Genomic DNA, 57,671 nt, shown 5'->3' with positions numbered 1-57,671 from the left:
AGGCCGTCGTTCCTCAATTGCGTCTCCCATGGAATCGTTCTGGGCGACGACGGACGCAAGATGTCAAAGTCTCTGCGCAACTACCCAGACCCTGCCCGCGTGTTTGACGAGTACGGTTCGGACGCCATGAGATGGTTCCTCATGAGTTCCCCGGTTGTCAGGGGCGGCAACCTCATCGTCACCGAGGACGCCATTCGTGACACAGTGCGCCAGATCCTTCTGCCACTGTGGAACACGTACTACTTCTTCACGTTGTATGCGGGTGCTGCCAACCACGGCGAGGGATTCCGCGCTACCTACCTTGATATGTCCGATCCTTCGGTGGTTGCCGGGCTGGATATTCAGGACCGCTACCTGCTGTCACACACTCGGAAGCTGGCCACCACTGTGCGGGCCCAGCTTGACGCATATGACATCCCCGGGGCTTGCCAGAGCGTGCGCGAGTACATCGACATCCTGACTAACTGGTACGTTCGCACTTCCCGTGATCGCTTCTGGAATGAGGACGCGGGTGCATTCAACACTCTTTACACCGCTCTGGTAGTTCTCAGTGAGGTCAATGCGCCGCTGCTGCCCCTTCTTAGTGAGGAAATGTGGCGCGGCCTGACGGGTGGACGGTCTGTTCACCTAGTGGATTGGCCCGAAGTGCCAGCGACCGTGACTGATGACGCCCTCATGGCACAAATGGATGAGGTGCGCGCAATCGTCTCGGCCACTCATTCGCTACGCAAGGCACACAAGCTACGCGTTCGTCAGCCACTCCAGAGCTTGACTGTGGTCACCACTCAAGAACTTGGCCAATACGCGGATCTCATTGCCAGCGAAGTGAACGTCAAGGCTGTGCTGTTCCGCGATGCAGAATCCTCCGGTATGGAGATCAAGCGGGAGCTGGCAGTGCTGCCGCGCGAGCTGGACCCGTCTATGCGAAAGCTGACGTCAAAGCTGTTCAAGGCCGCCAGGGAGGACGCTTGGCACGAATCCGAAGGCGGGATCGTTCTTGAACTGGGCGATGAGGAAGTTGCGCTCAGTGATGGCCAATACACGCTGACCACACAAGTTGTTTCTGAGGAAGGTTCAGTTGCCACCGTTCTTGACTCAGGTGCATTCGTTTCACTTGACACCACTTTGACGCCTGAACTCGAGGCTGAAGGGTATGCCCGTGACGTGGTTCGCGCTGTGCAAGATGAACGCAAGGCAGCAGGACTCCATGTGGCAGACCGCATCAGCCTGACCCTGACAGTCCCAGATGAACACGTTGCTGCGGTGGAAGCTCATCTGGAGTTCATCAGCCGTGAGACACTCGCCCTCGAGGCGACAGTTGCAGGCGGGTCATCCGATATTCAGGTTGCCGTGGCAAAGTTTGGCCGCGCCTGAGCACGTGTGTGCCACACAATGAAATAACGAGCACCGATGGGCGTTTACCCCATCGGTGCTGTAGGGCTTAAGGCCGGGGCCGGGCGAAGATACTCTTCGCCCGGCATTGGCATCTGCGAGAAGCTAAGGGGAAACAGATGACATCAGGTACACCTGACGATTTCGACGTGGCCGATGGAACTGAGTCGGATGACGAACGAGAGGCGCGTGAAAGCCAAGAGGATGAGGCCTTCGACGCGGCCCTGAAAGCTGTGATCTCATCGGGGCTCATCGCGGGTCCAGACGCTTCAGTCATTGAAGACGTCCTACACGAGGATGCGGATGCCGCTTCAGACGTCGATGAAACCCAGAAGCTCGCCGCAAAGACGGAACTCGATGCGCAGGTCGATGCGATCTACCAGTCCATCGTCTCCCGCGCACCCGAACACAAGGTGCAGCCTTCTCTTCAACGAGTGGCGGATTGCCTCGACCTCATGGGGAACCCGCAGCGAGCCTACCGGGCCATCCACATCACGGGAACTAACGGCAAGACCTCCACATCTCGCATGGTGGAAGCCCTGCTGCGCGAACGCGGCCTTCGAACGGGTCGTTTCACTTCGCCGCACCTGACCACAGTGCGCGAACGGATCAGCATTGACGGACAAGCAATCACCCGCCAGGACTTCGTAGACACGTGGGAGGACGTCGCACCATTCATTGATCTCGTTGATGCGCAGTCCCAAGCGTCGGGTGGCCCGCGTATGAGCTTTTTCGAGGTTTTCACGGTGATGGCCTACCAAGCCTTTGCCAACGCGCCGATCGACGTCGCCGTCGTTGAAGTTGGAATGGGCGGACGCTGGGACGCAACAAACGTCATTGACGCCGACGTCGCCGTCCTCGCACCCGTTGCGCTCGACCACGAACGCTGGCTCGGTTCCACCGTTGAGGAGATCGCCGAAGAAAAACTGGGGATTATCAAACTGGGAGCCACCGTTATCAGTGCCGCGCAGCAACCGAGTGTTACCGACATGGTGCTCGAACGGTGCCGCGAGATGAAGGCAGACCTCATCATGATGGGATACGGCCTAGAAGTTGTGGCACGGGAGACCGCAGTGAGCGGGCAACTTGTGACGATTCAGACCCCGGCGGCACGTTACGAGGACGTGCCAATCTCTCTCAAGGGCAGCTTCCAAGCGGACAATGCAGCCTTGGCACTCGCAGCTGTGGAGGCACTATTTGGCGGTGTCGCTCTTTCCGGCGACGTCGTGGAACACGCCCTCATGGCAGTTTCCTCACCTGGACGTCTGGAAGTGGTCAGGTCCTCTCCCACAATCGTGGTGGACGCCGCGCACAATCCACACGGCGCACAAGCCACCGTGGAAGCTCTTCAGGAGTACTTCCCTGGCCGTCTCATCGCCGTCGTCGCCATGATGGCAGACAAGGACGTCGAGGGGTTCCTCGGAGTACTCGAACCCGTCTTTGACCAAATCGTGGTAACCGGTATGCCAACAGATCGTGCAATGCCAGCAGACGAGCTGGCCGAAATCGCTGGCGACGTCTTCGGAGATGACCGGGTCCATCTGGAATCCGACCTAGCCAACGCCATTGACGCCGCGGCTGCGCTCGCGGAGTCGGATACGGATGAGCCGATGACCTACCCAGCCGTGGTGGTCCTCGGATCGATCCAATTGGTGGCGCGAGCGCGCACCCTCATGGGACGGCCCGCTCCTGACGGAGCGTGAGCTTAGCAGGTCCACCAGCGCAACATGGATAACTGAATCAAATTGCAGGGCAGCTCCGAACTGTGGTCATATTCCACCGTTCGGAGCTGCCTTTTTGCAATGGATATGAAACGAAACATGGGAGAATGGCACACATGACCTCTGAACGTATTCTCATTCTCATCAAGCCCGATGGCGTGCGCCGCAACCTCACTGGCGAGGTTCTGAGGCGAATCGAAGCCAAGGGTTACACCCTAGAGAACATCCGAATGGCTGAAGCCACCCCGCAGATTCTCGCAGAGCATTATTCGGAACTTGTTGATAAGTCGTTCTATCCGTCTATCGTTGATTACATGACATCCGGTCCACTCGTTGCGGCCATCTTTACCGGTCAGCGTGTCATCGAAGGAGTTCGCTCCCTCGCTGGGGCAACAGACCCTACAACCGCTGCTCCCGGCACAATTCGTGGGGATCTTGCTCGTGATTGGGGCAGTGATTCCGTCGAAAACATCATTCATGCATCTGATTGTCCTGAAAATGCCGAAAAGGAAATCGCTCTGTGGTTTGCGAAGGTGCAAGCCCAGCGCTAAGAAATAGGAGAACATCATGAAGGGACTCATTAACGACCCGGAGAAGGTAGTGGACGAAGCTTTGGAAGGCTTCGCTCGCGCCAATTCCACAATTGTTGCACTTCACACCGATCCAAACTGGGTTGGCCGCGCTGTAAAGCGTGAATCTGGCGTGGCTGTCGTCTCCGGCGGCGGGTCGGGACACGAACCTCTTCATGCCGGGTTTGTGGGCGATGGCATGCTGGATGCCGCCGTTCCGGGAGCAATGTTCACGTCTCCCACACCAGATGCCATTCTTGCGGCAATCGAAGGCGCAGATACTGGCGACGGCGTGGTTCTGATCGTAAAGAACTACACCGGCGACGTACTTAACTTCGAGATGGCAGCTGAACTCGCAGAAGCTTCCGGCCACCAGAGCAGGATCGTGCTCGTTGCTGACGACGTCGCGGTGGAGAACTCCACCTGGACGGCCGGCAGGCGCGGCGTGGCTGGCACAGTGCTTGTTGAGAAGGTCGCCGGGGCAGTCTCTGCCGCAGGCGGCTCGCTCGATGAAGTGGCGAAGGCTGCGGAGGAGATGTCGGCGAAGGTCCGGTCGATGGGTCTCGCATTGCGCGGCTGCACGGTTCCCCACATCGGTGAGCCCGGGTTCGAGTTGGCTGATGACGAAGTAGAGATGGGCGTTGGCATTCACGGTGAGCCTGGCCGCGCACGAGTTGCGATGGCTAGCGCTGACACGCTGACAGACGAACTTGTTGACGCAATTATCAAGGACGGCGAGTTCACCGCTGGAAACCGGGTGATCGTGTTGGTCAACGGCATGGGTGCCACGCCTGCTTACCAGCTGGACATCGTGTATCGCCGCGTAGCGCAGCGATTGGATGACCTAGGGATCACAATTGAGCGCTCGCTTGTTGGCAACTACGTCACCAGCTTGGACATGGAAGGCGTCTCTGTGACGCTCGCCTCCGTGGGAGAAGATATGCTCAAACTGTGGGATGCGCCAGTTCACACCGCAGCGATTCGGAAGGGATTCTGAGACATGGCACTTGGAACAGATTGGGTTCTGCAATGGACTGCGCTGGCGGCACAGGCCGCCCATGAGCACAGAGTAGAACTCATTGAGTTGGATCGCGCCATTGGCGATGGTGACCACGGCGAGAACTTGGACCGCGGATTCACTGAGGTGGAAAAGCAGCTCGAGTCTGCCACGGCGAGCGATCCGGCCCAGGTGTTCCGGACCATTGCTACCACCTTGATTTCCAAGGTTGGTGGAGCATCAGGGCCTCTTCTGGGAACTGCGTACCTGCGCATGTCCAGTTCGGCAAAAGAACAATTGGAACCCGGTGACCTCGCCGCTATGATTGAGGCGGCAAGCCAAGGCATTCAGATGCGTGGTAAGGCAACTGAAGGTGAGAAGACGATGGTTGACGCGTGGGCTCCCGCAGCCCGCGCTGCTGCTGCCGCTGCCGCCTCCGGGGCCGATTGCATAGGTGTGTTGGAAGCTGCGTCCAAGGCCGCAACCGATGGGGCTGAGAATACTCGGCCTATGGTAGCGACCAAGGGCAGGGCTTCCTACTTGGGTGAACGTTCAGCCGGGCACCTAGATCCAGGAGCGGTATCTTCTTCCTATATCCTCGAAGCGGCAGTAAGGGCGGCACGTTGAGTACAAACGTTGGATTTGTTCTAGTTTCACATTCACCTCTGGTAGCCACGGCTGTTGCGGATCTGGCTGCCGAAATGGCACCGGATGTCCAGATTGAAGCCGTTGGCGGCGCACCCGTCGGCGGCTTTGGTACGGATGTCAACGCCGTGTTTGCAGCATGTGAACGCGTGGAAAGCACATGCGAGCGGGTCGTGCTCATGGCGGATCTCGGCTCGGCACGCATGGCTGCCGAGATGGCGATCGAGCTCACGGAGTTAGCCGAAGATGGGACCCCTCGCCGAGTGATCGGACCTGGTCCATTTCTCGAGGGTAGCGTTGCGGGCGCGGCGAAAGCCCAAACCGGAGCAAAGCTGGCCGCCGTCGTCCGTACGGTGGCGAGTGCCTTGGAGATGTGGCGTGAGCACATCAAACCTGAGAACACCGTTGTGCTTTCCCCAGCCACAGGTCAGAGCGAAGGCTTCCAAACTCAGGTGACTGTTGTTGACGATGAAGGTCTGCACGCTCGGCCAGCGGCGCTCTTAGCACAGCTAGCCAGCGAACAACCATGCACCATCCTTATCAACGGAGTCGCTGCTGATTCGATGATGGATATCCTGCTTCTGGGAGTGAAGAAGGGTGAAAGCGTGATCATCTCAAGTCCTGATCCGCACGGGGAGGAGCCAGTGAGGATTGTGGCTGCCGCCCTCGCTGCAGGGCTGTCTATGTGAGGAGTGCAGACGCGGTGAGTGTCTGATCCTACAAGAGGCATGAAGAGGTGCTACCGATGGTTCACATTCGGTAGCACCTCTCTTTGCCAGCAAACAGCTTGTCTGACGCCTTCCAGCCGCACGCGGCCCACCCGTGCCCCAGGCCGTGAGCTGCGTGTTGGCGTGGCTGATTTAGTTCGCGCGGCCCCGTGCCCTATTGTGAAGGCGTGCACCTCAAATCGTTGACCCTCCGAGGATTCAAGTCCTTCGCTAAGTCAACAACCATGCGCTTTGAGCCTGGAATCAACTGTGTTGTTGGTCCAAACGGCTCCGGGAAATCAAATGTTGTGGACGCGCTCGCATGGGTGATGGGCGAACAAGGTGTAAAGAACCTGCGTGGCGGGTCGATGGCCGATGTCATTTTCGCTGGCACTACAAAGCGGGCTGCGCTCGGGCGCGCTGAGGTTTCCCTGACGATCGACAATAGTGACGGCGCTCTTCCCATTGAATACAGCGAAGTGACGATCTCCCGTACGTTGTTTCGTTCTGGCGGTTCGGAGTACGCGATTAACGGCACGGATTGCCGGTTGCTGGACATTCAGGAACTCCTGTCGGATACCGGAATGGGCCGCGAGATGCACGTTATCATCGGGCAGGGCCGGCTGGATCAGGTACTCACTGCCACGCCAGAGGATCGCCGGAGCTTCATTGAGGAGGCGGCCGGAGTACTCAAGCACCGGCGGCGCAAGGAGCGCGCGGTTCGCAAGCTGGAATCGATGGCCGTGGATTTCACTCGAGTGGACGACTTGGCCGCTGAGTTACGCCGTCAACTGGGGCCACTGGCTAAGCAGGCTGAAGCCGCTCGCCGGGCGCAGATCATTCAGGCGGATGAACGCGACGCGCGCGCCCGCCTTTTGGCAGACGATCTGGCTCAAGTACAAGCTCAACTGTTGGCGAAGACGCACGATGAGAAGCGTATCGATGCTGCCAGACAAGCCAACGCTGAAGCCGTGGCAGCGGTGCGGCAGAATCTCGAGGAACTCGAAGCCGCAGTGGCTGCAGCAGATCCCGAACGTGCCCTTCTGACTGAGCAGTGGGAGCGGTTAACATCCCTCGAGGAGCGATACCGCTCGCTCAGGCAGCTTGCCACCGAACGCGAACGTTCCCTCACAGCGGCATCGCACGTCCAGTTCCATGGCGAGCGCCCCGAAGAGATCCGAGAGCGTGCCAAGCGTGCCCGCGAAGAAGAGGAGGCGTTGCACAAGGATGTTCATGAGGCTGAGGATTCACTTACTTCCGCCATTACTCAGCGCGAGGAGTTGGAAGGCCGTGAACGTCAGATCGAGCGCGACCTTGCCGATCTCACTCGGGCGGATGCTGATCGCCGGGAGAACGCAGCGAGGCTGAGTGGCCAAATCAATGCGGCCACGTTGCAGGTTGAGTCTCTCGAGCAGGAGCACGTGCGTGTGGCGGGCGGCAAGGCCGCCGCACGTCAGCGCGTGGCGGAGGCTACCGAACACATTGCACGGCTCGAGGAAGAAATAGTGGCCGGTTCTGGTACCGATGACGTACTGGTTCAGGAGCACGAAGAGCATTCCCGCTCCCTTGCAGCAGCTACGAGCAAGAAAGATGATGCACGCCGCGCCGAACAGTCTGCTAGGGAAGCGGTGGCATCGTGGACGGCAACTGCCGATGCTCTGGAGCTCTCGCTGCAACCTGAGGATGCCACTGCTTGGATCCTGGGCCACCAGAGTGGCATATCCGGCCTGCTGCGTGACTCGATCGTCACGGTCGGTGGGTGGGAGAGTGCCCTCGAGTCGGCGCTCGCAGGAGCGGCACAGGGTGTTGTGAGCACGGACGTTTCGAGCGCTGTGGATGCTCTACGTGCCGCTCGAGAAGCCACGGCCGGCCATATTGAGATAACAATTGCAGGCGGCAGTACCCGAGATGACTCCTCAGACTCACGAGCTCGCGCCGCATTGGCCGCCACAGGCCTCGACGCGGATGCTGCGGTTTGCGCTCTTGACGTGGTCTCGGTTGAGCCCTCCGCCGGCGCCGCGGTGGCTGACCTCTTAGCTGGAGTGATACTCGCAAAGGATTTGGTGACGGCTCGGCGGCTGATTGAAGCTGGGGCCGATTTGGTTGCAACAGTGGATGGTGACGTCCTCACGGCCCGGAGGGCGTGGGGTGGCGAGGTTTCGATAGCGTCAACTCTGGCGCGGCAGAACTCATATCGTGAGGCACGTGACCGCGCTGTGGCTGCACAACGTGACCTCGAGAAGGCAGTCGACACACGCCGTGAGGCAGAGCAAGCGGAGCGGGAGGTACAGGGAGTCTACGAGTCCACGGCCTCTCAGATGTCTGCTCGTAACTCTCAACTCGCCGCAGCCTCGGCCGAACTTGGCATGTTGCGGCAAACTCTTGAGGCGGCAAACGCCGAGCTTGAGCGCAATTCGAAGAGGCAGGACGCGCTCGCTCGCGAACTCGTGGAGCGCCGCGCGCACGCTGATGCGTTGGTGGAGCGGAAGAATGCTACATCGGATGACGTGGACAACGCGCAGACACTGACCGCCTTGGCGGACCAGCGGGTAGACGCGCACGAGCGCACACGTTTGGCACGTGGGCGCGAGACGGAGGCAAGGCTACGGCTGCGCACTCGGGAGGAGCGGCTGAGAGCAGCCACGGGCACTTCGCAAGCCCTTGAACGCAGCGCGGATCAGGTAGCTGAGCGAATCGAACGCGAAGAGCGGGCTGCAGCACGCAACGCCGGGGCGGCACACCAAGCACAGGTCATCGGTGGCCTAGCAGGTAGGGCACACAGCGTGATTCAGCAGCTGCGCCAAGAGATCAGCCACAAGCGCTTGGAAGCTGAATCCTCCCGGTCACTTCACGATTCTCAGATACACGAAGTCCGGGCAAAGTTGGATTCCCTCATGATTGAGGGGCGCAAGCTCGACGACGACGGGCACAATCAAGCGTTGCTTCGAGCAGACCTGCGCGGACGGTTCGAACACATAGCGGCCCGCGCGATCGACGTCGTCGGTATGGACGCCCAGACCCTCATAAATGAGTATGGGCCACATGTCATGGTTCCAATGATCGACGGTGAGGTTCCCTACGTTCGTGAAGCTCAGGAGAAGCGTCTTGCGAAGGCGGAACGCGATTTGGCTCGTTTGGGAAGAATCAACCCTTTGGCGCTCGAGGAACACGCCGCGCTCGAAGAGCGGCAGAAGTACCTATCCGGGCAGTTAGCAGACTTGAAGAAGTCGCGGGACGACCTCCTCCAGCTCATTCGTGACCTAGATTTCCAACTTGAGACCGTGCTGCAGTCTGCCCTTGCGGACGTTTCGGGTGCGTTCAAGACTGTATTCGAACGGCTGTTTCCGGGAGGAGAAGGGCAGCTCGTGCTCACGGATCCCACCTCGCCGCTCACCACCGGAATTGAGATCGAGGCGCGACCTGCGGGAAAACGAGTCAAGCGGCTATCCCTCCTGTCCGGCGGTGAACGTTCGCTCACCGCGATTGCCTTTCTCGTGGCTATCTTCATGGCGCGCCCCTCCCCGTTCTACGTGATGGACGAGGTCGAGGCGGCGCTCGACGACGTCAACTTGTCGCGCTTGTTGAACATCTTCCGGGATCTTCAGGAATCATCGCAGTTGCTTGTGGTGACGCATCAGAAGCGAACGATGGAGATCGCTGACACCCTGTACGGGATCACGATGCAAGAAGATGGAGTCACCACTGTGGTCTCTCAGAGAATGAGCGATATCGCACCTGAGTGACACGCGCAAGAACGGTTACCTATTCGGTGGTGGTTTTGATCCATCTGTGACCAGAAGTTAGGAAATTGTTATTTGCCCTTGATATGAGTAGCGTCGAGTGTTATTGACATCACCTGCAATGGGTGAGTGCTGCCCGGTTTCACTCAGAGAATCTCGGCGATAATAGAAGGCGTGATCGCTGCAATTCTCATTACCCTCGTTTTTGTTGCTGCAATTGTGGGAGTCTACGTAATGGTGTGGGCCTCAAACCGTGAAGACGTTACTGAATGGGTGGCTGAGTCCGTGGACGCGTGGCGAGCCGATGAGCTCACCACGAAAGAGTTTGACGTTCATGTTTCCGATACACATGTTTCGGCGTTATTCACAGAGTTTCCCGAAGCTGAGGAAGCGTACGTCACGCCAGAGTCCGTGGAAGAGAACTGGAACCGGATAGTCACGATGGAGCGTGAGGCCTCAGATCGCGTCAAGCTGGCTTCTGCGCCAGTAGTCGAACTGGTAGCCGAAACGGCCTCACGAATTCGGCGCCCTGAGGGAGAAAAGCAGTCTCCCAAGACAGCTGCGTAATACACTTCATGTGAGCGCTGGCACCGCTCCTGCCCACCTCATTCACACATACAGTTGCGGCACGGGTGGAATTCTCACCCTAAACTGCGCGAAACTGGAGCAGTGGATACCTCACTCATCATTGTCATCAGCGTCGTCGCTTTGCTTCTCGCGGTTGGCGCGATCGCAGGACTCATTGCGGCCTCGCGTCGTCGATCACAGATGGAGTTGCCCTCTTCACGTACCGAAACAATTGGTACTACCGAGGCACCAACTTCGCAAGCCGCTACATCAAGCGCCCACGAGGTGGCAGAAGCCGGGATCACATCTGAGCCCGAGATATCCGCCCAACCCGTTGAGCTCCCCGAATCCGTTCCATCACGCATGCAGCGTTTGCGTGCCCGTCTGGCGCGGTCGGGCGGGCTCGGTCAGTCCATCCTCGCAATTCTCTCTCGCGGCGATCTTTCCGCCGCGGATTGGGAAGAGCTCGAGGATACGCTGCTGATCGCGGACGTCGGTTTGGAGTCCACTGGCGTGATCATGGAACGCCTGAAGACCCGCACCAAAGTGGAGGGTACTCAAGACCCGGCCCGAGTGCGCGCAATCCTGCGCGATGAACTGCTGGCACTTGTCGATCCAGGAATGGATCGCACCCTCAATCTGGTTCGCAAGGAAGGCACTGACGGCCAGGTTGAGCCCGCCAGCGTGCTTGTTGTGGGCGTCAATGGCACAGGCAAGACCACAACGGTTGGGAAGCTAGCCCGCGTGCTCGTGGCTGAAGGATCTACGGTTCTGCTTGGAGCGGCGGACACGTTCCGCGCTGCAGCTGCGGATCAGCTGACCACATGGGGCGAACGGGTTGGGGTTGACGTTGTCCGATCAGATCGTGAGGGAGCGGATCCGGCTTCGGTTGCCTTCGAGGCAATTCAAGAGGGCCGGGAACACGGAACCGATGTGGTTCTGGTGGATACTGCCGGCAGGCTTCAGAACAAGGCTGGCCTCATGGACGAACTCGGCAAGATCAAGCGTGTTATGGAGCGCCAAGCGCCCGTGAATGAAGTGCTGCTGGTTTTGGATGCCACTACCGGGCAAAACGGGATGCGCCAGGCGCAGGTGTTTGCTGAGGTTACGGGCATTACCGGAATTGTGCTGACCAAGCTTGACGGCACCGCAAAGGGCGGGATCGTGGTTGCTGTTCAGAAGGAGCTCGGAGTCCCGGTCAAGTTTGTGGGACTCGGTGAGGGCGCGGATGATCTTGCTCCATTCGATCCAGAAGGTTTCGTTGACGCACTTCTCGGATAAAGCCTGAGCAAAAACATCGCTTGTTTTCCGGCCCTTAGGGCAAATTTGGGGCGCAGTTCCTTGGAACTGCGCCCTTTCTTGTGACCCACATCTCGACGAAACATACTTGTAACGCGAAACCTGAAAACTGTTACACGAGCGAAACTGCCACGGTAACCGGGTGAAATGCTGTGCAGGGACACTAGATGGCATGAGCCGGCCGAATGTGCCGGACGTTAGGAGGCCATCATGGATGCCCTTGATACGGGCGCGACCGCGTGGATGCTGACCTCAGCATCACTCGTTCTGCTCATGACCCCGGCGCTTGCTTTCTTCTACGGAGGGCTTAGCCGGTCCAAGTCAGTCCTCAACATGATGATGATGTCGATAGGTGTTCTGGCTGTCGTCGGAGTTATCTACCCGCTTTGGGGCTACTCAATGAGCTACGGCCCCTCGGACATCGGCGGAATCTTCGCTAACCCCTTCGACGGTTTCAATCTCTCAGGTCTGATCTACACCGCAGACGGTTCTTTTGCTCTGGACGGCATGGGCGTTCCGGTCATGGTCGGCGTCGCATTCCAGGCAACGTTCGCCATCATCACAGTCGCACTCATCTCAGGTGCTATTGCAGACCGTACGAAGTTCTCCACGTGGCTCGTGTTCACTGCTCTGTGGGCGACTCTCTCTTACTTCCCCATGGCACATATGGTCTGGGGTGGCGGCCTTCTCTCCGGTTCAGAGTCCGGCCTTGCTGCCAAGATCTTCGGAGTTACTGACGGCGCGGCAACAGTCGCCCCCATCGACTTCGCTGGCGGAACTGTGGTTCACATCAATGCTGGTATTGCGGCACTGGTTCTGGCACTCATCATCGGCAAGCGCAAGGGCTTCCCGACCTCGCCGTTCCGTCCCCACAACGTCCCATTCGTCATGCTTGGCGCCGCGCTCCTGTGGTTCGGCTGGTTCGGCTTCAACGCCGGCTCGGCTTTCACTGCCGACGGCCTCGCTGGCCTCGCTTGGGTCAACACCACCACCGCCACTGCAGCTGCAATCCTTGGTTGGTGCATCACTGAAAAGATTCGCTTCGGCCACATGACCGCCGTTGGTGCCGCTTCCGGAATCGTGGCAGGCCTCGTCGCAATCACGCCAGCAGCTGGCGCGCTGAGCCCGGCCGGTTCGATCCTCCTAGGTGCGATTGCTGGCTCGGTTTGCTCGATCGCCATCTCGCTCAAGTACAAGCTTGGATACGACGATTCGCTCGACGTCGTGGGAGTCCACCTCGTCGGCGGCCTCATCGGCACCGTTGGTGCAGGCTTCCTCTCCACTTCCAGTGGCCTCTTCTACGGCTACGGAGTGAAGCAGCTTGTGGTCCAGATTGTGATCGCCGTCGTGGCGCTCGTCTACTCTGGAGTCATCACGGCTATCATCGGATTTGCGTTGAAGGCCACAATGGGCTGGCGCGTCAGCGAAGATGATGAGGTCGTTGGAATCGATTCCGCCGAACACGGTGAATCCGCTTACGATCAACCCGTCGGCGCCTACTCCAAGGAGATCTGATAATGAAGCTTGTAACTGCCATCATTCAGCCCCATCGTCTTGACGAGGTCAAGAAGGCCGTCATGGCCGAGGGCGTCAAGGGAATGACCGTCTCCCAGGTCAACGGATATGGACGTCAACGCGGCCACACAGAGGTCTACCGAGGTGCAGAGTACACGGTTGACTTCCTTCCCAAGGTCAAGATTGAGATCGTTTCGGCCGACGACGAAGCCAAGGGTTTGGCTGAGATCATCGCCACCGCAGCCCGCTCGGGCCGTATCGGCGACGGCAAGATTTGGATCAGCACTGTCGACGACGTCATCCGGGTCCGTACCGGAGAGATTGGCGACGACGCACTCTGACAAGCCTCGCTCAGGTAAACCACACACAGCCTGAGCGAATATCTGAAGAGGACACATCACATGAGCGCGCAGTATGAGGAATCAATCCTTGCGCTGCGGGCCGCACGCAGGGAGGTGGTGCCGCAAGGCGCCGCCTCCCGCGCTGCATGGGCCGCTATGACGCAGAAGACAGTTGTTGAATTGTGGGACGGCGTCACCGCCGCTCAGGGGTTGTCTCCTCAGCCCGAGGGAATCGCTTTGGCAGCAGTCGGTTCCCTCGGACGAAAGGATGGTGGACCGGAATCTGATCTGGACATCCTTATCATTCACGATGGCGGCAAGCACCCAGAGTTACCCCATGGCATGAGCGGTTTAGCTGATGCGCTGTGGTATCCGATTTGGGACTCCCATGTGGAGCTTGATCATTCGGTTCGTTCGCTGGGTGAGTGCCGCGGAGTAGCGAAGGCCGACCTCAAAGCAGGCTTGGGTTTGCTTGACGTGCGCTACCTAGCGGGCGATCCCACGATCGTGGAGAAGGCCACTTCCTCGATACTCCAAGATTGGCGTTCAGCCGCACGGCTTCGTTTCGATTCGGTGGCTGAAGATCAAGTTGATCGCAGGCGCCAGTTTGGGCGCTTGTCCTACCTCATCGAAGGAGACTTGAAAGAGGCCGCGGGGGGTATGCGCGATGCCCTACTCATTAAGGCATTGGTGGCCTCGTGGCTCGCGGAACGCCCCGCGCTCACATACGAACCTGCATACGAGTTCTTGCTGGACGTAAGGGATGCTCTCACGAGCGTCACTCGGCGGCACAACAACGTGTTGCGGCTCGAGTTCCAAGACGACGTAGCGTCGTTGCTTGGCTTCACAGGTGAGACAGATCAGGATCCGGCCGATGAACTCCTAGCGGCTGTCTCTGATGCAGCTCGCACTATTCGAGCGGCTTATGCAGATACGCTACGGCGTGCCCGGCGTAACGCTTCGACGTCGTCGAATCGATGGCTCCAACCGCGCATGATTCGCGGACGGGTTGTGCCTCCTCATCTGACGGAGGTGGCTCCTGGCGTAGGTGAGCGTTCGGGAGAACTCGTACTCACTGCGGCTTCGAATCCGGCGGACCCGCGCGTGTTGCTGGCAACAGCCAAAGCCGCGGCCAGCAAAGACCTGCCAATCCGGCCCGCAACCCTCCTGCATATGTGGGAGTCGGGAGCCGGCCGCGCCTTGGGAGAGGGCGGAGCGTGGCCCGAATGGGCCAGAGCGGACTTCGAAACGATACTATCGGCGGGCCATCCGCAGGTCTCGGTGTGGGAGAGCTTGGACATCGCTGGAATAATGACCGAGCTGATTCCCGCATGGAGCTTGGTGCGCAACTTGCCCCAACGTTCGGCCATTCATCGCCATACAGTGGATCGCCATCAGATCGAGGCCACAGCCAACTTGCCCGATTTGCGTTCGGCCTCGGGGGCAACCCTGGCCTCCCTTAGCCCTGCTCGCAGATCAACGCTGCTTCTGGCCACCTTCTTCCACGACATGGGCAAGCGACCTGGAGTTCCGGACCACTCTGAACGCGGCGCACACATGATGGAAGGAATTCTTGCGCCCATGGGCTACAGCGAATCCATCATCACCGATGTGGCGCGGTTGGTGCATTACCACCTGCTTTTGGGAGCTCTAGCAACTTCCGCGGATCCTGAGGATCCGGACACAATCAACCTCATTTCAGATGCCGTTGCAGGGCAGAAGGAGCTTCTGGACTGCCTGCATCTGCTCACTCAGGCTGATGCGTCCTCATGCAAGCCGGAAGCGTGGGACATCTGGAAGGCCACCCTGGTGGATCAGCTCGTTGGCCGTACCTACTACTCGCTGACGTAGACTAGTCACAGTACCGTTCACTCTGTAGAGGTAGGCCTGTGTTCGATTCACTTTCCGACCGCATAACCGGATCATTTAAGAACTTGCGTTCCAAGGGAAGGCTCTCGGCTTCAGATGTCGAAGAGACAGTCTCTGAGATTCGCCGCGCATTGCTCGACGCCGACGTCGCACTGCCCGTTGTTCGATCATTCACGGCAGCAGTCCGGGAGAAGGCCACGGGCGCCCTCTCATCCCAGGCACTTAACCCATCGCAACAAATCGTCAAGATCGTCAACGATGAGCTGGTGGAGATCCTCGGCGGCGAATCGCGCGAGATCACCTGGTCACAGCAAGGGCCCACGGTCATTATGCTTGCGGGCCTGCAAGGTGCGGGCAAGACCACCCTCGCAGGCAAGCTTGGGTTGTGGATGCGCACGAACGACCACAAGGTGCTGCTGGTTGCATCTGACTTGCAGCGCCCCAATGCCGTGACGCAGCTGGAGGTTGTGGGTAAGCAAGCCGGCGTTGACGTGTGGGCACCTCAACCGGGCAATGGCGTGGGCGATCCCGTCCAGGTGGCCCGGACGGGCGTCGAACACGCGCGTGAGAACGGCTACGACGTCGTCGTCGTCGACACGGCCGGCCGCCTTGGCGTAGACCAAGAAATGATGCAACAAGCCATCGATATCAGGGCAGCCATTGATCCACACGAAGTGCTCTTCGTCGTGGACGCGATGATCGGCCAAGATGCCGTGGCCACGGCAAACGCGTTCAAAGACGGCGTGGGATTCACTGGCGTGGTGCTCTCGAAGCTCGACGGCGATACGCGCGGTGGCGCAGCCCTTTCGGTACGTGGAGTGACAGGCGTTCCGATCCTGTTCGCCTCGATTGGCGAAAAGCTCACGGAGTTCGAACGCTTCCACGCCGATCGCATGGCTTCCCGAATCCTCGATATGGGAGATATTCTCACTCTCATTGAGCAGGCTGAACGCACGTGGGATGAGCAGCAGCAGGCCGAACTCGCCGGAAAAATGCAGTCGGGTGACTTCACACTCGCCGACTTCATTGACCAGCTCAACCAGATCAAACGTATGGGCTCCATGAAGAAGATCATGGGCATGCTGCCGGGAATGGGCCAATACCGCGACGCGCTTGAGGCGTTTGATGAGAGCTCCGTGGACCGTATCGAGGCCATCGTTCATTCGATGACTCCGGGCGAACGCACTGATCCCAAGATTCTCAACGGTTCGCGGCGCCTGCGTATCGCCAAAGGTTCAGGCACCACGGTTCAGGAAGTCAACGGCTTAGTGGACCGCTTTGAACAGGCAAAGAAGATGATGAGCCAGATGTCGCGCACTGGTATGCCGGGTATGCCGGGCATGCCTGGAATGCCGGGCGCTGCTGGGGGATCTCGCAAGGTCAAGCGTGCACAGAAGAAGACCTCTGGCAACAAAAAGGGGCGTTCGGGAAACCCGGCAAAGCGGGCGCGGCAGGCAGCGGAAGCGCAAGCTGAGGCGAACCTAAAGGCACAGCAGGATTCCAAGCCCAAGGGCAACGCATTTGGTGCCTTTGGTGGATCCCAAGCCCCGGCCACGCCTCCCTCTATGGAGGACATCGATATGAAGGATTTGCAGCGCTTCCTGCGCTGACGCGCACATCATGACCAACTATCACTTGGCCGGTACGCTTCGTGGCACGAACCTGCCAGAGCTGTGGATCACGAACGGATTGTTCTGCGAAACTCGCCCGGAAGGGCCCGTCACCGAAGTCACCGGCTTCGTGTATCCCGGCTTGGTGGACGCCCATACCCACCCAGGGCTATCGCACACTGCCGAAATGGTCGACGATTCCGAGGTGTTGCGGCGCCTAGCGATCTTGCGTGCCCAAGGTGTAACCGTGGTCCGTGAGATGGGCGCGCAGCGAGATGTGGGCCACCTTGCGGCTCTGGGCCGCACCAAGGTGATCAGGTCAGGCAGGCACCTTGCGCGAACTAAGCGATACCTGCGATACCTGCCGATTGACGTGGAGCCAATGGATCTTCCGGCTGCCGCTGCAGAGCAGGCGGCCCGGTCCGATGGCTGGGTCAAGATCGTGGGCGACTGGATTGATCGCTCCGACGGCGCTGGGTCTGATCTCCAGCCACTGTGGCCGCGCGAAGCCCTCGTGGACGCCTTTGCCGCTGTTCACGAGCTGGGCTGCAAGGTTGCTGTGCACACGTTTGCTACAGATGCTATTGACCATCTGCTTGAGGCCGGAGTCGATTCCATCGAACACGGCACCGGCATGACGCGTGACCATCTCATTGAGGCCCGCGAACGAGGCATTCTCATTGACCCGACCATGCGCCAGATTTCAACCTTTGAGAAGATCGCACTTCAGGCTGTTAGGTATCCGGTCTACCAAGAACACATGATGGCGATGCATACGCGCCGTGCCGAACAGCTTCGTCTCATGATCGAGGTGGGAAGCCACATCATCATGGGCTCTGATACCGCAGAGGACCTTGCTGAGCGCGGTCTGCCAAGCGAGCTCAACCACTGTGTGGCTGCGGGGATGAGCCCGCAAGCCGCGATGGCGAGCGCTTCCTACGAAGGGCGCAGGCTGCTTGGCCTTCCGGCGTGGCAGATCGGAGCACCCGGCGACGTCGTCGTCTACAACACGGATCCCGAACTGAACATCGACGTAACGTGGAAGCCGGACCTCGTACTCATTGATGGAAAGTCAGCCGAGTAGGTTTCAGGAAGTCGGAGGTTCGGAGAGGCCAGCGCCACTAGCTTCTTCGGGATCTTCAGTGTGGTCAACGGGCAGTGGTACAAAGCCATCTGGGATGTCGTCATACGAACGCGGATCCTCAATAGGCTCAACGTGAATGAGCACCCGCAGGCCCGGAACGGCGGCACGCAGCTGATCGATCACGTCCTCTGCCCGTTCGTGACCTTCTTTCACGCTCCACGATCCTGGTACCAACATGTCCACATTTGCGAAAGAATCGCGGCCTGAGCTGCGCGTCTGCAGGCCATGGAAGGAAATGCCATCACCTTGTGCCGCCAGAACGCTCACGATCGCGTTGTTCTGTTCCTCCGGCAGAGTCACATCCATAAGGCCTGAGAGCGAAGACCTGATCAGCCGCACACCAGTGACAGTGATATTGATACCGACCAGCAAGGCCACGATTGGATCGAGGAGATTCCAACCGGTCAGCGCAACGAGGCCCACTCCCACTAGCACTCCCACGCTGGTGACCACATCCGTGAGCAGGTGCATGCCATCGGCTTTGAGTGTGGGGGAGCGATACGTCTTGCCCGCGCGGAGAAGCACAGTTCCCACGGCTGCGTTGATGAGGGAGGCAAACACGGAGACAGCCAGACCAATTCCGAGATTCTCGAGAGAAGCAGGGTTGAGGATCCGCTCGATCGCAGTGAAGATGATGACGGCCGCGGCCGCGAAGATCATGGCGCCTTCCACAGCGGCGGAGAAGTACTCCACCTTGGAACGGCCATAGGTGTACCGCGAGTCAGCTGGCTTCGCTGCTTGTACAAGTGCGAAAAGCGCAACGACGGCGGCGATGAGGTTCACGCTCGATTCGGCGGCATCCGAAAGCAACCCAACCGATCCTGTGAGGAGGAACGCTCCGGTTTTCAGGACAATGGTTGTAACGGCCGCGGCTACGGAGAGCCAGGCAAACTTCGTCAGATTGACGATCTGCCGGCTATCGGACTCGTGGTTGCTCACATTGCTCACCTAAAGATTCTGGGCCAAAGGTCCGCTCCTTCCCAAGGCGGCGAACCCAAATGCGGCTAAGTACACTCAGTTCGGAGGACCGAAGCAAGATCATCCGGAGCCTGCAATTCTCAGGGATTTGCCGGCCGAAAAGGGGAAGGGCGGCCTACAGTTATGTGCCGGAAGCCACGAGCCGCGTTCCCGAAGGCGATTGCCGCGCTACCTCCTCTTCTGGCACAATGAAGCGTTGTACTCGGTCTGGCTGAGCTCCCTCTCTTCGCTCACCCCAGTCCTTGTCTCGGAACTCGCACGCCACGTCCCCCGTGCCGTGAGTGCTTCCAACCAATTCAGAACCAGGAGTGACCGCACAAGTGGCAGTCAAGATTCGTCTCAAGCGCATGGGCAAGATCCGTGCACCTTTCTACCGCGTCGTCGTCGTCGATTCGCGCAAGCGTCGCGATGGTCGCGTCATCGAGGAAATCGGTCAGTATCACCCGACCGAAAACCCTTCAGTGATCAAGATCGATTCCGAACGCGCACAGTACTGGCTCTCCGTCGGTGCACAGCCGTCTGACTCCGTCAAGGCACAGCTCAAGGTGACTGGCGATTGGCAGAAGTTCAAGGGCCTCCCGGGCGCCGAAGGCCGCCTGAAGGTCAAGGACGTAGTGGATGTCGAAGCTAGCCGTAAGGCAGCGGTTGAATCCGTCCAGAACGATGCTGAGAAGCGCCGCGCCGCGGCTGCTGAAGCCAAGGCCGCTGCAGCTGCAGCTGTCGCAGAAGCGCCGGCTGAAGCAGGAGAGGACGCCTGATGCTTGCCGAAGCCCTGGAGCATCTCGTTCGTGGAATTGTGGATTCGCCCGACGACGTCGAGGTTCAATCCCGCAATACCCGCCGTGGTGAGCTCCTCGAGGTCCGCGTCAACCCTGACGATCTCGGGCGCGTCATTGGACGCAATGGGCGCACGGCCAAAGCGCTGCGATCGGTGATCACCGCTCTATCGGGCAAAGGCTCGGTACGCGTGGATGTCATCGAAACAGACCAGCGCTGACGTCTTACTCGAGAACCGGCCCCAATCCGTCGATTGTGGGCCGGTTCTTCGCATACATAGTGTTTTGAGGCGCAAGCGTTTCGCGCCCGACGAATGGAGAAGCAGTGCAGCTTACAGTTGCGGTCATCGGTGCAGCGCACGGACTCAAAGGTGAGGTGCGCCTTGATGTGCGCACAGACAATCCGGAAAGGCGCTTCGCAGTGGGAGGAATGCTGGAGACCGATCCTGCAGAAGCTGGCCCGTTGACGATAGAGCGAACGCGGGAGTACAAAGGCGCAACATACGTGGTTTTCGAGGAGTGCCATGATCGGACCACAGCCGAACAACTTCGTGGCGTGCTTCTTACTGTTGAGACCGATGAAGATGAGGTAGTCGAGGAAGACGCGTGGTACGAACACGAGTTGGTTGGCCTCGAAGTGCTTGATCCCGACGGCTACACACTAGGTGAGGTCATCGCACTTGAGACCCTCCCAGCACAGGACATTCTTGTGGTGCGAGAACCCGATGGCATCGTCACACGCGTGCCTTTCGTACACGAGATCGTGACGGATGTGGACCTAGAAGACGGCTGTGTGGTGGTCGAGGCTCCGGCCGGATTGTTCTCAGAAGAAGACATCGTGGTCTCTCAGGATCAAGAGAGCTCGGTGCAGGGTGAGGAACGTGGTGCGCAGGGCGAGGAACGTGGTGCGCGCGGTGGAAGTCACGTAGCTCCGGAAGAGCGTTCGTTGGAGGGGAATCTTTCCTGATGCGTTTTGACATCGTTTCTGTGTTCCCAGAGTTCTTCTCGGTGCTGGATCTATCCCTCGTTGGCAAGGCACAGGAGCGCGGAATACTCGATGTCCAGTCTCACGATCTACGCGACTGGACAGACGATCCGCACCGAACTGTCGATGACACACCTGCCGGTGGTGGCGCTGGAATGGTGATGCGCCCGGATATCTGGGGCACCGCAATCGATTCGCTCATGGAGAGCTCTCAGGGGAGACGTGGTTCGCGAACCATCCTTGCCATTCCCACGCCTTCTGGTGTCCCGCTTACGCAGCGCACATGTGAACGCTTGGCTCAGGAGGCCAGCCAGATCATCATCGCATGTGGTAGGTATGAAGGCATTGATGCGAGAGTCTCAGAGCACTACAGCAGTGTGGGCATCGAAGTTCTTGAATATTCCCTTGGTGATTACGTGCTCAATGGCGGCGAGGTGGCCGCGGTCGCACTGGTTGAAGCCGTAGGCAGGCTCCTGCCGGGGATGGTGGGGAACCCGGAGTCTTTGGTCGAAGAATCGCACGGAGCTGCCGGATTGCTTGAGTACCCGGTATACACGCGCCCCCAAACGTGGCGGGAACAAGCAATTCCGCCGGTCTTGACTTCCGGAGATCACGGCGTTACCGCACGGTGGCGGCGCGATCGGGCCATTGAAAAGACTGCGGCCCGCAGACCAGACATGATGAGGCAGTTGGACTCTGCCAGCCTAGACAAGCTAGACAAGAGGAAGTTGGCATCGCTGGGATGGCTCGTGCCTGCGCAAGCCGATCATCCTGTGCCCATGAATGCTCGTGTGGCGCGGGCTGAGGATATTGCTGCGGTGGCTGAACTGGCGGCCGCAACCTTCCCTGACGCCGCGCCGGATTACCTTAGCGATGTTTCCATCCAAGCTTTCATTGCTGAGAACCTCACGCCAGATACCTTCACAACTTACATTCACAGCCCCGATTGGCTCACTATGGTCCTCGTGGATTCTTGTGGCCGGATAGTGGGATACACGTTGAGTCTCGTTCCTGAATCCGATGGGGTCGCAGGGCGTGATGAAGGCGCGCCAGTTGACGCCGTCGTCGGAAACAAGGCACGCAAGGGGCCACTAGTGGAGCTTTCGAAGTTCTACATCGCCAAAGCTTGGCGAGGAAGCGGTGCCTCAACGATGCTCTTCAACGCAACACGTGTAGCGCTTCTTGAACGAACTGGCGAATGGGAGGAACCCTACCTCTGGTTGGGGACCAACGCCCGGAACAAACGCGCACAGAAGGCATATAAGGGCCTTGGTTTTGAGCGTGTGGGAAAGCGGACATTCACTGTTGGTGAGCAGGACAACTCGGACGTTGTTTTCGCGCGGCTGCTACGTATGGCATAATTATTAAGCTTCCTCGCTATCACAATGCGCAGGACCTGCCGCAGGGGGTCGTGCATCGGCGAGTTCCTTGACTGACGGCGATTATTCGCCCTGATAACGCTTGTGGCCTGCGCGCACGAGTGGAAAGAGAAGAAGAAATGCAGACTCTCGACTTTGTCGATGCAGCCCAGCTCCGTGACGATATCCCGGAATTCCGCCCTGGCGATACCGTTCGCGTCAACGTGCGAGTAGTTGAAGGCAACCGTACTCGTACCCAGGCTTTCCAGGGCGTGGTTATGGCCCGCTCGGGTTCTGGCATCCGCGAAACCTTCCTTGTTCGTAAGATCTCGTTCGGCGTGGGTGTGGAGCGTACCTTCCCGGTGCACTCTCCCGCGATTGAATCCATCGAGGTTGTCACTCGTGGCGTTGTGCGCCGCGCCAAGCTCTACTACCTGCGCGATCTGCGCGGCAAGGCCGCCAAGATCAAGGAGCGCCGCGACGAGCCCAAGGCCTGATAAAGCCTTAACCAACAGCTGAGAGGGAGCCCGTTCCACTGGAATGGGCTCCCTTTTTGTCAAGAACTGGTGTGTTGTGGCGGTGTTGCGGGCGACTACCGCAGTGCCGTGGAGTGCGTCATGTGGCCAGTGGCATCATTACATCTCTGTGGGTTCCCGCGGTGGTCTTAATGCAATGGCGTACCATTTCAGCAGTAGGTATCAACGGAGGGGACACATGGCAGAGGAGACTTCGCCGGGACTCGGAGAAGCAGAAGACGCAGATGAGCCGATGCCACCCTCGTATCCCCCTGCGGAATCTAACTTAGGTCGCCATAGCATTCGAAACGATGCACAGCTTTCCGGTCAGGAGGGCCTCGTGAGCGATCCTGAAACGGCAGCTGACGATGCTGCTGAGGAAGCCGCTCAGGTGCGCACATCCTGGCTCAGGTCCGTTTTGGAGTTCGCGGTCATTGTGGTTGCAGCCTTGGCAATCTCAGTGCTCATCAAGACCTTTTTCATGCAGGCATTCTTCGTGCCGTCAGGTTCGATGGAGTCGACGCTAATTCCGGGGGACCGGATCGCCGTCAACCGCATGGCGACGTCAGCAGATGAGATTGCCAGAGGGGACATCATCGTGTTTGTTGATCCGGGCAACTGGCTCGATGATCAGGAAGATACGCGCTCGACCTTCAAACGCACAGTTGAGAACGGCCTACAGGCGGTTGGTCTCCTACCAGCTAACACAGGGCATCACCTTGTCAAGAGAGTCATTGGCATAGGTGGCGACACGGTGGCGTGTTGCACCACGAACGGCAACTTGACCGTCAATGGCGCGGAGCTCGATGAGTCCTACCTCGATGAGGGTATGGCACCTTCGGAGGAGACTTTCAGTGTTACCGTACCCGAGGGTGAGCTGTGGGTTATGGGTGACAATCGTTCAAACTCAAAGGACTCGCGATATCACCAACTGTACGAAGGAAACGGATTCGTTCCTGTTGAGAATGTGGTGGGCCGCGCTTGGGCGATCTTCTATCCATTCTCGCGACTGGAGCGACTCCCAGATGTTTCGAGCGTATTCGCGAATGCGCAATGACCACGAAGATTTCGTTGGTGCCATCGCGTGATGTGGAGCTTGAGCTGCTACGTGACCTCACACAAACCTGCGGTGAGGGCGCGATCCTCGCTGCGGTAGACGAAGTGGGGCGCGGAGCTTTGGCAGGTCCAGTCAGTGTGGGGGTTGCGCTGATCGATAGGGGAACGTCAGACCGTTTCCCAGATGGCTTGCGTGATTCCAAGCAGCTTTCGCCGCATAAGCGTGAGATCCTCGATCCGTTGTGCCGCGCGTGGCCGCTGGCGCTCGCAGTTGGTCATGCACCACCTAGTGTTGTCGATTCTGAGGGCATTATTGGCGCGTTACGGAGGGCGGCCGCCAATGCGCTTGTCCAACTGAGTGCTGCCGGGCTTGTACCTGATGGTGTGTTGTTGGACGGATCGCACAATTGGTGGAGCTCAACCACTCTTTTTGACGCCGAGTCTGTGTTGCCCGATCTTCCTGTACGGATGCAGGTGAAGGGTGATGCCCAATGCGCTGCTGTTGCTGCGGCATCGGTGGCGGCGAAGGTGGAACGCGACGCCCTCATGGTGGAACTTGCCGCAACTTATCCGGGATACGATTGGGCGCATAACAAGGGATACTCCTCAGCCAAGCACATTGAGGGTTTGAAGCTGTTGGGTCCCTCGCCGCTGCATCGCATCTCATGGAATCTTCCAGGAGCAAAAGGAGCCTCAGATCATGAGTGACATCGAAGGTTACGAAGCAGATCAGGAACTCGCGTTGTACAAGGAGTACCGCGACGTTATAAAGATCTTCCGCTACGTTGTTGAGACCGAGCGTCGCTTCTATCTTGCCAACGATGTGGACGTCAAGGTGCGCGCTTCATCGGGTGGCGATGTGTTTTTTGAGGTCAACCTCGTGGACGCTTGGGTGTGGGATATCTACCGCACGAGTCGATTCGTTCGTTCCGTCCGCATTGTCACGTTCAAGGACGTGAACGTAGAAGAGTTGAACAAACAAGACATCACGCGCGAGCTGGATCTTCCAGAGTGAGTCCGCGCGGCCTGGCAGAGTTGCACAGCTTGCGTTCGCGGTAGGCTTTTCCACATCCATTTTCGCGCGCCGACGACGGCGTCGTGGGGTCGCGTTGTATTGACGCATGACTTCGAAACTCGACCATATTCCCGCCTTTCCGGTCAACGGATCAACGCATGAAATCGGTGCATGGGGCGAATCCTTAGCGTGCAAGCATCTAGAGGCACGCGGTTTTCTCATCCTGGACCGCAATTGGCGCACGCGGTATGGCGAGCTTGATGTTGTGGCATGGAGTGAACCTGACGCCACGCTCATTGCGGTAGAGGTGAAGACTCGCCGCGAGGGCGGTCAGGTTCCCGCAGTTCTTGCCATCTCGCGTCAGAAGGTTTCGCGCCTACGCTCCATGCTCGGCCAATGGCTGGCCGTGCATGAGGTTCGTTCGTCGGCTCTTCGAGTTGATCTTGTGGCCGTCACTGTTAATGATGCCGCGGGATGGTATCTGGAACACATTGAGGCGATCGCATGAAGTTCGGCAGTGCCCGCGCCGCCTCAGTCATCGGAGTTGAGGGCCGTCCCGTACTGATAGAGGCCGCACTTCTCTCCGGCCTACCGGCATTCACCGTGGTAGGACTTCCCGATGCGGCAGTGACTGAATCGCGTGAACGCATCAGATCGGCATTCGCTGCGGCCGGTGTCACCTTTCCGCAGAGCCGCATGACGGTCAACCTTTCGCCAGCTGACACGCATAAATCGGGAACAGGCTTCGATCTGGGCATCGCGGTGGCGATTCTCCAGGCCATGGGTGGTCGCTTCTCCAAAGATCACACCATGTTTGTGGGGGAGTTAGGCCTCGATGGTTCGGTGAGGCCCGTGCGCGGTGTGCTGCCAGCTGCTCTGTGTGCCGCACGGGAAGGCGTTACGTGCCTATTCGTGCCATACGGGCAAGCTGCGGAGGCGGAGCTTGCCCAGGTGGATGTGAAAGAGGTGTGGCATCTTGCCCAGCTCGCTCGTTCAGCCGGTGTGGATGCACGTGCGGTGCCACCTCCGCCGGCTGGGGCACCAACTCGAAGCAGCGAGCAGAAGGTAGCTCCCGACCTCAGCGAGGTTCGCGGCCAGGAGGATGCCAAGCTAGCGCTCGAAGTAGCTGCTGCAGGTGGCCATCACCTTCTCATGACTGGTCCTCCGGGAGTAGGAAAATCTATGTTGGCTTCGCGTCTGCCAGGTCTCCTGCCCAAACTCACTGCAGCGGAAGCGGTCGAAGTGGCAACCATTGAATCGTGCCTCGCGGAGTTCTCTGGAACGCTACCCACACGCGCTCCGTATGCTGCACCCCATCACTCGGCGAGTGCCTCAGCGTTAATTGGGGGAGGGTCCGTCCCACGCCCAGGCGCAGTGTCGCGCGCGCACTGCGGCGTTCTCTTCCTCGATGAACTGCCAGAGTTTCCTCAGGGTGTTCTCCAAGCGCTTCGGCAACCCATGGAGTCGGGGGAGGTTGAGATCCATAGAGCACGAGCGATGGTTCGGTTTCCGGCGCGATTTCAGCTGGTGGGCGCTGCCAATCCATGTAGGTGTGGCCGGTACTTTGATGGACCCGGCGCGTGCACGTGCTCTTCGCGAGACCGCAGGGAGTATTTCCGGCGGATCGGTGGGCCAATCCTCGATCGTTTCGACCTCAACATCGTGGTGCGGCGATTGACCCGCAGCGAGCTGGCTGCCGATGAAGGGGAAGCAACTGCTCTGGTGGCACAACGCGTCTCGGAAGCTCGCGATCGCCAAGCAGTCCGGTTCAATGACCAGCCGTGGTACCGCAATGCGGATGCCAAAGGCTCGTGGTTAAGGCGCAATACACAGGTTCCGGCATCGGTAGCACGGTCGCTTGACCGTGCAATGAATGAGGGACTCGTGTCACTTCGCGCGGTTGACAAGATCTTCAGGATCGCGTGGACATTCGCCGATCTTTCGGGCCATCGCAATCCCAGTGCACAGGACTTTCAGCAAGCGTTTGTATACCGAGTTCAAGGAGGATTCAATGGGGCATTCTGAGACGATTACGAGCAGTAACCTCAACGGCGTCCCAACCGCTTCTCCTTCGCTTCTGGCGACGGGTGATGATGTATCTCTGGCGACGGGTGATGATGTATCTCTGGCCATCGACGACGAGCGCCGCGCAGCCATGATCTGGACACGCCTGGCCGAAGGTGAGGATCACGCTGCAGTCCAACTCGTTGAGAAGCTTGGCTATGCGGGTGCTTTGGATTGGCTCTGCACGGCTATGGACTCCGGAAACACTGCACCCGCGATGAGGGCGCACGTTGAGCGGTGGGCGAATCGCGTCGATGAAGCTTCCTTTGATCGGGATAGGGAACGGATCGAACGTATCGGTGGGTTCATGTATCCGGGAGACTCGCGTTGGCCGGAACAACTCAATGATCTAGGAATGCAGCGACCACTTGGGTTGTGGTTCCAAGGCGATCGCGCGGCGCTCGAGCGAGTGCAGCTCGCGATGGTAGGTTCCCGGGCGGCCACCTCGTATGGGACTCGGATGGCTAGCGAAATCGCGTGGGGAGTGACCGAACGCGAATTCGGAATCGTCTCAGGCGGGGCATTTGGAATCGATGCCACCGCTCACGCAGCATGTGTGCGGGCACAAGGGCGAACCGTTGTGGTATTCGCTGGTGGGGTAGACAAACCGTATCCAACTGCTAACGCCGGGCTATTCGGAGAGGTCCTCGCGACTGGTGGGTTGTTTCTTTCGGAGAACCCGCCAGGCTCAGCTCCACTTCGTCATCGGTTTCTTGGCCGTAACCGCATTATTGCCGCACTTGCAAAGGCCTGCCTTGTGGTTGAGGCTCCCTATCGATCGGGTGCATTGTCCACCGCACGGCATGCCCTGAGTATTGGCAGAGACGTGGGCGCCGTACCCGGCCCAGTGACGTCGCCATGTTCGGCAGGATGCCATCGTCTCCTGCGCGAAGGGGCACAGTGCGTCACCACCACCGCTGAGGCAATTGAAATGCTGGGCTACGAGTATGGAACAAGCGAGCAGCTTGGTCTGCCTATCCCCGCAGCACATGACGACCCAATGAGCGGAGACCCAGTTACGGTGCGCGTTCGCGATGCGCTTCCCAAAATGCGCCCTGCGCCGCCGCCACGAATCGCGCAGCTGGCTGGAGTGGGGCTATCTGCCACGCTGAGTGCCCTGGGCGCCTTGGAGATGGCTGGAGTTGCAGAGCAAGTTGGAGGATTGTGGCGATTGAGCCGCTAACGTTGCAGGCCGGAATATGCTTGGGGTCATGCAAGCACGCATTGAGGAGTTATTGGACGGCTACCAACGCGAACTCGGCCCCCGCCGCGGATTGTCAGATCTGACGGTGGAGGCATACATTCACGAGGCACGTTCACTCCTTGAGTACCTCGCGGCCTCTGTTGGGCTAGAACCACATGATCCACTCAATCTGGAAAACCTAGAGCTAGCAGATGTCAGGTCATGGCTCGCTCGTTTCCAGCGAGCAGGCCAATCGCGCTCCACTCTTGCACGCCACGGTGCCTCGATCAGAACATTTTGTTCGTGGCTATATCGGTCTGGATACTCCGGCCAAGACGCCGCCGCACGGCTAAAGTCTCCCCGGCCAGACAACGAGCTTCCGCACGTTCTCAGCCAAGACCAGGCGCGCCACCTACTCAACTATGCCCACGAACGCGCAAAGGCAAACGATCCCGTCAAGGTTCGTGACTGGGCTGCCGCGGAGTTGCTCTACGCCTCCGGGCTACGGATCAGCGAGCTGTGCTCACTGGACGTGGCCTCGCTCGGTGCAGACTCAACCGTGAGGGTGATAGGAAAAGGAAACAAGGAGCGCATCGTGCCCTATGGCGTTCCCGCCACCAGAGCGCTCATGAGGTATCTGGACCTGCGCCCGGGGCTGATTAAATCGCCCACGAAGGCACTATTCCTTGGTGTCCGTGGGGGGCGAATGAACCCGCGCCAGATGCGAGAAGTGGTGCACCGTTTGGCTGCGGAGGCTGGGGTACCAGACATCTCTCCACACGACCTGCGGCATTCGGCCGCCACACATCTCTTGGAAGGCGGTTCAGACCTGAGAACCGTCCAGGAGATACTGGGCCACAGCTCGCTCCAGACAACTCAGCGCTACACACATGTGAGCGCTGAACGCCTACGCAGTGCATTCAGCCAGTCGCATCCCCGGGCCTGATCAGCCCTACTCCCACAACCGGATCTCCACGGGTTCAATGAGGCCGAGCGGGTCGATGTACACGTCACCTGGGAACTTGGCTCCCCAGTGCAGTACGGGAAGTGGCCCAAGATGGCCGAGCACGAGTGTTCCTATCACATCCCCCGTATCCACGAGATCGCCTGTGCTCACAGATGGATCCACGGGCTCATAGGTGGTGCGCAGGCCATTGGCATGCGCAAGAGAAATCACGCTGCGATCGTTGATCCGACCAGCGTAGATCACCACACCGCTACCCGCAGCTAGGACATCTTGGCCTTCTGACATTGCCAAATCCACACCTCGATGCCCGGGTTTCCACGGTTGTTCAGGATTATCAAAGCCGCGAATAACGGGCACTTCGCTGCCGCTCGGCCAATCAAACGAACTGGATTCCCCAGCTATCGCCATCGTGGCCGTGTCCCTCTCTGGGCCCATGACGTGGACAACGCTGGAAGAATGATCACCTCCCGAGTGGTCAACAGTCACAGCGGCATCAAGAGACGAGATGGCTAAGCAGAGAGCGAGCATGGCTAGATTGAGCTTCATGGCATCAGCATGAAGGCGATCGGCCAGTGCCTGGGCAGACGCACGAATGTGTGTGGATGGGCAACCCCCAAGCCTGCGATGGGGAAAGCGGAGAACACGTTGTTCCGTCGTGGCGGGCCGGCGAACCCTCACGGACGTATTGGGAATAGGAAGCTGGAAAACCAACCAGCTACCAGTTCTTCGGAGGTGATCCGTGATAATCCGAGCAGAATCGCGCAAATGTTGCCAACACCACCGCATCCATCCAGAACTGCGGTAGAGCGTGAAGGACAACTGCGGGTAGGCTGGTCGGGCAGTCGGCGTAAGCTGGCTGACTTCGCGCGCCCAGAACCATTCCAATGGCTCGGATGCATCGGTCCCAGGTAATGGGAAGCATCCGTGTGGGCGCTAGGGCGCTGAGCAACCCTGCCCAGCGTGTCAACCGAATGCGCACAACAATGTGCGCGCTAGAAAGGACGACCATGGCCGTCGTTACCATGCGCCAGCTGCTTGAAGCTGGCGTCCACTTCGGGCACCAGACCCGCCGTTGGAACCCGAAGATGAAGCGTTTCATTCTGACTGAGCGCAACTCTATCTACATCATCGATCTCCAGAAGACCGTTAATGACATCAACCGTACGTACGACTTCGTCAAGGAGACAGTCGCACACGGTGGCAACATTCTTTTTGTCGGCACCAAGAAGCAGGCTCAGGTCGCTATCCGGGAGCAGGCAGAGCGCGTTGGTATGCCTTACGTGACTGAGCGTTGGCTCGGCGGCATGCTCACCAACTTCCAGACCGTTGCTGGCCGTATTCAGCGCTTGCGCGAGCTCGAGCAGATTGATTTCGACGACGTCGCCGGTTCCGGTCGCACGAAGAAGGAACTTCTCATGATGCGTCGCGAGAAGGAAAAGCTTGACCGCACACTTGGTGGCATCCGCGATATGGGCCGCACTCCTTCTGCAGTGTGGATCGTTGACACCAACAAGGAGCACTTGGCCGTTGCCGAGGCGCACAAGCTCAACATCCCCGTCGTGGCCATCCTCGATACCAACTGCGATCCTGACGAAGTCGATTTCCCGATTCCGGGTAACGACGACGCCATTGGTTCGGTTGGCCTCCTGACCCGCGTTGTTGCCGATGCAGTTGCTGAAGGCCTCCTCGCTCGTGGCGCATCCCTAGGCGAAGCTGTTGAGCAGCCTATGCCGGAATGGGAGCGCGAGATGCTTGAGAACGCTGAAGAAGCGGCTGCCCCGGCAGAAGCTAAAGAAGCAGTTGCCGCAGTTCCAGCTGAAGAGGCTGCACCTGCAGTCGAAGATGCGGCCGCACCTGCTGCTGAAGAAGTTGCTACCGAGACCGCCCCGGCCGAGCAGGCCTGAGAGATCCAAGGAAGAATACGTACATGGCAAACTTCACTGTTGCTGATGTCAAGGCTCTGCGCGAAAAGACTGGCGCAGGCATGATGGACGTCAAGAAGGCTCTCGACGAAGCGGATGGCAACCTCGCCCAAGCTGAAGAGATCCTTCGCGTTAAGGGCCTCAAGTCGATCGCTAAGCGCGAGGGACGCACCGCTTCAAACGGTCTCGTCATTTCCAGCGTTCAGGATGTGGCTGACGGCCAGCGTGGCATTCTTATCGAGATCAACGCTGAAACCGACTTCGTTGCGAAGAACGAAAAGTTCATCGGCATGGCAGATGAGATCCTCGAAGCAGCCGTCGCAAGTGGCGCTGATTCAGTTGATTCTCTGCTTGCTGCTGAACTCGGCGAAGGCACCGTCAAGGACCGTGTTGATGGCTTGGTTGCCATCATCGGCGAGAAGATGGAAGTCTCTCACGTCGAGGTTCTGACCGGCGAGCATGTGGAAGCATACATGCACCGCACTAACCCTGACCTCCCGCCGCAGGTTGGCGTTCTCGTGGCCACCTCGGCTGCAGGCGCTTCTGTTGCACACGATGTGGCTGTGCACATCGCTGCAATGAGCCCGAGCTACCTGGACATCGCTTCGGTCCCACAGGACGTGGTGGATAACGAGGTTCGTATCGCAACCGAAACGACCATTGCGGAAGGCAAGCCTGAGAAGGCTGTTCCCAAGATCGTCGAGGGCCGCATGCATGGCTTCTACAAGTCAGTGGTTCTGCTTGAGCAGGGCTTCGCACGTGACCCTAAGGTTTCCGTTGGCAAGGTTGTCAAGGATGCTGGTGGCGAGGTTACCGGTTTCATTCGCCTTCGCGTAGGCGCTGAAGCAGCCTGAGCTTAGACACATAAAGTTGGGGCCCAGCCAATTGGCTGGGCCCCAACTTTGTCTCAAGCTCTAGTTTCTAAAGCCGTGCACCGGTGATGGAATGATCCCACCGCGGGCCATGAAGGCCGCCGATGAATAGGGACTGACGGCCATAACGGGAGCTTTGCCTAACAATCCGCCAAATTCCACCATGTCGCCCTCCTTAGTTCCAGCTGCTGGAATCACGCGAACGGCTGTTGTCTTGTGGTTCATGATTCCGATTGCGGCTTCGTCAGCGATCATGCCGGCGATGGAGGACGCCGGGGTGTCACCCGGTACTGCCACCATGTCCAGACCAACGGAGCAGATTGCAGTCATGGCTTCGAGCTTTGAAAGCGTGATTGCGCCCAATGCGGCGGCTTCAATCATTCCTTCATCCTCAGAGACCGGGATGAAAGAGCCGGAGAGTCCTCCAACGCGCGAACAGGCCATTAGGCCGCCCTTCTTCACAGCGTCATTAAGGAGCGCCAGCGCGGCAGTCGTGCCGTGTGCACCCACGCGTTCCAACCCCATTGCTTCAAGGGCACGGGCCACTGAGTCCCCAACCTCTGCGGTCGGAGCCAAAGAGAGATCGACGATGCCGAACTGTACCCCAAGACGTTCGGCAGCTAACCGCCCAACTAGTTCGCCCATGCGAGTGACTTTGAAGGCGGCTTTCTTCACGGCCTCTGCGACGATATCGAAGGGTTCTCCATCTACTTCGTCAATTGCGCGCTTGATTACGCCGGGCCCAGAGACTCCAACGGAAACAACACAATCGGGCATCTCGACTCCGTGGAAGGCGCCAGCCATGAAGGGGTTGTCTCCCACGGAGTTTGCAAACACCACAAGCTTTGCAGCGCCGAGGCCACCGGGGGTGGCGTGCGCGGCGTCGACAACTACTTGCCCCATCTTGGCAACGGCATCCATATTGATACCTGCTCGCGAGGAACCGATGTTCACTGAGGAGCACACGATGTCGGTAGTGGCCAATGATTCTGGGATGGACTCCATAAGGTGAGTCTCAGCAGCGGTGGACCCCTTCTCAACGAGCGCTGAGAAGCCGCCAATAAAGTCCACACCAACGGCTTTGCCCGCGCTGTCGAGCATGCGTGCCCACGGCACGAGATCAGTTTCACCTGAGGCTGCCGCCACCAAGGAAATGGGTGTGATCGAGATACGCTTGTTGATGATCGGAATGCCCAGTTCGGCTTCGATGCCTTCACAGACTATGACCAGATTGGCCGCACTGGAAGTGATGCGATCGTAGCAGCGCTTGCGCGCCTTTTCGCCGTCGGAATCTGCGCAATCTAGCAGGGAGATTCCCATCGTGACTGTGCGGATATCTAGGCGATCTTCCGCGATCATGTTGATGGTCTCAAGAATGTTTTCAGCTGTGTCCATTGCCATGATGTGCCTCAGAGCTTGTGCATGGCGTTGAAGATCGCCTCAGATTGGATTCGGATCTCTAGACCCTGTGCTTCTCCTACAAGACGCATGGCATCCTGCAGCTGGGCCAGTGGAGTCTCTGTTTCTTCGAAGTCCACCTGGAGAATCATTGTGAAGTAGTCGCCCATCAACGTCTGAGAGACATTTGTGATGTTGGCTTTCTTCTCCGCAAGGCCGGTGGCAACAGCCGCAATGATGCCGGTGTGATCAAGCCCGGTAACAGTCATAATCGCTCGCATGGCCCAATTCTCGCACGGCAGTGCTTTCGAACTGGAACTGGGCCGCCGATTGGAAGAGTCGTTCCGGCGGGGGACCATGACCAGTAGCTCTTGTGAGATGACTGCCGCTGCGAAACAGACGCTGGTGGGCACCGGGGCTCTGGCCGCGCACGCGGACGCGGATATGCAAAGAGTTATGGGTGGCGCTGATACGCTTGTAGATCGAGGGCCTCAACTGCGCAGACCCGCGAAGCATGTTCTGGAAGGAATCCGATGGCAAGCCCGGTTCTTGGCGATCTTAACCACGACCAAACTCGACGAGTTCTTCTCAAACTCTCCGGAGAGATGTTTGGAGGCGGGGCTGTAGGCCTAGATGCCGATGTCTTGACCCGAGTTGCTGCTGAAATCGCGGAGGCAGTTCGCGAAGGTGTGCAAGTGGCCATCGTGGTTGGAGGTGGCAATTTCTTCCGCGGAGCTGAACTGCAACAGCGCGGGATGGACCGGGCGCGCGCCGACTACATGGGCATGCTTGGAACCGTGATGAATGCCATCGCTTTGCAGGACTTCATTGAAAAGACAGGCACTCCCGCACGCGTCCAGACAGCCATCCAGATGACTCAGGTTGCTGAACCCTATGTTCCGCTTCGCGCGATTCGACATCTTGAAAAGGGCAGGGTGGTCATATTCGGAGCCGGTGCCGGTATGCCCTTCTTCTCTACAGATACAGTTGCCGCGCAGCGCGCACTCGAACTGCATTGCGATGAGATCTTGGTTGGCAAGAACGGGGTGGACGGCGTCTACACCGCTGATCCGAAGTTGTATCCGAATGCGGTGAAGCTTGATCAGCTGACCTACCAAGAGGCGTTGGTAGATGGCATTAGAGTGGTTGACGCCGCAGCATTCTCACTCTGCCAAGAGAACGCACTGGCCATGAGGGTCTTTGGAATGGCCGAAGCCACAAACGTAACGCGTGCGCTCAAAGGGGAGAAGATCGGTACCCTTGTCTCGGCACACAAACTCGAACTGGAGAACTGACATGAGTGAAATGATTGATGAGGCCCTCCTCGACGCTGAGGAAAAGATGGAGAAAGCTGTTGAACGGGCTCGCGAGGATTTTGGCAACATTCGCTCTGGCCGTGCGAATGCTGGCATGTTCAGTGGCATCCTCGTTGACTACTACGGCGCACCTACTCCGCTTCAACAGCTCGCGTCTATTGCGATCCCTGAAGCTCGCACGGTACTGATCTCTCCGTTTGATCGCAGTGCGCAGGCAGCTATCGACAAGGCGATCCGCGAATCCGATTTGGGTATTAATCCGACCGACGACGGCAACGTGCTGCGGTGCGTTTTGCCTCTGATGACCGAGGAACGGCGCCGCGACTACGTCAAAATGGCAAAGACCAAGGGCGAAGAGGCACGAGTCTCGGTGCGTGGTGTCCGGCGTAAGGCTAAGGATGCCCTCGACAAGATTAAGAAAGACGGCGATGCCGGTGAAGACGAGGTCAAGCGTGGCGAAGATGAACTTGAATCGCTCACGAAGCGCTTCGTAGAGCAGATCGACAAGTTACTCGAGGCCAAGGAGAAGGACCTTCTCGAGGTCTGAGAGCATGCCCGCGTCATTCTCTTCACTGTGGGCGCGGATTAGTCCGCGCCCACCCAGACCGCCAGAGCAGTCCAACTCAAAGGCGGGCCGTAACCTGAAAGCTGCGGTGCCAACGGCACTTGTCCTGCTTGCAATCGTTGCTTTGGCTGTGCTCGTCAAGATCGAGTTCTTCGTCGTGGTGATCGCACTGGCTTTGTGCATTGGAATGTGGGAGGTTGCGGGCGCATTTATGACTCGCGACATCCATATCTCCATCTTTCCGTTGTGGATCGCCACGATTGCGATGGTTAGTGCCACATGGTTCGGGGGACTAGCGGTTGGGCTGACGGTCTTTCTCTTATCCTGTGGCGCCATATTCATCCTTCGTGTGCGGGACGGGGAGAAGCGCTCGGGGTGGGACGCTGTGGCTTCCATCTTTGCTCTGGGATGGATATCGATGCTCGGATGCTTCGCTGTAGAGCTCGCCTCCTTGCCTGATGCTCCGTGGCTGGTAGCGCTTCTCATTCTCATGCCGGTGGCTAATGACACGGGTGGTTGGGCATTTGGAGTCTTGTGGGGCAAGCATCCGATGAGTCCTAGGATCTCACCAAAGAAGTCGTGGGAGGGCTTTGCGGGTTCGCTCGTCGTGGCGTTCGTCGTGGCCTTTGTTCTGGTCGTGGTGGCACTTGGCAAACCGTGGTATCTCGCGGTTTTGGTGGGAGCTGTGGCGGTGGCGTGCGCAACGCTCGGTGACCTCTCGGAGTCCATGCTCAAGCGCGAACTCGGGGTTAAGGACATGGGCACGATCTTCCCAGGTCACGGTGGAATGCTGGACCGCATCGACTCGATACTGATGTGGGCGCCGTTCTGCTGGCTCATCATGTATCCAACGATCGTTTCCTGAACGCGAGTACTGCCACATCCCCAAAACTACCTAGACGTGGGAGAATGTTGTAACTATGGCTTCTCAGTCTTCTCATTCCCTTTCCCACTCCACCACTACGTCTGATGCGGCATCAGCCCCCCAACCGGAGGTCAGCCGATCCGTCACCAAAGTGAACCGGCAGGTGATGCCCGCGGTGGAGTCCGGCCCCCGTCCGGTCTTTACGATGACTCCGGCACGCAAGGGCAAGCCACCCACGCACCTCGCTGATCTGAGCGTGGCTGCCAGAAAGAAAGCCGTGGTAGAAGCGGGTTTCCCTGCATTTCGGGCAGATCAGCTTTCCCGTCATTACTTTGAGCGCCACGAGGCTGACGTCCTGAGCATGACGGACCTCCCGTCTTCTTCACGGGAGGAGATCACACAGACCTTCTTCCCAAAGCTGCTCACTAGGGTCCGAGACCTGAATGCAGACAACGGCCAGACCATCAAATCGCTGTGGAGCCTGTTTGACGGCGCCATGGTGGAGACCGTGCTTATGCGGTATCCGGGTCGGGCCACACTGTGTATTTCCTCCCAGGCCGGCTGCGGAATGGCTTGCCCGTTCTGTGCAACGGGTCAAGGTGGGCTCACGCGCAATCTCTCAACAGCAGAGATCGTTGAGCAGGTTCGCTTGGGTATGGTTGCGGCAGAATCTGGTGAGCTGGGTGGAGGCCCCACCCGGGTCTCCAACATTGTGTTCATGGGCATGGGTGAGCCGCTAGCCAACTGGCGCCAGGTGCAGGCTGCTCTCCACCGGCTGATTGAACCGGCACCATCTGGGCTTGGGCTTTCCGCTCGCAATGTGACGGTCTCTACTGTTGGGATGGTTCCACTCATCGCCAAATTGGCGGACGAGGGCTTCCCCGTCACTCTTGCGGTGTCGCTTCACGCCCCTGACGATGAGCTTCGCGACCCCCTGATCCCATTGAACTCCCGGTTCAAGGTAGATGAGCTGTTGGATGCCGCGCGGTTGTATTTCGTCAAAACCGGCAGGCGAGTTTCGATTGAGTATGCACTCATTCAGGACATGAACGATCACAAGTGGCGTGCGCAATTGCTGGCCGACAAGCTCAATAGCCGCGGCCACGGCTGGGTCCATGTCAACCCAATTCCGCTCAATCCCACCCCCGGATCGATCTGGACGGCGAGCCTGCCAGAAGTCCAGCAGACGTTCGTGGATACTCTTCTTGATGCGGGTATTCCGACCACAGTTCGTGACACCCGCGGATCTGACATCGACGGCGCGTGTGGCCAATTGGCAGCGGAAGTTGTTCATACCTCGGCGCGTGCCCAAAAGGCCGCGGCAGCAGCAGAAGCAGTGATGGCTTCGCGCCACAACGAAGAGGAGGCTCAACGCGGTGAGTGAGGATACTTTCGAGCGAGTCGGTAGGGTCAAGTGGGGATACAACCCCGCTCAAGTTGACGAGTTCTTGGCGCTGGCCAAGGAAGCGTACGGCAACCCTTCCCTCAGCGGTTTCGACGAAGGAACAGTGCGGAACGCGGCATTCGACCGTAGCCGCCACGGATATGTTCCTGATGAAGTTGACGCCGCGCTCGATCGCTTGGAAGCTGCCTTCATTAAGGCCAAGCGCGCACGTATCGTTGCCTCATCCGGTGAAAACGCCTGGCTCAACGAAACATATTCGGATGCGAAGAGCCTGTACCCGCGCCTACTGCGTCCACGTGGAGAGCGCTTCAAGGATGCCGAACAGTGGGGATACAAGAAGGAAGATGTTGACGCCGTTATTGATCGGTTAGCTGACTACTTCGATGGCAAGACCGAACTCTCATCCCAGGAACTGAGGGCATGCGTCTTCGAGCAGTCGAAGAAGTCCAAGGCCTACGATCCTGCGGTGGTGGACGTCTACTTAGAACGCGCCATGTCTGTTCTGGTGGCGGTTGAATGACAGCCACACGGCGGCCGCGCGGGGTCGTCATATTGGGTTCCACTGGTTCCATTGGAACCCAGGCACTTGATGTCATCTCCCGCAATGAAGAGGATTTCGTTGTGCTTGGCTTGGGTGCCGGCGGCGCTCAGGTTGCCCTCCTCGCAGAGCAAGCAGCACGGTTCCATGTTCCGGCTGTGGGCGTCGCCTCCGAGCGCGCACGGGGAGAGCTTGATCAGGCACTGAAGTCGGTTGGTCATCGCGGCGCCAGTATCTTTGCTGGCCCAAACGCCATGGCAGATCTCGCCTCCCAGTGGAATGAATATGGGCGCGAGGCCCTTGTTTCTGTTGGTTTGAACCAACCCATTGCCGACGACGTCGTCGTCCTCAACGGAATCACTGGTTCCGTTGGTCTGGTTCCAACCCTCGCTGCGCTTCGTAGTGGGGCGTTGCTGGCACTGGCAAATAAGGAGTCGCTCGTGGTGGGCGGGGGGCTTATTGCCGATGCAATGACACGCCCAGGCCAGATTGTCCCGGTAGATTCGGAGCATTCAGCCATTGCTCAGGCGCTGCGTTCTGGGGTTCACCACCGTGGTTTGACCTCCTCACTTCAGGATGGAGCGAGTGAGGTTCGGCGCATCATCCTGACGGCGTCCGGCGGCCCTTTCCGGGGCAAACACCGTCGCGAGCTCGGTTCGGTTACTCCACAGCAGGCTCTCAATCACCCAACCTGGGCGATGGGCCCCGTTGTCACAATCAACTCATCAACCCTGATGAACAAGGGCCTCGAGCTTATTGAGGCGGCCTACTTGTTTGATGTGCCTCCGGTAGACATCATCCCGGTGGTGCATCCCCAATCTGTTGTTCATTCGATGGTTGAGTTTCGCGATGGTGCCACGGTTGCCCAAGCTTCGCCGCCGGATATGCGGTTGCCGATCGCTCTGGGGTTGTCTTGGCCTGAGCGCCTTTCGGATGTCAGTGTTCCCAACAGTTGGGCAAGCCCAGTGAACTGGACATTTGAGCCTCTGGATCTGGAGACGTTCCCGGCAGTATCTTTGGCACGGCATTCGGTGGCCACATCGGCGCTGCACCCCGCGGTTATGAATGCGGCGAATGAGGAATGCGTTGCCGCCTTTCTCAATGGGCAGATTGGCTACCTTGATATTGTCGATACGGTAGAAGAGGTTCTGGGAGAATTCACAGCTCCCCAGTCCACCCTTGATCTTGAAACAGTGCTGGGCACTGAGGATTGGGCGCGTCATCGCGCGCATGATGTGATGACAAGGCGCGCACGCTAGCGCGCGGAACGGGTGACTGATGGCCCTGCTAGGGATTCTTTTTCTCATCGTCGGGCTGCTGGTCTCGGTTGGACTACACGAACTCGGCCACCTCATTCCGGCAAAGAGATTTGGCGCGAAAGTCTCGCATTACTTCATCGGATTCGGCCCCACATTGTGGTCAACCTACAAGAACGGCACCGAGTACGGCATCAAGGCCATTCCTTTGGGCGGATTCGTGCGAATCTCGGGAATGCTTTCTCCTGGGCGGGCCAGCCGTCGCACCGTTGGCAGTGATGGAAAGCCAACGATGGCGGAGGAAGCCCGCCAGCAGAGCGCTGCGGAGCTGGAAGAAGGCGAGGAGTCCCAGGCATTCTGGAGGCTTTCTGTACCCAAGCGCATCGTGGTGATGTTTTCCGGGCCCTTCGTCAATCTCCTTCTCGCCGCCTTGTGCATGGCAGTGGTTATGTGCGGAATTGGTTCCGGAGTCGCGTCTAATCAGCTCTCCGCGGTTCAAGCGTGCGTCACTACTTCTTCGGAGTGCACGGATTCGGATCCGGTATCGCCTGCCTCGGCCGCAGGTCTGCAGGCTGGAGACGAGATTGTTTCCTGGGGTGGAGTTGCCGTTTCCGATTGGGCCGATATTCAGCGTGAGATCGCGGATGGCGGTACGGAATCAGCGCCCGTCGTGGTCGTTCGTGACGGTGAGGAACTCACGCTGACGGTCCAACCAGTTGAGACCGAACGCCCACAATACGATTCTGACGGAAATGCTGTGACCGACGACGACGGCAACGCGGTTACGGCCTCGGTGCCTTACGTTGGGATCTCACCGGCCTACGCATTGGAGCGTCAGAGCATCACCAGTGTTCCGGGCTCGGTGTGGAGTTTGGCCACTGGCACTGCCGCAGTGGTGGCGCGTTTGCCTATGGAGTTGTGGAACACTGGCGTGGACCTCGTAACGGGCGCTGATCGCTCGACTTCGGGAGTGATTGGGATCGTGGGGGTTGCGGACGTCGCGGGATCGATCACGTCTGTCCAATCCGATCAATACACGTTGGTGGCGCGCATCGGTGATCTCCTCATGCTCATTGGCTCCCTGAACATGAGCCTCTTCATCTTCAACCTCATCCCGTTGCTTCCCCTTGACGGAGGCCACATCCTTGGCGCGCTCTATGAAGGTGTGCGGAGGCAGTTTGCAAAGCTGCGCGGCAGGCCGGATCCAGGACCCGTGGACATGGCGCGGGCACTGCCGCTGAGCTACGCGGTGGCGGTCTTCTTCGTTCTCATGACAGTGTTCCTTGTTGTAGCCGACATCGTCAGCCCGGTTATCTAGCGCGGGTGTTTGTTATTGGCATATCTGCCGATGGCAGACCCACTGCCGGCGTTTTTGAGCGCTGCGCCCAAGGAAAGAGGCGTTTCTTGGGCGCCGGTGGCGCTGGGTGAGGGACCAGTGACACGTCACAACAAGCAAGGGTCCACATTGTTGGAGCAAAGTGGAATACTAGTCCGCGTGAGTATTGCACTTGGTATGCCGTCCGTTCGTCCTGAGCCGCAGGTCCTTGCCCGTCGCAAGAAGACCCGGCAGATCCATGTTGGAAACATCGCTGTGGGTGGAGATGCGCCCATTTCGGTGCAGTCGATGACCACCACCAAGACATATGACATCGGGGCTACCCTTCAGCAAATCGCGGAGTTGACCGCAGCTGGATGCGACATCGTGCGCGTGGCCTGCCCAACGGATAAGGACGCGGAGGCGCTGCCAATCATTGCGAGGCAGTCTCGCATTCCAGTCATTGCGGATATTCATTTCCAGCCGAAGTACGTCTTTGCGGCAATCGAAGCCGGCTGCGGCGCTGTTCGCGTGAATCCAGGCAACATCCGCAAGTTTGACGACAAGATCGCAGACATTTGCAAGGCGGCAAGTGATCACGGAACCTCGCTGCGTATTGGCGTGAACGCTGGGTCGCTTGATCCGCGCATCCTCAAGAAGTACGGTTCAGCAACTCCCGAAGCCCTCGTTGAATCGGCAGTCTGGGAAGCCTCACTGTTTGAAGAGTGCGGATTCCACGATTTCAAGATCTCCGTTAAGCACCATGACGTTGTGACGATGGTTCAGGCTTATCGCATGTTGGCTGAAGCTGGCGATTGGCCACTCCACCTTGGCGTGACTGAAGCTGGCCCCGCCTTCCAAGGCACCATTAAGTCCGCAGCGGCGTTTGGCGCACTGTTGGCCGAAGGTATCGGCGATACGATCCGCGTCTCACTTTCCGCGCCTCCTGTGGAAGAGGTCAAGGTTGGTTCCAAGCTCCTAGAGTTCATGGGCCTGCGTCCCCGCAAGCTGGAAATCGTCTCATGCCCCTCCTGTGGCCGCGCTCAAGTTGACGTGTGGACTCTGGCGGAGAGTGTTGAGGAAGGTCTCAAGGGCATTACCGCACCGCTGCGCGTAGCCGTCATGGGCTGTGTTGTTAATGGTCCGGGGGAGGCGCGTGAGGCTGATCTAGGATGCGCTTCTGGAAACGGAAAGGGCCAAATCTTCGTCCACGGCAAGGTTGTCGAAACCGTACCTGAAGCAGACATCGTTGAGACCCTTCTTCGCTACGCGAAGAAGATGGCTGATGAGATGGCTGATGACGCGGACGGAGCGCAAACCGGTGTCGACGTCGTCGCGTACTGACACATCTGGATTCGACATTATGCGATGGCCAGGGAGGTCTGCGACGACTCTTCGAAGGTTGTACGGAATTGATCGCCCGAAAGCGATCGAGTTCCTGGATCGTGATCCAGTCAATTCCGTGCTCGCTCGCGCCAATCTGGACAATGCGGGTATCGGCGCTATGAGTGCGCTTGGACTGTTTGACAATCCGAGGCATTCGATCAGTGCGCTCTCGTGGGATTCCGGAAACGTCATTCCCTTGGGATTTGATGATTTTGGCTTAGACTTACTCGCTGATTCGTTGCTTTCCCGATCTAGAGTGTGTTCATCGCTCGTTGGACCGGCACAACAAGTGTTGGGCCTGTGGGAGCGGCTGGAACCCGAATGGGGGCCCGCTCGCGATGTCAGAGCGCGCCAATACTCCATGGTTATTGAAGAGCCATCTTTGGTTGAGCCTGATCCGCTGGTTAGGCGCGCCACCACTTCCGAGCTTTCGCTCGTATTTCCCGCTTCAGTCGCGATGTTCACGGAGGAAGTGGGTTATGATCCCACTCTCTACGGGAGTTCATACCGGCGCCGTGCGGAGGATCTGGTCTCCAACGGGCTGACCTTCATCAAGCTTGGGCCGGATCCGGACGGCGTGCATGAACGCGTGATCTTCAAAGCAGACGTGGGCGCATTGGCTGGTGGTGTGGCACAAGTTCAAGGGGTGTGGACTGCACCGGATCTGCGCGGGCAGGGCCTCGCGACCCACGCCATGGCAGCCGTTGTGGCTCAGATTCTGGCCACCTTGGCACCAACAGTTTCGTTGTACGTCAATGACTTCAACACAGCAGCTGTGGCCGTGTACCGCAAGGTGGGGTTCAAGGCTGTGGAAGATTGGGCCACGATTCTCCTGTAACCAGTGGGTGGCCTCACCCGAGCTAGCGGGTGGCCCCAGTCGGGCTGGGACTGAGCCGGATACTGCTCATGGAGCTTGTATGCTTGGTCCGTGCTGAAAATGTCATCTCTCTTTGTTCGCACCCTGCGCGAGGATCCCTCGGATGCAGAGGTTGCAAGCCACAAGCTTCTGGTTCGTGCCGGATATATCCGCCGCGCCGCTCCCGGTATCTACACGTGGCTTCCTCTGGGCTTGAAGGTTCTACGGAAAGTGGAAGCCGTGGTCCGTGAGGAAATGGACCGTTCTGGTTCTCAGGAAGTACTGTTCCCTGGCCTGCTTCCACGCGAGCCGTACGAAGCGACGAACCGTTGGACCGAATACGGTCCCACCTTGTTCAAGCTGAAGGATCGCAAGGAAGCCGATTACCTGCTGGCTCCAACACACGAAGAGATGTTCACACTCCTCGTGAAGGATCTCTATTCCTCCTACAAGGATCTTCCCCTTTCCTTGTACCAGATCCAGACCAAGTATCGCGATGAGGCGCGGCCGCGCGCTGGCATCATTCGCGCTCGCGAGTTCGTCATGAAGGATGCGTATTCCTTTGATATCGACGACGCTGGTTTGGACGCCTCGTACAACACGATGCGAGAGACGTACCAGCGCATCTTCAATAGGCTTGGCCTGCCATACGTCATCTGCTCGGCGGTTTCGGGCGCCATGGGAGGTTCGCGCTCTGAGGAGTTCCTGTTCCCGTGCGAGATCGGTGAGGATACCTTTGTTAGGTCGGCTGGTGGATACGCGGCTAACACTGAGGCTGTCACCACTCCGCCACTTCCCGAGCTGGACTTCTCCGATGTGCCAGCTCCTGAGGTTGTGGAGACACCCGATGCCACCACGATTGATGCACTTGTTGAGGTGTTCAACGCTCAGCGCCCGCGCAGCGTAGCTTGGCAGGCTTCGGACACTCTGAAGAACGTTGTGGTGGTAGCAACGTCTCCGGAAGGCGGGCGTGAGCTATTGGTGATCGGAGTTCCAGGCGACCGCGAGGTCGATATGAAGCGGGTGGAAGCCGCCTTGAGCCCGTGCGAAGTTGAGATGGCTGGCCCAGAGGATCTCGAAGCCTTCCCTGAGTTGGTGCCGGGATACATTGGTCCTCAGGTCATTGGACCGCAGTCCGATCGTCGAGGGGACGCATCCGAAGAGGACGCTCCTGTGCTGCGATACCTGCTGGATCCGCACGTTGCGCGCGGTTCGGCGTGGATCACGGGCGCAAACGCTGCGAATGAGCACGTGTTCAACCTTGTGTATGGCCGGGATTTTGAAGCCGACGGTCAGATCGAGGCTGTAGCGGTGCGCTCGGGCGACGAGGCACCGGACGGATCCGGAGCTCTCGAGATCGCACGTGGCGTTGAAATCGGCCATATCTTCCAGCTCGGACGAAAGTATGCCACGTCCCTTGGTCTTACCGTTCTCGACCAGAACGGCAAGACTCAGATCGTGACGATGGGTTCGTACGGCGTGGGCGTCTCGCGCGTCATGGCGGCGCTTGCCGAGGTTAATCACGACGACGTCGGCCTCATCTGGCCAGCCGCTATCGCACCGGCCCACGTTCATGTGCTGGCCACGGGCAAAGACGAGGAAGTGTTCTCAACCGCAGCAAGCCTCAGCGCTGAACTCGAAGCCGAAGGCGTCGAGGTCCTTTTTGATGATCGCAAGAAGGTCTCCGCTGGGGTGAAGTTCGCTGACTATGAGCTGCTCGGAGTGCCTTTTGCCATCGTTGTTGGCCGTGGCTTGAAGAATGGGGTAGTCGAGGTCAGGGACCGCCGCGAGGGTACCTCGGTGGAGGTACCGGTGGCCGAAGCGTTGGCCAAGTTCCATGAGGTCTCGGGGCTCTAGGTGTGACTTCGTCTGCTGAATGGCGGGGTTCTTCGGTCGCTTCGTGGCGGGGTCAGGTGACACCGATGACCAGGGTGCTCTGTGCGGCTTCGATGACGTCGTTGGTGATGGTGTCGAGTTCGTTGATCTTCAGGACCCGCTGGATCTGGGGGAAGAGGCGTTCGAGGAGCCGGAAGTTGTCGCGGGTGATCCGTGCGATGGCTGCGATGGCTTGGGCGTCGGTGAAGTCGTCGGGGTCGAGGGTCTTGCCGAGGGATCGCCAGTGTCGCTCGAGGACGAACAGCAGTTCGTCTTGTCCCAGGGGCCGGTACTGGTGGGCGAAGCCGACTCGGCTGTAGAACTGGGGGTAGTGGCTGAACTGCTTCTCCAGGCCGGGCATGCCGATCAGGATCAGGGCGATGTCGTCGCGGTCGTAGCGATCGCGCAGCAGTTCCAGAGCGGCGGGACGCAGTCGTTCGGCCTCGTCGACGATGATCAGCTCCACGTAGTTCCTGCCGTGTCGCCATCCCCAGGCCTCGGGAGTGGCCGTGCCGGGAGGTACGAGGTGCTGCTCGATGCACATGTTGGTGCGGGTGATGGCTTGGGTCAGCTCGTCCTTCAGGGTCCGCGGGGTGGTCAGCACGCTGGGGGTGTAGAGCACGGTGCGGCTCCGGTTCAAGGCGGCGTAGATCTTGGCGTCGTTGTCGGAGCGCGGCCCCCAGTAGGTCAGCAGGTCATGAGCCTTCTCGTAGTGTGCGTAGCGGCGTGCGGAGAGTGTCTTTCCTACGCCGGCTGATCCGAAGCACAAACCGATGGTGTGCCCGCGGCGCACGGCGTCGGCGAACTCGGTGAAGCGGCGGTGCTCCTTGGTGACGATGAAGCGCTGGCTCACCTGAGGTCCTCCTTGTAGATCTTCAACGCCGACCTCGGCGCCGGAGTCGGTGCTTCGGTGATCCGTGGCGTCTCGGTAGGTGCGGCCACGAGGGCGATGCGTTCGTTGATGCCGGCTCGCAGCGCCCGGCGGCGGGCGTTGCGCGCGGCCTGGATCTCCTTGAGGCTGACCTTCTGGTCGTGGTGCTCTTGGTTGACGGCCTTGCAGACGAATTCGTCGTGATCGAAGACGCGGATCTCGGTGATGTCGCGGGGGTCGTAGCGGATCACGACCGAGCGTCCGACGTAGCCGGCCAGAGTTGGGGAGACGTAGCGCAGGCCCTGGAAGCGGATGCCATCGCGGCGCACGACGCGGGTCTTGGCGACGGTCAACAGCAGTCTGTCGAGGTCTTCCAGGCTCTCGGGCATTCGGGGCAGCCAGCCGTCGGCGATCCACGCGCTGCGCGGGGAGGTTCCGAGCTCGCTGTGCGTGCGGTCGTTGTAGGTGGCCACGAACGCCTCCAGGGCGCTATCGAGGGCGGCCAGGGACAGTTTCGGTGTCGGCCAGGGGTGCCCTTCGGTGATGTGTCCGGGCAGGGTGGCGAGTAGCTCGGTGTTGATGGTGCCGAAGAACCGCTCGATCTTGCCCCGTCCCTGGGGTCGGGCGACGGTGGAGTGGATCAGTCGGATGTGGAGGTCGACGGCGGTGTGGGCGAGCTGGTCACTGGTGAAGTCGCTGCCGTGGTCGACGTAGAGCACGTCGGGCAGGCCGCACATCGGCCAGGCCGGGTCGGTCTTGTGCCAGATCGCTTGGCGCAGCGCCAGGGCGGTGTTCATCGCCGACGGTGCGCCCAGGAAGATTGTGTAGCCGCAGACCGCCCGGGAGCAGTCGTCGAGGATCGTTGTCAGCCATGGCCGTGCGGGCTTGCCGTCGGTGCCCACCACCAGGATGTCGAGCATGGTGTGATCGGATTGCCACATCGCGTTGGGCAGCTCTGCTTGCCGGCGGAGCACCAGCTCGTGCTTGTCGCGGTAGGACGCTGCGCCCTCCAGGGCGAGGGTGACCATGCCGGGATCCAGGGTCCGCACGATGTCCCACACCACCGAGTAGGAGGGGACCGGCCATCTCCGGGCGGCGCAGATGCCGGTGACTTTGCGGTGGATGGTGGCGATGGCCGGCCGCGGCTTGCTCAGTGCCAGGCCCTCGATCAGGTGGACGAGGTCGGGCGGAAGGCGGCGGGAGCCGGTGTCCGCTCGTGAGGCTGTCTCCAGTCCGGCGTAGCCGTCGGCGCGGTAGCGGGCGTGCCAGCGCTCCAGGGTCCGCAGCCCTACATCGGTCTCGCGAGCTAAGCGCGCGAGGGGCACCTGGTCCTCGACGTGGAGCCTGAGGATTCGCCACCGCGCTCGAGCGTCCACGACGCACCTACTGCAAGGCGTTCTCGCTCCCGCGCTCGGCGCGCTGAAGGGCGCGGTAGACCGTGGAGCGGCCCACGCTGAACAGCTCGGCCAGCTCGCCCACGGTGTGCTCGTCGGCGGCATGTAGCTGGACGAGGTGAGCTTCTTGCCGGGGGGTGAGTTTCGGTGACTTCCCGCGCAGCCGGCCCTTGGCCTTGGCGACCTTCATCCCCTCGCGGGTGCGGGCACGGATGAGGTCGGCTTCGAACTCGGCGACCACCGCCAGCACGTTGAACAACAGTTTCCCCATCGGGTCGGTCGGGTCGTACACCGATCCGGCGATGCTCAGCTTCACTTCCCGCGCCGCGAGGTCGTCGGCGATCTGGTGGGCATCACGGACTGAACGCGCCAGCCGATCGAGCTTGGTGACCACGAATGTATCGCCGTCCCGACAGGCAGCCAGCGCCTGCCGCAGGCCCTCACGGTCGGCGTTGCGGCCCGTGAGCCCGTGATCGACGTAGATGCGCTTGGGATCGACGCCGAACGCCGCGAGTCCGTCACGCTGCGCGGTCAGGTCCTGCTCGTCGGTGGAGACTCGGGCATAGCCGACCTTCAAGGGGGACATGCTCCCCAGTGTGTCATATAGCCTCCCTTCACCGGACAGTTCACCGGACGGGTCTTACGGGACAGCCCGCCAGGCGTGCCGTCGTTCCTCTCGATAAGTAGCGGTGGTGTCCGGTGAGGGTTCCCCTTACGGGCATGCGATCTGGGCTGACGCCTGTGGCCGAGTGTTCAGTGTGTGCTGTATAGTTCAGTCCATGCTGACTATTGCTTCGCGTCTCGACGTGATGAACCGCCTGGGTCGTGCACTGGCCGACCCCACTCGATCCCGGATCATCTTGACCCTGCTCGACCATCCCGCTTACCCGGCGGAACTGGCCCGAGATCTGGACCTGACACGCCCGAACGTGTCCAACCACCTGGCATGCCTGCGCGATTGCGGGATCGTCGTCTCCGAGCCCGAGGGTCGTCGGACACGATATGAGATCGCCGATTCGCACCTGGCGCAGGCGCTGACGGCACTGGTCGATGCCACCCTGGCAGTGGACGAAGACGCCCCGTGCATCGATCCCGCCTGCTCGCTTCCCGGATGCGACGCAGCTGGGGTGGGCGCATGATCCTCACCTCGGTCTTGCATGCGGTGGGCCTGTTCGCAGCGACCAACATCGACGACATCATCGTGCTCTCCCTCTTCTTCGCGCGAGGGGCAGGCCAGCGCGGCACTACCGCCCGCATTCTGGCCGGCCAGTACCTCGGATTCGCCGGCATCCTCGTCGCCGCGGTCCTGGTGACTATCGGTGCCGGAGCATTCCTGCCCTCGGCAGCCATCCCGTACTTCGGTCTCATCCCTCTGGGCCTCGGCCTCTGGGCCGCATGGCAGGCCTGGCGCGGAGACGATGACGACGATGACGACGAGGTCAAGGTTGCCGGCAAGAAGGTCGGCGTGTGGACAGTCGCAGGCGTCACCCTTGCCAACGGCGGCGACAACATCGGCGTCTACACACCTGTCTTCCTCAGCGTGGAACCTCTCGCAGTAGTCGCCTACTGCATCGTCTTCCTCGCGCTCGTCGCGGTCCTGGTGGCCCTGGCAAAGTTCGTCGCCACCCGCCCCCCGATCGCCGAAGTGCTCGAACGCTGGGAGCACATCCTCTTCCCCATCGTTCTCATCGGCCTCGGCATCGTGATCCTCGTCAGCGGCGGAGCCTTCGGACTCTGACGTAGCGGCAGCGATCCAAACGGCCCCGACCGGGCGCACCCCTCTCGGTTCAGACCGCGACACCTACCTGCAGCCAGTCCTGCGTGATCGCGGCAACAAGACCGCCACGGAGCGCTGCAAAAACCCCGCCACCAAGCGAACGAAGCCACACTCTAGGCGCTAGAGGCTTCAGGTAAACATGAAGGCGGGGCAGGAGAATTCTCCTGCCCCGCCTTGCCGCGCCGAGGATTCAGTTTGAGGCGTCAGCTATGGAGAAGGTGGAGCGTTCACCTGATGAGAGGTAGAGCGAGCAGGTGTATCCGAGGATGGCTTGCCGCCCATCGGAATCGGCTTGCGCCGAGGCGTTCAAAAGCTGGCTGCTCAGCTTGCCCAATGCGACAGAAGTGAGCGTCTCCTTCTCTGCTAGGTCAGGGTATGCAGCGAATGCTTCCCGGGAGTCCTTGGTGCCCGTTTCAAGGATGGCTTCCTCGAATCGACTGACGGAGTCGATTCGAGCCAGTTGATCGTCACGATCTCCTACAGCCATGTTGGACGCATCGGTTTCGAACCACTGGCGCGCGGCATCGGCCACTTCGAGAGTGGTCTCGCTGGCGGCGGCGCTGCCAGCGGCGTTGATGGTGAAGTCCCAGCAGCCCGGAGAATCTACGCCTTCAGTGTTTGCGAGGTCGATGGCAAGGAATCTGCTCAGAAGGGCAACCGCGTTATACGTGGCGCGGTCGCTTTGAGCGGCGTTATCACTGGCGCTGAGAGCCGCGTCAGAGAGCTCAACTAGCTGGGAAACAAGGTCAGCACTCGTGACATCCGCTGGAGCAGCCGTATTCACCGGATCGTTGGTGTACCCGGAAGGTGCGCCGCTCGGCCACGCAACCCATACGCCACCCAGCACGTCGGTGATTTCGGCGGCGCCCGCAGCGACGGTTGCAAAAGTCTCATTATTCGCGTCAGCGCTGGCAAGTGAGGTTGCTGAACTCTGCGCTATCGCAGCCAACTCTGCCACGTCCTGGCGCGCCACTTCCGCCGTGAAGGGAGAATCTGGAGTTGCGTTCTGATTGTCGAATCTGGCTCCCATGGCGGCCAACACACCAGCAAAGATGGCGATTCCGACAATCGCAGAACCGGCAAATCGCAAGGCCGAACCGTTGTATATGGGCTTTGTTGGCACCGAATCGGGGGCCTCAGGCAGTGAGTCAGAGTTGTGCACATAACAATCTTGCCATGGAGGGTCGCAGATGCAGCGTTCGTATGGCGTGTTGGCCGCGGTTGAGGCCTGCCCATGCACACCTTTCGTCGTGAGGATGGATTGGTGCTAGGCAACTGCGCAAACCAAGCGTTGCCGTCTGACCCGCTCGGGCAGGTACGCTAAAGGCATGGCACAATCCTCGAAGAATCCGCGTCCGAAAGGCAAGCAAGCCAAACGGCAAGATGCGCGCGGCAAGCATCGAAATGATGCAACCGCATCCGTTCATACCAACAGCAAGGCATTGAGCGACCGCATCTGCGCAGAGGTCAAGCCAATTGTTGAATCTCATGGGCTCTACCTCGAACAGGTCAAGGTTGGGCGCCAATCACGCGGTGCGTTGGTGAGGGTCACGGTTGATCTTCCAGCCGGTCCCGGTGGTGTGGATTCTGAAACATTGACTGACGTTTCGCGGGCACTGTCCGTGAGACTGGACGACGTCGACTTGGTTCAAGGTGCCTACAACCTCGAGGTGTCAACGCCTGGAGCAGAACGTCTTCTCACTGAGCCACGTCACTACTCTCGTTCGATCGGGCGTCTGGTGGCTTTTCGGCTGACAGATGGATCCACGCTCGATGCTAGAGTAGTCAGCCTTGATGGTGACAAAGTCACTGTGGAAGGTGGCGCCGTTACTTCTATCGCCATGAGCGATATCGCCAGGGCCCGGGTCCAAGTGGAGCTTGGCCGGGTACAGGATGCAGATCTTCCGGAAGATGAGGACTAGGAGACCATCGTGGATATTCAGATGAACGAGCTCCGCATTGTTGAGAGCGAACTTGGGATAAGCGTTGATGTCCTGGTTTCGGCCATAGAAGATGCGTTGCTGTACGCTTACCAACGCGTTCCGGGCGCAGTTCGTGGTGCACGCGTGGAGATGGACCGCATCACGGGCAAGGTCACAGTGTGGGCACCCGAAGTTGATGAGAACGAGCAGAAGATCGGTGAGTTCGACGACACGCCGGGAGATTTCGGCCGCATCGCCACCGCCACTGCGAAGTCAATCATTGCCCAGCGCCTACGCGATGCTGAGGCGGACCGCGTACTGGGATCTTTCAAGAACAAGCAGGGGCAGGTTGTCTCCGGAGTCGTACAGCAGAATGCTGGCAAGAACGGAGAATCACGCGATCTCCTTGTCGACGTCGGTGAACACGAGGCGATCCTCCGCGGCGAAGAGCAAGTCCCGACTGAGCATTTCCGTCATGGTGACCATATTCGAGCTCTGGTACTCGAAGTTGCCGTGGGACCCCGTGGAGCTTCCGTACGGCTGTCGCGCACCCATCCTGACTTTGTGCGCCGCCTCTTCGAAATGGAAGTTCCAGAAATCGAAGACGGCATCGTTGAGATCGTGGCTCTTGCCCGCGAAGCTGGGCATCGCACCAAAATGGCAGTGTGGTCGTCGGAATCTGATATCAACGCTAAGGGTGCCTGCATTGGTCACAATGGGCAACGAGTTCGTGCCGTCACCACCGAACTGAACGGTGAGAAGATCGATATTGTGGATTACGACGACGATCCGGGGCAGTTCATTGCGGCCGCGCTTTCGCCAGCCAAGGTCCTGCGAGTCGATGTTCTCAGCCGTGATCAGCGCCAGGCGCGTGCTATCGTTCCTGATGGCCAAACGTCACTTGCAATCGGTAAGGAAGCGCAGAATGTCCGATTGGCGGCAAAGCTGACTGGCTGGTCGATCGACATTCGTAAGGAGTCTGAGGATCCTCGCAACGGGCTCACATCTCCGGAGCGTGGCTTGCCGGAGGAGTGACGGGAATAGGAAAACCTACTCCAGAGTTCACTACTAAGGTGACGTCTGCACTGGCGTCGTCGTCTAACTGAACGTACGGGAGGCTATGTCATGAGTCTCACGTACGTGACGTGCGCTTCTGAACGGGCATAACCCTGCCTGTTCAGGCTAAGATATTGAGGGCATCTGCGATAGAGAAGGAATGACTGTGTCACCAAACCCGCGCACCTGTGTGGGCTGCCGTCGCAAAGATGTCCGTAAGAACCTCGTAAGAATCGCTGCCCGCGACTCCGCTGCTGAAGTGGATGAACAGGCAACAATCCCGGGCCGGGGAGCTTGGATTCACCCTGATCCAGGCTGCCTCAACAGGGCCAATCGTGCTCATGCTTTCGAACGTGCGCTCCGTGCGCAGAACCTCGACATGACAAAGATTGGCCTGTGGTTGGAATCAATCGTTTCTCGTGACGTCCATGACGGAGCGAGTCAAGAAGCCAAGAAAGCGGGTAGGAACCCGATGGGCACCCGATGAGTACCCAGCGATGAGCTGCCAGCAATAAGGGCCAGCGCGTGGCGCAGGCCCCCTACAAAGGAGAACTGTGGCCAAAGTCCGCGTCCACGAACTTGCCAAGGAATTGGGCATTACAAGTAAGAAACTGCTTGAAGTGCTCAAGGAGAACGGTGAGTTTGTTAAATCCGCCTCGTCTACGATCGAGGCTCCTGTTGTGCGTAAGGCACAAGAATTCGTTTCGTCGCATCCCGACATCGTTGAGAAGAAATCGGCTTCCCGCGCGCCTTCAGCTGCGCCGGCTCAGCCGAAGCCAACTCCGGTCATTGCGAGTGAAACGCCAGCCAAACCTGCTCCAAAGCCAGCAGACAAGGTGCCAGCTGCACCCAAGCCCGCGGTTGAGAATCAGGCACCGGCTGTAGAAACTGAATCGAATATGCCGGCTTTTTCGTCTGCTCCGTCAGCTCCGACTGCGCCAGCACAGAGCTCGGCAACACCGGGTCCTCGCCCACGTGCCAACTCTCCCAAGCCTCATCTGCCACGCTCAGATGAGCGACGCCCATCGCGCGGCGGTCAAGGCCGGGATGGTCAAGGCCGGGATAGCCGTGATGGCCAGGGTCGTGATAACCGTGAGAACCACGGCCGCGACAACCGTGATAGCCGCGACAATCGCGACTCGCGCGGTCGTGGTTCCAACCAGCGTGGCGGTGCGCCGCGCCCCGGTGGTGGCGCTCCGCGTCCGGGCAACAACCCGTTTGCCACTTCACAGGGAATGCCTCGGCCAGGCGGTGGCGTGAAGCCACACGCTCCGCGTCCGGGCAACAACCCGTTTGCTAACTCTCAGGGAATGCCGCGCCCGCACGGCGGACGTGACGCCAACGCTTCCGGCGGTGGTCCTCGTCCTCAGGGCGGCGCACGTCCAGCTCCACGCCCGCAGCGTCCTGGTGGCGCACGGCCGAGCCCCAGCATGATGCCTAACCATCAGGACTCCCAGCGCCCCGCTTCTGGCGGACGCCCGGGTGGCCGCGGACGCGGTGGTGCACCGGCTCGTGGTGGCCAGGGAGCGGCTCCAGGAGCAGCTGGTGGTGCAGCCGGCGGCCGTACAGGCGGTCCAGGCTTCACTCGCTCTGGCGGAAAGTCCCGTGGTGGTTCCACTGCGGGTGCATTCGGCCGTCAGGGAGGTCGCCCTTCGCGCGGTCGCAAGTCGCGCAGGACAAAGCGGGAAGAATGGGAAAGCCAGTCTTCGCCGATGGTCGCTGGTCTCGATATGCCACATGGCGACGGCTCGACGGTTGTCCGCATTCGTGCGGGAGCCTCTCTGGCCGATTTCGCCGAGCGCATTGGTGCCAACCCGGCTGGTCTGATTGCTGCTCTGTTCCGCATGGGCGAGATGGCTACAGTAAATCAGTCTCTTGATGAGGATACGTTCAAGCTGCTTGGCGCTGAGCTGGGCTACGATGTGCAGATTCTTTCCCCTGAAGATGAGGATCGCGAGATCCTAGAGCAGTTCGACATCGATTTGGATGCCGAAGAGGCAGGGGAGTCTCAAGAGAACCTAGTGCCGCGTCCACCGGTCGTGACCGTTATGGGCCACGTTGACCACGGCAAGACCAAGTTGCTGGATGCTATTCGCCACGCGCATGTCATTGACACGGAGCATGGCGGCATTACGCAGCACATCGGCGCCTATCAGGTATCCATTGAATATGAAGGTGCACAGCGCGCCATCACGTTCATTGATACCCCGGGCCACGAGGCGTTCACACAAATGCGTGCTCGCGGTGCGGACGTTACCGACATCGCGGTTCTGGTTGTTGCTGCCGACGACGGCGTTATGCCGCAGACGGTTGAAGCTATCAACCACGCACAATCTGCAGGCGTCCGCATCATCGTCGCTGTCAACAAGATTGACGTCGAGGGTGCGAACCCACAGAAGGTGCGCGCACAGCTGACCGAATACGGGATCGTTGCCGAGGAATACGGCGGCGACACGATGTTTGTTGACATTTCAGCCAAGCAGCGCATTGGCATTGAGGACTTGCTCGAGGCAATCCTCTATGTCTCCGATGCAGAGATCGAACCGAAGGCCAACCCGGATCGCCCGGCACGTGGCGTCTCAATCGAGGCAAAACTCGATCAAGGACGCGGTGCGGTGGTAACTGCACTGGTTCAAACCGGCACGTTGCGTGTTGGAGATTCGCTCGTGGTTGGAACGGCACATGGCCGAGTCCGCGCCATGTTCGATGAAGATGGCAACGTGGTTGAGGAAGCGGGCCCGTCGCGTCCCGTCCAGATCCTCGGTCTGTCCTCTGTTCCTTCGGCTGGTGACAACTTCCTTGTTTCCGACGACGATCGCACGGCACGCCAGATCGCTGATAAGCGTGAGGCGGCTAAGCGCGCCGCGACCTTGGCGAAGCGCCGCAAGCGGGTCTCTCTTGAGAACCTCAACGACGCTTTGAAGGAAGGGAGCATGCAGACTCTCAACCTCATTCTCAAGGGCGACGCCTCCGGTTCTGTCGAAGCCTTGGAGTCCTCGCTTCTCGAAATCGAGGTTGGCGAAGAAGTCCAGCTGCAGATCATCCACCGTGGCGTCGGTGCAATCACTCAGAACGATGTCAACTTGGCAACAGTCGACAATGCAATCATCATCGGCTTCAACGTGCGCCCGGCAGAGCGCGTCACGGACATGGCTGATCGTGAGGGCGTAGAGATGAAGTTCTACTCGGTCATCTACAAGGCGATTGAAGATGTTGAGGCAGCGCTCAAGGGAATGCTCAAGCCGATCTACGAAGAGGTCCAGCTGGGCAGCGCGGAGATCCGTCAGGTATTCCGCTCTGGCAAGTTTGGCAACATCGCAGGTTCGATCGTTCGTTCCGGCACGATCAAGCGTGGTACAAAGGCACGTTTGGTTCGCGACGGCGTTGTTCTGGCTCCCGAGTTGGAGATCGCGTCATTGCGCCGCGAGAAGGACGACGTCACCGAAGTTCGCGAAGGCTACGAATGCGGTATCACGCTAGGCTACAAGGACCTCGCCGAAGGCGACATCATTGAAACCTACGAAATGCAGGAAAAGCCGCGCGACTGATCACGCGCATAATCGATTGGCGGCGGGCTGCTCATATGGGCAGCCCGCCGCCACAGATGAAGGGACATGGCCATGCCAAATCCACGTGTTACTCGCGTTGCTGAGCGCATCCATGAGATCGTCGCATCGATGGTGACCAGCAAACTCAAGGATCCCCGCCTCAACCTCGTCACTATCACTGACGTGCGCGTGACGGGAGATCTGCAGCACGCCACAATCTTCTATACGGCCTACGGCTCAGAGAACGAGCTTCGGACGGCTGGCCGCGGTCTGAACGCAGCCAAGGGACTCATTCGCTCGCAGATCGGTGCTGGTCTTGGTCTCCGGCTGACACCCACCATCGAATTCGTTGCGGATGCACTTCCTGAGACGGCGCGTTCATTCGAGGATGCGTTGACCGCCACGAAGTTCCGTGACCAAGAGATCACCAAGGCTTCCGCAGGTGCACAATGGGCTGGCGAAGCTGATCCCTACAAGTCGTCTGAGGAGTCCGCTGAGGAAGCGTCCACTGAGGAAGCGTCCACTGACTCCGAAGAAGGTTCGGCTGACGGTGACGAATAAGGAGTTCGGTCAAGCTGGCTCGGCTCCGCAGGAGCCAGCCGGCGGCGCCAAGCAGTATCGCCGGAGAGAGATGCCTTGGGGGCGGCTTCCCCGGCCGAGCCGCGATGGGTATGAGGAACCGAACGGCCTCGTCGTCGTCGACAAAATGCAGGGCGTGACTAGCCACGATGTGGTTGGGGCGATGCGTGCGTTGGCGGGTACCCGAAAGGTCGGGCACGCGGGCACGCTAGACCCGATGGCTACTGGCGTGCTGTGCGTGGGTGTCGGGCGAGCCACCAAGTTGCTGCAATATGTGACTGGCACGTCCAAGGAGTATGTGGCCACAATTCGGCTCGGGCTCGAAACTACAACGGAAGACGCCGAGGGCGCGATCACACGGGTCCTGGGCTGCGGTTCTCTGACCAACGTCTTCGAAGATGATGGGAAGCGCTTAGCGACGGCGGATGAAATTGCCGCGCGCATCGAAGCGGCAATAGCTCCACTTCGTGGCGATATTCTGCAGGTTCCGAGCGCGGTCAGCGCAATCAAGGTGGGCGGCAAGCGCTCCTATGACTTGGTGCGAAATGGCGCGCAGGTGCAACTTGAGGCCCGTCCGGTGCGTATTGGACGTTTTGAGGCGCTCGGACTACCCAGTTCCACTCGAGTGGAAGCCCATGGTGAATGGGTGGACGTGTTGGATCTTGACGTCATTGTGGAGTGTTCGGCTGGCACCTACATTCGCGCGCTGGCCCGTGATCTTGGCGATTCGCTTCACACTGGCGCTCATCTGATCGCCTTGCGACGCACACGCGTTGGATCGTGGACAGTGAATCATGCTTTCTCCATTCCGGCACTCGCCGAATACGTGGCCACAGGTGAGCCTCTACCGATGGTCAGCCTCGCGGATCTGTGCCGGGGACTTTTCCCTTGCATTGAGGTCTCAGGAGAAGAGGCAGCGCTGCTTCGCAACGGGCAGTTCATTGAGAAGCGGCCGTGGCCCGCGGCGCCTGCGGGCTGCGCTCCAGGTGAGGTTGCCGTGGCATTCTCCGATTGTGTTCCCGTGGCACTCATCTCACGGCGCTCAGGCAAACTCAAGCCTGATCTTCTTCTCAGCCTGTAATAGTTCGACCGGTGTGAGGTCCTAGGTCCCGCTCATTCATTTTGACATGGGACAGACTATATACATACATAGACGAGCGTTTCGATATTGTCGATATTTGTCTACAAACCGATCACTTGCTTATGTGCCGAAATAGGAGAGACCGGATGAATGTCCGGAAGGCATGGCAGCCGAAGGAGCCCGATGAAGCCGCTCTACGTCATTACGAATCCCGCGGATAACGTGGCAATTACTACCCAACCAATAGCGCTTGGCACCGAACTGATGCCTGGTGTGGTGGCACGTGAGGAGATCCCACAGGCGCACAAGATTGCTCTCGAGGACACACCCAAGGGTGGAATCGTTCGCCGCTACAATGTGGTCATTGGCTATGCGAAAGAGGCGATCGCGCAGGGTTCATGGATCAACGAGTTCATGCTCGATCTCCCGCAGTCACCCGACATCGAGGAGTACACGTTCCCCGGTAAGCGCGATGTCACACTCCCGGACCCACCGCGCACTACGTGGCTCGGTTACGACAACGGACCAGATAAGTTCGCTGGGACGAAGAACGTACTCGGCATCATGAGTTCTGTCCAATGCGTCAAAGGCGTGCTCGCCGTGGCCGTTAAGAAGATGAAGGACGAACTGCTTCCCAAGTATCCCAATGCGGACGACATCGTGCCGATCGATCACGCCTATGGATGCGGCGTCGCAATCGACGCACCGGACGCGAAGATCCCGATCCGATCACTGAAGAACCTCATGTATAACCCGAACTTTGGCGGGGAGATCATGGTGGTTTCACTTGGGTGTGAGAAGCTCACCGCAGAGCGCCTTCTGCCTCCGGAGATGATCAATCGTGACAACGTGGTTGTGCTT

55 protein-coding genes (2 of these 55 cut by a window edge) are annotated in these 57,671 nt (G+C 59.3%); 47 read left to right on the top strand and 8 right to left on the bottom strand.

The features are described from left to right. The 14 genes from ileS to H2O17_RS08270 all read left to right on the top strand — a co-directional run. Positions 1-1,374 carry the final stretch of an isoleucine--tRNA ligase gene (gene ileS / locus H2O17_RS08335; RefSeq protein ID WP_182049267.1) on the top strand. Its footprint begins 1,884 nt before the window's first position, so only the last 1,374 of its 3,258 coding nucleotides appear in the window; its start codon lies beyond the left edge, outside the window; its stop codon occupies positions 1,372-1,374. A gap of 137 nt (positions 1,375-1,511) precedes the next feature. After that, positions 1,512-3,095: a bifunctional folylpolyglutamate synthase/dihydrofolate synthase gene (locus H2O17_RS08330; protein WP_182049266.1), complete on the top strand. Its 1,584-nt coding sequence runs from the start codon at positions 1,512-1,514 to the stop codon at positions 3,093-3,095. A gap of 134 nt (positions 3,096-3,229) precedes the next feature. Continuing rightward, a complete protein-coding gene (gene ndk / locus H2O17_RS08325) occupies positions 3,230-3,664 on the top strand; it encodes a nucleoside-diphosphate kinase (protein ID WP_425486301.1) in 435 nt (144 codons plus the stop codon). A 16-nt stretch (positions 3,665-3,680) separates the two neighbouring features. Next, the gene (dhaK, locus tag H2O17_RS08320; protein ID WP_182049264.1) at positions 3,681-4,679 is read left to right on the top strand and encodes a dihydroxyacetone kinase subunit DhaK; all 999 of its coding nucleotides are present in this window, start codon (positions 3,681-3,683) and stop codon (positions 4,677-4,679) included. 3 nt (positions 4,680-4,682) lie between these two features. After that, positions 4,683-5,306 carry a dihydroxyacetone kinase subunit DhaL gene (gene dhaL / locus H2O17_RS08315; protein WP_182049263.1) on the top strand — a complete coding sequence of 208 codons (624 nt, stop codon included), beginning with the start codon at positions 4,683-4,685 and terminating at the stop codon, positions 5,304-5,306. Further along, a complete protein-coding gene (locus H2O17_RS08310) occupies positions 5,303-6,013 on the top strand; it encodes an HPr family phosphocarrier protein (protein WP_182049262.1) in 711 nt (236 codons plus the stop codon). The genes dhaL and H2O17_RS08310 overlap by 4 nt, the downstream gene beginning before the upstream one ends. Positions 6,014-6,219: 206 nt before the next feature. After that, positions 6,220-9,774, top strand: a complete 3,555-nt coding sequence (gene smc / locus H2O17_RS08305; protein WP_182049261.1) for a chromosome segregation protein SMC — start codon at positions 6,220-6,222, stop codon at positions 9,772-9,774. Positions 9,775-9,945: 171 nt separating this feature from the next. Next, positions 9,946-10,338, top strand: a complete 393-nt coding sequence (locus H2O17_RS08300) for a hypothetical protein (RefSeq protein ID WP_182049260.1) — start codon at positions 9,946-9,948, stop codon at positions 10,336-10,338. Between the two features lie 102 nt (positions 10,339-10,440). After that, entirely contained in the window at positions 10,441-11,619 is a 1,179-nt protein-coding gene (ftsY, locus tag H2O17_RS08295) for a signal recognition particle-docking protein FtsY (protein ID WP_246311202.1), read from the top strand. Positions 11,620-11,847: 228 nt separating this feature from the next. Further along, entirely contained in the window at positions 11,848-13,152 is a 1,305-nt protein-coding gene (locus tag H2O17_RS08290; RefSeq protein ID WP_182049259.1) for an ammonium transporter, read from the top strand. A 2-nt stretch (positions 13,153-13,154) separates the two neighbouring features. Further along, positions 13,155-13,493, top strand: a complete 339-nt coding sequence (locus tag H2O17_RS08285) for a P-II family nitrogen regulator (protein ID WP_182049258.1) — start codon at positions 13,155-13,157, stop codon at positions 13,491-13,493. A gap of 60 nt (positions 13,494-13,553) precedes the next feature. Next, complete coding sequence (locus tag H2O17_RS08280; RefSeq protein ID WP_182049257.1) at positions 13,554-15,344, top strand: [protein-PII] uridylyltransferase family protein; 1,791 nt, start codon at positions 13,554-13,556, stop codon at positions 15,342-15,344. A gap of 38 nt (positions 15,345-15,382) precedes the next feature. Then, the gene (gene ffh / locus H2O17_RS08275) at positions 15,383-16,972 is read left to right on the top strand and encodes a signal recognition particle protein (protein ID WP_182049256.1); all 1,590 of its coding nucleotides are present in this window, start codon (positions 15,383-15,385) and stop codon (positions 16,970-16,972) included. Positions 16,973-16,982: 10 nt separating this feature from the next. Further along, positions 16,983-18,056: an amidohydrolase family protein gene (locus tag H2O17_RS08270; RefSeq protein ID WP_182049255.1), complete on the top strand. Its 1,074-nt coding sequence runs from the start codon at positions 16,983-16,985 to the stop codon at positions 18,054-18,056. Between the two features lie 3 nt (positions 18,057-18,059). On the opposite strand, the gene H2O17_RS08265 is transcribed toward H2O17_RS08270, so the two are convergent. Beyond that, positions 18,060-19,055 (bottom strand): cation diffusion facilitator family transporter, encoded by a 996-nt coding sequence (locus H2O17_RS08265; RefSeq protein WP_182049254.1) that lies wholly within the window; start codon positions 19,053-19,055, stop codon positions 18,060-18,062. A 359-nt stretch (positions 19,056-19,414) separates the two neighbouring features. Between H2O17_RS08265 and rpsP the strand changes: the two genes are divergently transcribed. The 12 genes from rpsP to H2O17_RS08205 all read left to right on the top strand — a co-directional run bounded on the left by rpsP (position 19,415) and on the right by H2O17_RS08205 (position 28,992). Then, positions 19,415-19,852, top strand: coding sequence for a 30S ribosomal protein S16 (gene rpsP / locus H2O17_RS08260; protein WP_182049253.1), 438 nt, complete (start codon positions 19,415-19,417; stop codon positions 19,850-19,852). Beyond that, positions 19,852-20,091 carry an RNA-binding protein gene (locus H2O17_RS08255; protein WP_182049252.1) on the top strand — a complete coding sequence of 80 codons (240 nt, stop codon included), beginning with the start codon at positions 19,852-19,854 and terminating at the stop codon, positions 20,089-20,091. The genes rpsP and H2O17_RS08255 overlap by 1 nt, the downstream gene beginning before the upstream one ends. Positions 20,092-20,195: 104 nt before the next feature. Next, the gene (gene rimM / locus H2O17_RS08250; protein WP_182049251.1) at positions 20,196-20,837 is read left to right on the top strand and encodes a ribosome maturation factor RimM; all 642 of its coding nucleotides are present in this window, start codon (positions 20,196-20,198) and stop codon (positions 20,835-20,837) included. Then, positions 20,837-22,216, top strand: coding sequence for a tRNA (guanosine(37)-N1)-methyltransferase TrmD (trmD, locus tag H2O17_RS08245; RefSeq protein ID WP_182049250.1), 1,380 nt, complete (start codon positions 20,837-20,839; stop codon positions 22,214-22,216). The genes rimM and trmD overlap by 1 nt, the downstream gene beginning before the upstream one ends. A 137-nt stretch (positions 22,217-22,353) precedes the next feature. Further along, positions 22,354-22,710 (top strand): 50S ribosomal protein L19, encoded by a 357-nt coding sequence (rplS, locus tag H2O17_RS08240; RefSeq protein ID WP_182049249.1) that lies wholly within the window; start codon positions 22,354-22,356, stop codon positions 22,708-22,710. 217 nt (positions 22,711-22,927) lie between these two features. Next, positions 22,928-23,785, top strand: coding sequence for a signal peptidase I (gene lepB / locus H2O17_RS08235; protein WP_182049248.1), 858 nt, complete (start codon positions 22,928-22,930; stop codon positions 23,783-23,785). Beyond that, positions 23,782-24,492 carry a ribonuclease HII gene (locus tag H2O17_RS08230; protein ID WP_182049247.1) on the top strand — a complete coding sequence of 237 codons (711 nt, stop codon included), beginning with the start codon at positions 23,782-23,784 and terminating at the stop codon, positions 24,490-24,492. The genes lepB and H2O17_RS08230 overlap by 4 nt, the downstream gene beginning before the upstream one ends. Further along, positions 24,485-24,799 (top strand): DUF2469 domain-containing protein, encoded by a 315-nt coding sequence (locus tag H2O17_RS08225; protein WP_182049246.1) that lies wholly within the window; start codon positions 24,485-24,487, stop codon positions 24,797-24,799. Before H2O17_RS08230 ends, H2O17_RS08225 begins: the two co-directional genes overlap by 8 nt. Before the next feature lie 106 nt (positions 24,800-24,905). Next, entirely contained in the window at positions 24,906-25,307 is a 402-nt protein-coding gene (locus tag H2O17_RS08220; protein WP_182049245.1) for a YraN family protein, read from the top strand. Continuing rightward, on the top strand, positions 25,304-26,824 hold the full coding sequence (locus H2O17_RS08215; protein WP_182049244.1) for a YifB family Mg chelatase-like AAA ATPase: 1,521 nt from the start codon (positions 25,304-25,306) through the stop codon (positions 26,822-26,824). The genes H2O17_RS08220 and H2O17_RS08215 overlap by 4 nt, the downstream gene beginning before the upstream one ends. Then, positions 26,811-28,046, top strand: coding sequence for a DNA-processing protein DprA (gene dprA / locus H2O17_RS08210; RefSeq protein ID WP_182049243.1), 1,236 nt, complete (start codon positions 26,811-26,813; stop codon positions 28,044-28,046). Before H2O17_RS08215 ends, dprA begins: the two co-directional genes overlap by 14 nt. Positions 28,047-28,074: 28 nt before the next feature. Beyond that, entirely contained in the window at positions 28,075-28,992 is a 918-nt protein-coding gene (locus H2O17_RS08205) for a tyrosine recombinase XerC (RefSeq protein ID WP_182049242.1), read from the top strand. Between the two features lie 6 nt (positions 28,993-28,998). On the opposite strand, the gene H2O17_RS08200 is transcribed toward H2O17_RS08205, so the two are convergent. Then, the gene (locus H2O17_RS08200) at positions 28,999-29,559 is read right to left on the bottom strand and encodes a M23 family metallopeptidase (protein ID WP_182049241.1); all 561 of its coding nucleotides are present in this window, start codon (positions 29,557-29,559) and stop codon (positions 28,999-29,001) included. A 461-nt stretch (positions 29,560-30,020) separates the two neighbouring features. Here H2O17_RS08200 and rpsB point away from each other — a divergent pair, with 461 nt between their 5' ends. Both rpsB and tsf read left to right on the top strand, forming a co-directional pair. Continuing rightward, the gene (gene rpsB, locus H2O17_RS08195; RefSeq protein ID WP_182049240.1) at positions 30,021-30,917 is read left to right on the top strand and encodes a 30S ribosomal protein S2; all 897 of its coding nucleotides are present in this window, start codon (positions 30,021-30,023) and stop codon (positions 30,915-30,917) included. A gap of 23 nt (positions 30,918-30,940) precedes the next feature. Beyond that, positions 30,941-31,789 carry a translation elongation factor Ts gene (gene tsf, locus H2O17_RS08190; protein WP_182049239.1) on the top strand — a complete coding sequence of 283 codons (849 nt, stop codon included), beginning with the start codon at positions 30,941-30,943 and terminating at the stop codon, positions 31,787-31,789. 60 nt (positions 31,790-31,849) lie between these two features. Here tsf and H2O17_RS08185 read toward each other — a convergent pair whose 3' ends face one another. Further along, entirely contained in the window at positions 31,850-33,208 is a 1,359-nt protein-coding gene (locus tag H2O17_RS08185) for a PFL family protein (RefSeq protein ID WP_220456738.1), read from the bottom strand. Positions 33,209-33,216: 8 nt separating this feature from the next. After that, positions 33,217-33,486: an ACT domain-containing protein gene (locus H2O17_RS08180; RefSeq protein WP_182049238.1), complete on the bottom strand. Its 270-nt coding sequence runs from the start codon at positions 33,484-33,486 to the stop codon at positions 33,217-33,219. A 252-nt stretch (positions 33,487-33,738) separates the two neighbouring features. On the opposite strand from H2O17_RS08180, the gene pyrH reads away from it, so the two are divergent. The 10 genes from pyrH to H2O17_RS08130 all read left to right on the top strand — a co-directional run bounded on the left by pyrH (position 33,739) and on the right by H2O17_RS08130 (position 44,564). After that, complete coding sequence (pyrH, locus tag H2O17_RS08175; RefSeq protein WP_182049237.1) at positions 33,739-34,500, top strand: UMP kinase; 762 nt, start codon at positions 33,739-33,741, stop codon at positions 34,498-34,500. Between the two features lie 10 nt (positions 34,501-34,510). Then, a complete protein-coding gene (gene frr / locus H2O17_RS08170; protein ID WP_182051000.1) occupies positions 34,511-35,068 on the top strand; it encodes a ribosome recycling factor in 558 nt (185 codons plus the stop codon). Positions 35,069-35,072: 4 nt separating this feature from the next. Further along, a complete protein-coding gene (locus H2O17_RS08165) occupies positions 35,073-35,951 on the top strand; it encodes a phosphatidate cytidylyltransferase (RefSeq protein WP_182049236.1) in 879 nt (292 codons plus the stop codon). A gap of 166 nt (positions 35,952-36,117) precedes the next feature. Further along, the gene (gene rlmN, locus H2O17_RS08160) at positions 36,118-37,335 is read left to right on the top strand and encodes a dual-specificity RNA methyltransferase RlmN (RefSeq protein ID WP_182050999.1); all 1,218 of its coding nucleotides are present in this window, start codon (positions 36,118-36,120) and stop codon (positions 37,333-37,335) included. Beyond that, entirely contained in the window at positions 37,328-37,876 is a 549-nt protein-coding gene (locus H2O17_RS08155; protein ID WP_182049235.1) for a DivIVA domain-containing protein, read from the top strand. Before rlmN ends, H2O17_RS08155 begins: the two co-directional genes overlap by 8 nt. Beyond that, entirely contained in the window at positions 37,873-39,153 is a 1,281-nt protein-coding gene (gene dxr, locus H2O17_RS08150) for a 1-deoxy-D-xylulose-5-phosphate reductoisomerase (RefSeq protein ID WP_182049234.1), read from the top strand. Before H2O17_RS08155 ends, dxr begins: the two co-directional genes overlap by 4 nt. Positions 39,154-39,172: 19 nt before the next feature. Next, positions 39,173-40,468, top strand: coding sequence for a M50 family metallopeptidase (locus tag H2O17_RS08145; RefSeq protein WP_182049233.1), 1,296 nt, complete (start codon positions 39,173-39,175; stop codon positions 40,466-40,468). A 195-nt stretch (positions 40,469-40,663) separates the two neighbouring features. Beyond that, on the top strand, positions 40,664-41,809 hold the full coding sequence (gene ispG / locus H2O17_RS08140; RefSeq protein WP_182050998.1) for a flavodoxin-dependent (E)-4-hydroxy-3-methylbut-2-enyl-diphosphate synthase: 1,146 nt from the start codon (positions 40,664-40,666) through the stop codon (positions 41,807-41,809). Continuing rightward, entirely contained in the window at positions 41,763-42,689 is a 927-nt protein-coding gene (locus H2O17_RS08135; protein ID WP_246311201.1) for a GNAT family N-acetyltransferase, read from the top strand. The genes ispG and H2O17_RS08135 overlap by 47 nt, the downstream gene beginning before the upstream one ends. A 99-nt stretch (positions 42,690-42,788) precedes the next feature. After that, positions 42,789-44,564, top strand: a complete 1,776-nt coding sequence (locus H2O17_RS08130) for a proline--tRNA ligase (protein ID WP_182050996.1) — start codon at positions 42,789-42,791, stop codon at positions 44,562-44,564. Positions 44,565-44,616: 52 nt separating this feature from the next. Here the strand turns inward: H2O17_RS08130 and H2O17_RS08125 are convergent, their stop codons facing one another. The 3 genes from H2O17_RS08125 to H2O17_RS08115 are packed head-to-tail and all read right to left on the bottom strand — an operon-like array spanning position 44,617 to position 47,433. Continuing rightward, positions 44,617-45,435, bottom strand: a complete 819-nt coding sequence (locus H2O17_RS08125; protein WP_182049232.1) for an AAA family ATPase — start codon at positions 45,433-45,435, stop codon at positions 44,617-44,619. Further along, positions 45,432-46,829 carry a Mu transposase C-terminal domain-containing protein gene (locus H2O17_RS08120; protein WP_182049231.1) on the bottom strand — a complete coding sequence of 466 codons (1,398 nt, stop codon included), beginning with the start codon at positions 46,827-46,829 and terminating at the stop codon, positions 45,432-45,434. Before H2O17_RS08120 ends, H2O17_RS08125 begins: the two co-directional genes overlap by 4 nt. 7 nt (positions 46,830-46,836) lie before the next feature. Beyond that, on the bottom strand, positions 46,837-47,433 hold the full coding sequence (locus H2O17_RS08115) for a recombinase family protein (RefSeq protein ID WP_182049230.1): 597 nt from the start codon (positions 47,431-47,433) through the stop codon (positions 46,837-46,839). A 193-nt stretch (positions 47,434-47,626) separates the two neighbouring features. Here H2O17_RS08115 and cmtR point away from each other — a divergent pair, with 193 nt between their 5' ends. Beyond that, on the top strand, positions 47,627-47,986 hold the full coding sequence (gene cmtR / locus H2O17_RS08110) for a Cd(II)/Pb(II)-sensing metalloregulatory transcriptional regulator CmtR (protein WP_038992393.1): 360 nt from the start codon (positions 47,627-47,629) through the stop codon (positions 47,984-47,986). Continuing rightward, positions 47,983-48,585, top strand: a complete 603-nt coding sequence (locus tag H2O17_RS08105; RefSeq protein ID WP_182049229.1) for a cadmium resistance transporter — start codon at positions 47,983-47,985, stop codon at positions 48,583-48,585. Before cmtR ends, H2O17_RS08105 begins: the two co-directional genes overlap by 4 nt. A 229-nt stretch (positions 48,586-48,814) precedes the next feature. On the opposite strand, the gene H2O17_RS08100 is transcribed toward H2O17_RS08105, so the two are convergent. Then, positions 48,815-49,786: a hypothetical protein gene (locus H2O17_RS08100; protein ID WP_182049228.1), complete on the bottom strand. Its 972-nt coding sequence runs from the start codon at positions 49,784-49,786 to the stop codon at positions 48,815-48,817. A 166-nt stretch (positions 49,787-49,952) separates the two neighbouring features. Between H2O17_RS08100 and H2O17_RS08095 the strand changes: the two genes are divergently transcribed. The 7 genes from H2O17_RS08095 to H2O17_RS08065 all read left to right on the top strand — a co-directional run. Further along, complete coding sequence (locus tag H2O17_RS08095) at positions 49,953-50,546, top strand: ribosome maturation factor RimP (protein ID WP_182049227.1); 594 nt, start codon at positions 49,953-49,955, stop codon at positions 50,544-50,546. Between the two features lie 9 nt (positions 50,547-50,555). Further along, complete coding sequence (gene nusA / locus H2O17_RS08090) at positions 50,556-51,581, top strand: transcription termination factor NusA (protein WP_182049226.1); 1,026 nt, start codon at positions 50,556-50,558, stop codon at positions 51,579-51,581. A gap of 187 nt (positions 51,582-51,768) precedes the next feature. Continuing rightward, positions 51,769-52,089 (top strand): YlxR family protein, encoded by a 321-nt coding sequence (locus H2O17_RS08085; RefSeq protein ID WP_220456737.1) that lies wholly within the window; start codon positions 51,769-51,771, stop codon positions 52,087-52,089. A gap of 67 nt (positions 52,090-52,156) precedes the next feature. Then, positions 52,157-55,150 (top strand): translation initiation factor IF-2, encoded by a 2,994-nt coding sequence (gene infB, locus H2O17_RS08080; RefSeq protein WP_182049224.1) that lies wholly within the window; start codon positions 52,157-52,159, stop codon positions 55,148-55,150. Positions 55,151-55,222: 72 nt separating this feature from the next. Then, complete coding sequence (gene rbfA / locus H2O17_RS08075) at positions 55,223-55,711, top strand: 30S ribosome-binding factor RbfA (RefSeq protein WP_182049223.1); 489 nt, start codon at positions 55,223-55,225, stop codon at positions 55,709-55,711. After that, entirely contained in the window at positions 55,701-56,810 is a 1,110-nt protein-coding gene (truB, locus tag H2O17_RS08070; RefSeq protein WP_246311200.1) for a tRNA pseudouridine(55) synthase TruB, read from the top strand. Before rbfA ends, truB begins: the two co-directional genes overlap by 11 nt. A 183-nt stretch (positions 56,811-56,993) precedes the next feature. After that, a protein-coding gene (locus H2O17_RS08065; protein ID WP_182049222.1) for a UxaA family hydrolase crosses the window boundary here: on the top strand, positions 56,994-57,671 show its 5' portion. 837 nt of this gene lie beyond the right edge of the window; the window shows 678 of its 1,515 coding nt (coding positions 1-678); it begins with the start codon at positions 56,994-56,996; its stop codon lies beyond the right edge, outside the window.

It is taken from the genome of Changpingibacter yushuensis (assembly GCF_014041995.1).
Lineage (GTDB): Bacteria > Actinomycetota > Actinomycetes > Actinomycetales > Actinomycetaceae > Changpingibacter > Changpingibacter yushuensis.
The sequence above is the reverse complement of the archived record's forward strand: the minus strand, read 5'-3'. Positions and strand labels throughout refer to the sequence as shown.

Bases quoted from the DNA above. Each gene is read 5' to 3' on its own strand.
- H2O17_RS08290 (WP_182049259.1), top strand. From the start codon at position 11,848: ATGGATGCCCTTGATACGGGCGCGACCGCGTGGATGCTGACCTCAGCA.
- H2O17_RS08225 (WP_182049246.1), top strand. From the start codon at position 24,485: ATGAGTGACATCGAAGGTTACGAAGCAGATCAGGAACTCGCGTTGTAC.
- rpsB (WP_182049240.1), top strand. From the start codon at position 30,021: ATGGCCGTCGTTACCATGCGCCAGCTGCTTGAAGCTGGCGTCCACTTC.
- dhaL (WP_182049263.1), top strand. From the start codon at position 4,683: ATGGCACTTGGAACAGATTGGGTTCTGCAATGGACTGCGCTGGCGGCA.
- rbfA (WP_182049223.1), top strand. From the start codon at position 55,223: ATGCCAAATCCACGTGTTACTCGCGTTGCTGAGCGCATCCATGAGATC.
- H2O17_RS08145 (WP_182049233.1), top strand. From the start codon at position 39,173: ATGGCCCTGCTAGGGATTCTTTTTCTCATCGTCGGGCTGCTGGTCTCG.
- H2O17_RS08270 (WP_182049255.1), top strand. From the start codon at position 16,983: ATGACCAACTATCACTTGGCCGGTACGCTTCGTGGCACGAACCTGCCA.
- frr (WP_182051000.1), top strand. From the start codon at position 34,511: ATGATTGATGAGGCCCTCCTCGACGCTGAGGAAAAGATGGAGAAAGCT.
- pyrH (WP_182049237.1), top strand. From the start codon at position 33,739: ATGGCAAGCCCGGTTCTTGGCGATCTTAACCACGACCAAACTCGACGA.
- H2O17_RS08180 (WP_182049238.1), bottom strand. From the start codon at position 33,486: ATGCGAGCGATTATGACTGTTACCGGGCTTGATCACACCGGCATCATT.
- trmD (WP_182049250.1), top strand. From the start codon at position 20,837: ATGCGTTTTGACATCGTTTCTGTGTTCCCAGAGTTCTTCTCGGTGCTG.
- H2O17_RS08285 (WP_182049258.1), top strand. From the start codon at position 13,155: ATGAAGCTTGTAACTGCCATCATTCAGCCCCATCGTCTTGACGAGGTC.
- H2O17_RS08095 (WP_182049227.1), top strand. From the start codon at position 49,953: ATGGCACAATCCTCGAAGAATCCGCGTCCGAAAGGCAAGCAAGCCAAA.
- H2O17_RS08205 (WP_182049242.1), top strand. From the start codon at position 28,075: ATGCAAGCACGCATTGAGGAGTTATTGGACGGCTACCAACGCGAACTC.
- dxr (WP_182049234.1), top strand. From the start codon at position 37,873: ATGACAGCCACACGGCGGCCGCGCGGGGTCGTCATATTGGGTTCCACT.
- rplS (WP_182049249.1), top strand. From the start codon at position 22,354: ATGCAGACTCTCGACTTTGTCGATGCAGCCCAGCTCCGTGACGATATC.
- cmtR (WP_038992393.1), top strand. From the start codon at position 47,627: ATGCTGACTATTGCTTCGCGTCTCGACGTGATGAACCGCCTGGGTCGT.
- H2O17_RS08230 (WP_182049247.1), top strand. From the start codon at position 23,782: ATGACCACGAAGATTTCGTTGGTGCCATCGCGTGATGTGGAGCTTGAG.
- tsf (WP_182049239.1), top strand. From the start codon at position 30,941: ATGGCAAACTTCACTGTTGCTGATGTCAAGGCTCTGCGCGAAAAGACT.
- H2O17_RS08220 (WP_182049245.1), top strand. From the start codon at position 24,906: ATGACTTCGAAACTCGACCATATTCCCGCCTTTCCGGTCAACGGATCA.
- dhaK (WP_182049264.1), top strand. From the start codon at position 3,681: ATGAAGGGACTCATTAACGACCCGGAGAAGGTAGTGGACGAAGCTTTG.
- H2O17_RS08215 (WP_182049244.1), top strand. From the start codon at position 25,304: ATGAAGTTCGGCAGTGCCCGCGCCGCCTCAGTCATCGGAGTTGAGGGC.
- H2O17_RS08280 (WP_182049257.1), top strand. From the start codon at position 13,554: ATGAGCGCGCAGTATGAGGAATCAATCCTTGCGCTGCGGGCCGCACGC.
- ndk (WP_425486301.1), top strand. From the start codon at position 3,230: ATGACCTCTGAACGTATTCTCATTCTCATCAAGCCCGATGGCGTGCGC.
- lepB (WP_182049248.1), top strand. From the start codon at position 22,928: ATGGCAGAGGAGACTTCGCCGGGACTCGGAGAAGCAGAAGACGCAGAT.
- ispG (WP_182050998.1), top strand. From the start codon at position 40,664: ATGCCGTCCGTTCGTCCTGAGCCGCAGGTCCTTGCCCGTCGCAAGAAG.
- H2O17_RS08255 (WP_182049252.1), top strand. From the start codon at position 19,852: ATGCTTGCCGAAGCCCTGGAGCATCTCGTTCGTGGAATTGTGGATTCG.
- H2O17_RS08185 (WP_220456738.1), bottom strand. From the start codon at position 33,208: ATGGCAATGGACACAGCTGAAAACATTCTTGAGACCATCAACATGATC.
- H2O17_RS08330 (WP_182049266.1), top strand. From the start codon at position 1,512: ATGACATCAGGTACACCTGACGATTTCGACGTGGCCGATGGAACTGAG.
- rlmN (WP_182050999.1), top strand. From the start codon at position 36,118: ATGCCCGCGGTGGAGTCCGGCCCCCGTCCGGTCTTTACGATGACTCCG.
- H2O17_RS08200 (WP_182049241.1), bottom strand. From the start codon at position 29,559: ATGAAGCTCAATCTAGCCATGCTCGCTCTCTGCTTAGCCATCTCGTCT.
- H2O17_RS08105 (WP_182049229.1), top strand. From the start codon at position 47,983: ATGATCCTCACCTCGGTCTTGCATGCGGTGGGCCTGTTCGCAGCGACC.
- H2O17_RS08165 (WP_182049236.1), top strand. From the start codon at position 35,073: ATGCCCGCGTCATTCTCTTCACTGTGGGCGCGGATTAGTCCGCGCCCA.
- H2O17_RS08115 (WP_182049230.1), bottom strand. From the start codon at position 47,433: ATGTCCCCCTTGAAGGTCGGCTATGCCCGAGTCTCCACCGACGAGCAG.
- H2O17_RS08130 (WP_182050996.1), top strand. From the start codon at position 42,789: ATGTCATCTCTCTTTGTTCGCACCCTGCGCGAGGATCCCTCGGATGCA.
- H2O17_RS08135 (WP_246311201.1), top strand. From the start codon at position 41,763: ATGACGCGGACGGAGCGCAAACCGGTGTCGACGTCGTCGCGTACTGAC.
- dprA (WP_182049243.1), top strand. From the start codon at position 26,811: ATGGGGCATTCTGAGACGATTACGAGCAGTAACCTCAACGGCGTCCCA.